The organism is Amycolatopsis echigonensis (assembly GCF_002846615.1).
Classification (GTDB): domain Bacteria; phylum Actinomycetota; class Actinomycetes; order Mycobacteriales; family Pseudonocardiaceae; genus Amycolatopsis; species Amycolatopsis echigonensis.
The window spans coordinates 1,078,442-1,136,112 of record NZ_PJMY01000003.1; the positions used below are offsets into that span (position 1 = coordinate 1,078,442).

At 68.6% G+C, this 57,671-nt stretch carries 46 protein-coding genes, 2 tRNA genes and 1 riboswitch (2 of these 49 running past the window's edge); of the genes, 20 read left to right on the plus strand and 28 right to left on the minus strand.

Translation table 11 applies throughout. The features are described 5' to 3' along the window. Together ATK30_RS09565 and ATK30_RS09570 are read right to left on the minus strand one after the other, a co-directional pair. Positions 1-876, minus strand: the 5' portion of a protein-coding gene (locus ATK30_RS09565) for an NAD(P)H-dependent glycerol-3-phosphate dehydrogenase (RefSeq protein WP_101435276.1). Its footprint begins 150 nt before the window's first position; 876 of the gene's 1,026 nt are visible here — the first part of the coding sequence; the start codon lies at positions 874-876; its stop codon lies off the left edge, out of view. Then, the gene (locus ATK30_RS09570) at positions 876-1,679 is read right to left on the minus strand and encodes a lysophospholipid acyltransferase family protein (RefSeq protein ID WP_244194570.1); all 804 of its coding nucleotides are present in this window, start codon (positions 1,677-1,679) and stop codon (positions 876-878) included. Before ATK30_RS09570 ends, ATK30_RS09565 begins: the two co-directional genes overlap by 1 nt. A 116-nt stretch (positions 1,680-1,795) precedes the next feature. Here ATK30_RS09570 and cofC point away from each other — a divergent pair, with 116 nt between their 5' ends. The 3 genes from cofC to ATK30_RS09585 all read left to right on the plus strand — a co-directional run bounded on the left by cofC (position 1,796) and on the right by ATK30_RS09585 (position 5,839). Then, positions 1,796-2,410: a 2-phospho-L-lactate guanylyltransferase gene (gene cofC, locus ATK30_RS09575; RefSeq protein WP_101435277.1), complete on the plus strand. Its 615-nt coding sequence runs from the start codon at positions 1,796-1,798 to the stop codon at positions 2,408-2,410. A 73-nt stretch (positions 2,411-2,483) separates the two neighbouring features. Beyond that, positions 2,484-4,895: an RNA degradosome polyphosphate kinase gene (locus ATK30_RS09580; protein WP_208637309.1), complete on the plus strand. Its 2,412-nt coding sequence runs from the start codon at positions 2,484-2,486 to the stop codon at positions 4,893-4,895. Further along, positions 4,892-5,839, plus strand: a complete 948-nt coding sequence (locus tag ATK30_RS09585; RefSeq protein ID WP_101435278.1) for an NUDIX hydrolase — start codon at positions 4,892-4,894, stop codon at positions 5,837-5,839. Before ATK30_RS09580 ends, ATK30_RS09585 begins: the two co-directional genes overlap by 4 nt. A gap of 1,253 nt (positions 5,840-7,092) precedes the next feature. Here the strand turns inward: ATK30_RS09585 and ATK30_RS09590 are convergent. The 3 genes from ATK30_RS09590 to leuC form a co-directional block, all read right to left on the minus strand. Further along, on the minus strand, positions 7,093-7,734 hold the full coding sequence (locus ATK30_RS09590) for an HU family DNA-binding protein (protein WP_101435279.1): 642 nt from the start codon (positions 7,732-7,734) through the stop codon (positions 7,093-7,095). A gap of 243 nt (positions 7,735-7,977) precedes the next feature. Continuing rightward, positions 7,978-8,580 carry a 3-isopropylmalate dehydratase small subunit gene (gene leuD / locus ATK30_RS09595; protein WP_101435280.1) on the minus strand — a complete coding sequence of 201 codons (603 nt, stop codon included), beginning with the start codon at positions 8,578-8,580 and terminating at the stop codon, positions 7,978-7,980. A 23-nt stretch (positions 8,581-8,603) separates the two neighbouring features. Further along, positions 8,604-10,028, minus strand: a complete 1,425-nt coding sequence (gene leuC, locus ATK30_RS09600) for a 3-isopropylmalate dehydratase large subunit (protein WP_101435281.1) — start codon at positions 10,026-10,028, stop codon at positions 8,604-8,606. Positions 10,029-10,173: 145 nt separating this feature from the next. Here leuC and ATK30_RS09605 point away from each other — a divergent pair, with 145 nt between their 5' ends. The 6 genes from ATK30_RS09605 to ATK30_RS09630 all read left to right on the plus strand — a co-directional run bounded on the left by ATK30_RS09605 (position 10,174) and on the right by ATK30_RS09630 (position 17,341). Further along, positions 10,174-10,875: an IclR family transcriptional regulator gene (locus ATK30_RS09605; protein WP_009074079.1), complete on the plus strand. Its 702-nt coding sequence runs from the start codon at positions 10,174-10,176 to the stop codon at positions 10,873-10,875. A gap of 1,320 nt (positions 10,876-12,195) precedes the next feature. Next, on the plus strand, positions 12,196-12,819 hold the full coding sequence (locus tag ATK30_RS47665) for an HU family DNA-binding protein (protein ID WP_037811736.1): 624 nt from the start codon (positions 12,196-12,198) through the stop codon (positions 12,817-12,819). 821 nt (positions 12,820-13,640) lie between these two features. After that, positions 13,641-14,867, plus strand: coding sequence for a quaternary amine ABC transporter ATP-binding protein (locus ATK30_RS09615; RefSeq protein ID WP_183124334.1), 1,227 nt, complete (start codon positions 13,641-13,643; stop codon positions 14,865-14,867). After that, the gene (locus ATK30_RS09620; protein ID WP_101435282.1) at positions 14,860-15,744 is read left to right on the plus strand and encodes an ABC transporter permease; all 885 of its coding nucleotides are present in this window, start codon (positions 14,860-14,862) and stop codon (positions 15,742-15,744) included. The genes ATK30_RS09615 and ATK30_RS09620 overlap by 8 nt, the downstream gene beginning before the upstream one ends. 33 nt (positions 15,745-15,777) lie before the next feature. Beyond that, positions 15,778-16,686 (plus strand): glycine betaine ABC transporter substrate-binding protein, encoded by a 909-nt coding sequence (locus tag ATK30_RS09625; protein ID WP_101435283.1) that lies wholly within the window; start codon positions 15,778-15,780, stop codon positions 16,684-16,686. Positions 16,687-16,840: 154 nt separating this feature from the next. Further along, positions 16,841-17,341: a MarR family winged helix-turn-helix transcriptional regulator gene (locus tag ATK30_RS09630; RefSeq protein WP_208637310.1), complete on the plus strand. Its 501-nt coding sequence runs from the start codon at positions 16,841-16,843 to the stop codon at positions 17,339-17,341. On the opposite strand, the gene ATK30_RS09635 is transcribed toward ATK30_RS09630, so the two are convergent. Further along, a complete protein-coding gene (locus tag ATK30_RS09635) occupies positions 17,338-17,826 on the minus strand; it encodes a TetR family transcriptional regulator (protein ID WP_101435285.1) in 489 nt (162 codons plus the stop codon). The genes ATK30_RS09630 and ATK30_RS09635 overlap by 4 nt on opposite strands. Positions 17,827-17,911: 85 nt before the next feature. Here ATK30_RS09635 and ATK30_RS47670 point away from each other — a divergent pair, with 85 nt between their 5' ends. After that, positions 17,912-19,039: an FAD-dependent monooxygenase gene (locus ATK30_RS47670; RefSeq protein ID WP_208637311.1), complete on the plus strand. Its 1,128-nt coding sequence runs from the start codon at positions 17,912-17,914 to the stop codon at positions 19,037-19,039. Positions 19,040-19,066: 27 nt separating this feature from the next. Here the strand turns inward: ATK30_RS47670 and ATK30_RS09645 are convergent. From ATK30_RS09645 to ATK30_RS09655, 3 genes are all read right to left on the minus strand, one after another. Beyond that, positions 19,067-19,139, minus strand: a tRNA-Glu gene (locus ATK30_RS09645). An 89-nt stretch (positions 19,140-19,228) separates the two neighbouring features. Beyond that, positions 19,229-19,300 (minus strand) — tRNA-Gln (locus ATK30_RS09650). A 49-nt stretch (positions 19,301-19,349) separates the two neighbouring features. Beyond that, positions 19,350-20,093 (minus strand): HAD family hydrolase, encoded by a 744-nt coding sequence (locus ATK30_RS09655; protein WP_244194923.1) that lies wholly within the window; start codon positions 20,091-20,093, stop codon positions 19,350-19,352. Between the two features lie 1,184 nt (positions 20,094-21,277). Between ATK30_RS09655 and ATK30_RS09660 the strand changes: the two genes are divergently transcribed. Further along, complete coding sequence (locus ATK30_RS09660; protein ID WP_101435287.1) at positions 21,278-22,516, plus strand: FAD-dependent oxidoreductase; 1,239 nt, start codon at positions 21,278-21,280, stop codon at positions 22,514-22,516. 812 nt (positions 22,517-23,328) lie between these two features. Here the strand turns inward: ATK30_RS09660 and ATK30_RS09665 are convergent. After that, positions 23,329-24,099: a fumarylacetoacetate hydrolase family protein gene (locus tag ATK30_RS09665; protein WP_101435288.1), complete on the minus strand. Its 771-nt coding sequence runs from the start codon at positions 24,097-24,099 to the stop codon at positions 23,329-23,331. Between the two features lie 388 nt (positions 24,100-24,487). Here ATK30_RS09665 and ATK30_RS09670 point away from each other — a divergent pair, with 388 nt between their 5' ends. Continuing rightward, a complete protein-coding gene (locus tag ATK30_RS09670) occupies positions 24,488-25,693 on the plus strand; it encodes an IS110 family RNA-guided transposase (RefSeq protein WP_037361642.1) in 1,206 nt (401 codons plus the stop codon). 122 nt (positions 25,694-25,815) lie between these two features. On the opposite strand, the gene cimA is transcribed toward ATK30_RS09670, so the two are convergent. The 8 genes from cimA to ATK30_RS09710 form a co-directional block, all read right to left on the minus strand. Then, complete coding sequence (cimA, locus tag ATK30_RS09675; RefSeq protein ID WP_101435289.1) at positions 25,816-27,486, minus strand: citramalate synthase; 1,671 nt, start codon at positions 27,484-27,486, stop codon at positions 25,816-25,818. Positions 27,487-27,696: 210 nt separating this feature from the next. Then, a complete protein-coding gene (locus tag ATK30_RS09680) occupies positions 27,697-28,677 on the minus strand; it encodes an ABC transporter substrate-binding protein (protein WP_244194924.1) in 981 nt (326 codons plus the stop codon). 16 nt (positions 28,678-28,693) lie between these two features. Next, the gene (locus ATK30_RS09685; RefSeq protein ID WP_101435291.1) at positions 28,694-29,482 is read right to left on the minus strand and encodes an ABC transporter ATP-binding protein; all 789 of its coding nucleotides are present in this window, start codon (positions 29,480-29,482) and stop codon (positions 28,694-28,696) included. Next, on the minus strand, positions 29,483-30,505 hold the full coding sequence (locus ATK30_RS47675) for a FecCD family ABC transporter permease (protein ID WP_463672417.1): 1,023 nt from the start codon (positions 30,503-30,505) through the stop codon (positions 29,483-29,485). Positions 30,506-31,502: 997 nt separating this feature from the next. Further along, positions 31,503-31,627, minus strand: a riboswitch (cobalamin riboswitch). A gap of 4 nt (positions 31,628-31,631) precedes the next feature. Then, on the minus strand, positions 31,632-32,672 hold the full coding sequence (locus ATK30_RS09695; protein ID WP_009074046.1) for a 3-isopropylmalate dehydrogenase: 1,041 nt from the start codon (positions 32,670-32,672) through the stop codon (positions 31,632-31,634). Between the two features lie 263 nt (positions 32,673-32,935). Next, positions 32,936-36,268: a S8 family peptidase gene (locus ATK30_RS09700; protein WP_167441872.1), complete on the minus strand. Its 3,333-nt coding sequence runs from the start codon at positions 36,266-36,268 to the stop codon at positions 32,936-32,938. Positions 36,269-36,519: 251 nt separating this feature from the next. Next, positions 36,520-38,118 carry a phosphoglycerate dehydrogenase gene (gene serA / locus ATK30_RS09705; RefSeq protein WP_101435293.1) on the minus strand — a complete coding sequence of 533 codons (1,599 nt, stop codon included), beginning with the start codon at positions 38,116-38,118 and terminating at the stop codon, positions 36,520-36,522. A gap of 79 nt (positions 38,119-38,197) precedes the next feature. Continuing rightward, the gene (locus ATK30_RS09710) at positions 38,198-38,797 is read right to left on the minus strand and encodes a TetR/AcrR family transcriptional regulator (protein ID WP_101435294.1); all 600 of its coding nucleotides are present in this window, start codon (positions 38,795-38,797) and stop codon (positions 38,198-38,200) included. A 199-nt stretch (positions 38,798-38,996) separates the two neighbouring features. Between ATK30_RS09710 and ATK30_RS09715 the strand changes: the two genes are divergently transcribed. From ATK30_RS09715 to ATK30_RS09730, 4 genes are all read left to right on the plus strand, one after another. Then, positions 38,997-39,842, plus strand: a complete 846-nt coding sequence (locus ATK30_RS09715; protein ID WP_101435295.1) for a TIGR03620 family F420-dependent LLM class oxidoreductase — start codon at positions 38,997-38,999, stop codon at positions 39,840-39,842. A 348-nt stretch (positions 39,843-40,190) separates the two neighbouring features. Continuing rightward, a complete protein-coding gene (locus ATK30_RS09720; RefSeq protein WP_101435296.1) occupies positions 40,191-40,817 on the plus strand; it encodes a DUF1345 domain-containing protein in 627 nt (208 codons plus the stop codon). Between the two features lie 156 nt (positions 40,818-40,973). Further along, on the plus strand, positions 40,974-42,320 hold the full coding sequence (locus ATK30_RS09725; RefSeq protein ID WP_101435297.1) for an ankyrin repeat domain-containing protein: 1,347 nt from the start codon (positions 40,974-40,976) through the stop codon (positions 42,318-42,320). Positions 42,321-42,409: 89 nt separating this feature from the next. After that, a complete protein-coding gene (locus ATK30_RS09730) occupies positions 42,410-43,306 on the plus strand; it encodes a nuclear transport factor 2 family protein (RefSeq protein ID WP_101435298.1) in 897 nt (298 codons plus the stop codon). A gap of 695 nt (positions 43,307-44,001) precedes the next feature. Here the strand turns inward: ATK30_RS09730 and ATK30_RS09735 are convergent. Both ATK30_RS09735 and ATK30_RS09740 read right to left on the minus strand, forming a co-directional pair. Then, complete coding sequence (locus tag ATK30_RS09735) at positions 44,002-45,033, minus strand: MerR family transcriptional regulator (protein WP_101435299.1); 1,032 nt, start codon at positions 45,031-45,033, stop codon at positions 44,002-44,004. After that, positions 45,027-45,707 carry a HEAT repeat domain-containing protein gene (locus tag ATK30_RS09740; protein ID WP_101435300.1) on the minus strand — a complete coding sequence of 227 codons (681 nt, stop codon included), beginning with the start codon at positions 45,705-45,707 and terminating at the stop codon, positions 45,027-45,029. The genes ATK30_RS09735 and ATK30_RS09740 overlap by 7 nt, the downstream gene beginning before the upstream one ends. A gap of 262 nt (positions 45,708-45,969) precedes the next feature. Here ATK30_RS09740 and ATK30_RS45005 point away from each other — a divergent pair, with 262 nt between their 5' ends. Beyond that, positions 45,970-46,125 carry a hypothetical protein gene (locus ATK30_RS45005; protein WP_158242459.1) on the plus strand — a complete coding sequence of 52 codons (156 nt, stop codon included), beginning with the start codon at positions 45,970-45,972 and terminating at the stop codon, positions 46,123-46,125. A gap of 149 nt (positions 46,126-46,274) precedes the next feature. Here the strand turns inward: ATK30_RS45005 and ATK30_RS09745 are convergent, their stop codons facing one another. The 4 genes from ATK30_RS09745 to ATK30_RS09760 form a co-directional block, all read right to left on the minus strand. Beyond that, entirely contained in the window at positions 46,275-46,541 is a 267-nt protein-coding gene (locus ATK30_RS09745; RefSeq protein ID WP_101435301.1) for a DUF397 domain-containing protein, read from the minus strand. A 98-nt stretch (positions 46,542-46,639) separates the two neighbouring features. Beyond that, on the minus strand, positions 46,640-47,653 hold the full coding sequence (gene ilvC, locus ATK30_RS09750; protein ID WP_037367175.1) for a ketol-acid reductoisomerase: 1,014 nt from the start codon (positions 47,651-47,653) through the stop codon (positions 46,640-46,642). Between the two features lie 42 nt (positions 47,654-47,695). Beyond that, positions 47,696-48,202, minus strand: coding sequence for an acetolactate synthase small subunit (gene ilvN, locus ATK30_RS09755; protein WP_009074017.1), 507 nt, complete (start codon positions 48,200-48,202; stop codon positions 47,696-47,698). Next, positions 48,199-50,085, minus strand: a complete 1,887-nt coding sequence (locus ATK30_RS09760; RefSeq protein WP_167441873.1) for an acetolactate synthase large subunit — start codon at positions 50,083-50,085, stop codon at positions 48,199-48,201. Before ATK30_RS09760 ends, ilvN begins: the two co-directional genes overlap by 4 nt. 324 nt (positions 50,086-50,409) lie before the next feature. Here ATK30_RS09760 and ATK30_RS09765 point away from each other — a divergent pair, with 324 nt between their 5' ends. Then, complete coding sequence (locus ATK30_RS09765; protein WP_208637312.1) at positions 50,410-50,976, plus strand: PH domain-containing protein; 567 nt, start codon at positions 50,410-50,412, stop codon at positions 50,974-50,976. A 72-nt stretch (positions 50,977-51,048) separates the two neighbouring features. Then, complete coding sequence (gene ilvD / locus ATK30_RS09770) at positions 51,049-52,893, plus strand: dihydroxy-acid dehydratase (protein WP_101435304.1); 1,845 nt, start codon at positions 51,049-51,051, stop codon at positions 52,891-52,893. A gap of 545 nt (positions 52,894-53,438) precedes the next feature. Here the strand turns inward: ilvD and ATK30_RS09775 are convergent. Continuing rightward, positions 53,439-54,014 carry a DoxX family protein gene (locus ATK30_RS09775; RefSeq protein WP_101435305.1) on the minus strand — a complete coding sequence of 192 codons (576 nt, stop codon included), beginning with the start codon at positions 54,012-54,014 and terminating at the stop codon, positions 53,439-53,441. 105 nt (positions 54,015-54,119) lie between these two features. Beyond that, a complete protein-coding gene (locus ATK30_RS09780; RefSeq protein ID WP_101435306.1) occupies positions 54,120-55,028 on the minus strand; it encodes a 2-hydroxyacid dehydrogenase in 909 nt (302 codons plus the stop codon). Between the two features lie 58 nt (positions 55,029-55,086). Between ATK30_RS09780 and ATK30_RS09785 the strand changes: the two genes are divergently transcribed. After that, on the plus strand, positions 55,087-56,295 hold the full coding sequence (locus ATK30_RS09785) for a PQQ-dependent sugar dehydrogenase (RefSeq protein ID WP_101440731.1): 1,209 nt from the start codon (positions 55,087-55,089) through the stop codon (positions 56,293-56,295). A gap of 307 nt (positions 56,296-56,602) precedes the next feature. Here the strand turns inward: ATK30_RS09785 and ATK30_RS09790 are convergent, their stop codons facing one another. Both ATK30_RS09790 and gatB read right to left on the minus strand, forming a co-directional pair. After that, the gene (locus ATK30_RS09790; protein WP_101435307.1) at positions 56,603-57,121 is read right to left on the minus strand and encodes a hypothetical protein; all 519 of its coding nucleotides are present in this window, start codon (positions 57,119-57,121) and stop codon (positions 56,603-56,605) included. Further along, positions 57,122-57,671: the 3' end of an Asp-tRNA(Asn)/Glu-tRNA(Gln) amidotransferase subunit GatB gene (gene gatB, locus ATK30_RS09795; protein ID WP_101435308.1), read on the minus strand. It continues 956 nt past the right edge of the window; only the last 550 of its 1,506 coding nucleotides appear in the window; its start codon lies beyond the right edge, outside the window — the gene reads right to left on this strand; its stop codon occupies positions 57,122-57,124.

Sequence of the window (57,671 nt, forward strand, 5' to 3'; positions counted from 1 at the left end):
CGCGACCCCTTCCGCGACCTGGCCGCCGGTCGCCGCCTGCGCCTCGGCCAGCGTTTCGCCGCGGCCGAGCCGTTCGCCGAAGGTGCGGTTGCGCGACAACGGCGACGAGCACGTCGCGACCAGGTCGCCGAGCCCGGCGAGCCCGGCGAAGGTCAGCGGGTCCGCGCCGAGTTTCGCGCCGAGCCGCGCCATTTCGGCGAGACCGCGCGTGATGAGCGTCGCCATCGTGTTCGCGCCCAAGCCCATCCCCGCGGCCATCCCGCAGCTGAGCGCGATCACGTTCTTGCACGCGCCGCCCAGCTCGCAGCCCACCACGTCGGTGTTGGTGTAGGGCCGGAAATACTGGTTCGACGTCGCCTGCTGCACCGCTTTCGCCCGCTCGTGGTCGGCGCACGCGAGCACCGCGGCGGCGGGCTGCCCCTCGGCGATCTCGCGGGCCAGGTTCGGCCCGGACACCACCACGATCTCGCCCGGATCGACCTCGGCGAGTTCGGCGATCACCTCGCTCATCCGCTTGAGCGTGCCCAGTTCCACGCCCTTGGCCAGGCTGACCAGGATCGCGTCCGGCGGCAGCAGCGGCCGCCAGCCGGTGAGGTTCGCCCGCAGGCTCTGGCTCGGCACCCCGACCATCACTGCCTGCGCGCCGTCCAGCGCCTCGGCCGCGTCGGCCGTCGCGGTGATCCGTTCCGGCAACACCGTTCCCGGGAGATACGACTCGTTGGTGTGCCGCTCCCGGATCTCCTCGGCGACGCTTTCCCGGCGCGCCCACATCGTCACGTCCCGGCCCGCGTCGCCGAGCACCTTCGCGAACGCCGTGCCCCACGAACCCGCGCCGAGCACGGTGACCCGCTGCACGTCGGCGGCGAAACCCGCCATCAGGCACCGTCCTCCGGCTTCTCCGCGGCGGCGGCCTCGTCCAAGGCCGTGGCCGGATCCTTCACCACGTCCGCCGTCCCGCTGTCGGCTTTCTTCGTTTCCGCCGCCGTTTCCGGCTTCTTCGCGGGCGGTTCCTCGTGCCGGATCTCCGCCAGCAGACGGGTCACCTCGTCCATCAGCACCGCGGTGACCTCGCGCAGGGTCGAGGCGCTGCGCGGGTTCCCGCCCCGGTACGCCGACAGGTCGATCGGATCGCCGACCAGGTGCGTCACCGTCTTGCGCGGGAACGGCGTGAACTTCTTGGTGTAGCCGTTGAAAATCTGGTTCGTGCCCCAGCGCGCGATCGGGATCACCGGCACGTCGTTCTGCAGCGCCAGCCGCGCCGCGCCGCTGTAGGCCTCCTTCGGCCAGCCGAGCGGGTCCTTCGTGATGGTGCCCTCGGGATAGATCACGATGACCTTGCCCTCTTGCAGCGCCTGGTGCGCGGCCTTGAGGCTGTCGCCGGCCGCGCTCGAACCGCGCGCCACCGGGATCTGGCCGGACCCGGTCACGATCCGGCCGAAGATCGGCACATCCTTCAAGCTCGCCTTGAGGAAGAACCGCGGCACCCGCTTCTGCCGGTGCACGAACACCGCGTCGACCGCCGGGTCCAGGTGCGAAATGTGGTTCATCACCAGCACCGCGGGGCCTTGCCGGGGGATTTTCTCCGCGCCGAGGTACACCCGCTTGCCGATCGCGGTCAGCGGATAGAACGCGGCGGCGGCCAGCCCCACCCAGAATCCGCCCTTCTCACGCCGTGCCACAGTTCTCCTCCTCGGGTCGCCTCTGCTCCGGGTGATCCTGCCGCGCGCCGGTTCGCGCAGTCCAGGGAGGGTGCGCTCACGCACGCGCGCGACGGGTTTCGGGTAAAGATGGACAGGTGGACGCAGACCTGGTCATGCCGCTGAAACCGCCGGCCGCGGGCAAGTCCCGGCTGCGCGGGGCGGTCGCCGCGCACCGGCACGCCGAGCTCGTGCTGGCGCTGGCCTGCGACACGCTTGCCGCGGTCACGTCGGTCGCCCGGGTCCGGCGCGTGCTCGTCGTCACCTCCGATCCGGCCGCGCTGTCCGAATTGGCCGGTCTCGGCGTCGAACTGGTCGCCGAACCGGCGGGCGGCGGGCTCAACGAAGCGTTGCGGCACGGCGCGGAGCTGCTGCGCGCGGACGCGCCGGGCGGAGTAGTCGGCGCGCTCCAAGCGGATCTTCCCGCGTTGCGCGCGGTGGATCTGGAGCAGGCGCTGACCGAGGCCGCGGGCCGCCGGGCGGTGGTGTTCGACCGGCAGGGCACCGGGACCACGCTGTTGCTGTCCGCGCCGGGAAAACCGCTCGACCCGCGCTTCGGCTCCGGATCCGCGGAACTGCATCGGGCCTCCAGTGCGATTCCGCTCACCCAAGCGCTGCCCTCGCTGCGCAGCGACGTTGACACCGAAGATGATCTACGACACGCCGCGAAGCTCGGTCTGGGGAAGCGAACCGCCGCGGTGCTCCCGGCCTGACCGACGCAATTGCGCCGACGTGTTCACTCGACCTTCATCGCGGTCTGCGCAAACCACAGCTTCGTAGTGAACAATGGGCGACGTGAGCACAGAAGACGGCAGCACTCCGGCCCGGCGGCGCGTGAAGAGCGGCAGCAGCGCATCCCCCTCGTCCCCGGCTCCGCGCACCGCGGGCGGCAAGGCGACCTCGCGCGGGACCGCCGACACCGCGGCGGCCCGTCGGGCTAAATCCAAGGCGGCTCCGGCGGACGACAACGCCAAACCGGCCAAGCGCAAGACCGCCTCGAGCGCGCTGCGCACCACGGCGAAGAAACCCGCCGCCCCGCCTGCCGCCGCGCGATCGCGCCGGACCACGACCGAGAGCGGCGAGGAATTCCGCTCCGTTCCGTCGGCCCCGCCCGCCGTCACCTCCGCGCCCACCGCGGTCGAGACGCTTCCCGACGACCGTTATTTCAACCGCGAGCTGTCCTGGCTCGACTTCAACGCGCGTGTGCTCGCGCTGGCCGAGGACGAATCGCAGCCGCTGCTCGAACGGGCCAAGTTCCTCGCCATTTTCGCGTCCAATTTGGACGAGTTCTACATGGTCCGGGTCGCCGGGCTGAAACGGCGCGACGGCACCGGCCTGTCGGTGCGCAGCGCGGACGGGCTCACGCCGCGCGAACAGCTCGACTACATCGCCAAGCGCAACCAGGACCTGGTCGAGCGGCACACCGCCGCCTTCGAGCAGCATCTGCGCCCGGAACTGGCCGAGCAGGACATCCGGCTCGTCGGCTGGGCCGACCTGTCCGGGGCCGACCAGCTCCGGCTGTCGAGCTACTTCTCCGAGCAGATCTTCCCGGTGCTCACGCCGCTCGCGGTCGACCCGGCGCACCCGTTCCCGTACATCTCGGGGCTGTCGCTCAACCTCGCGGTGACGGTGCGAGACCCGCAGGGCGGGCTCGAACGGTTCGCGCGCGTGAAGGTGCCGAGCAACGTGCCGCGGCTCATGCGCGTGGAGACCGAACGCGGCAACCGGTCCGCCACCTTCCTGCCGCTCGAGGAACTGATCTCCGCGCACCTGAGCGATCTGTTCACCGGCATGGAGGTCACCGAGCACCACGTCTTCCGCGTCACCCGCAACGCCGATTTCGAGGTCGAGGAAGACCGCGACGAGGACCTGTTGCAGGCACTCGAACGCGAGCTCGCGCAGCGCCGGTTCGGCCCGCCGGTGCGGCTCGAGGTCGCGCAGGACATGAGCGAGCACATGCTCGAACTGCTGCTGCGCGAGCTGGAAGTCGATCCCGAGGACGTCGTCGAGGTGCCCGGGCTGCTCGACCTCACCTGCCTGTTCCAGCTGTCGGGCGTCGACCGCAAGGAATTGAAGGACCGGCCGTTCGTGCCCGCGACGCATCCGGCGTTCGGCGAACGCGAGACGCCCAAGAGCGTGTTCGCGACGCTGCGCGAGGGCGACGTCCTGGTGCACCACCCGTACGACTCGTTCTCCACGAGCGTGCAGCGGTTCATCGAACAGGCCGCGGCCGATTCGAAGGTGCTGGCGATCAAGCAGACGCTGTACCGGACGTCCGGCGATTCGCCGATCGTGGACGCGCTGATCGACGCCGCCGAAGCGGGCAAGCAGGTCGTGGCGCTGGTGGAGATCAAGGCGCGGTTCGACGAGCAGGCCAACATCACCTGGGCGCGCACGCTGGAACGCGCGGGCGTGCACGTCGTGTACGGCTTGGTGGGCCTCAAAACGCACTGCAAGGTGTCGATGGTGGTGCGGCAGGAGGGTTCGACTATCCGCCGCTACTGCCACATCGGCACCGGCAACTACAACCCGAAGACCGCGCGGCTGTACGAAGACCTCGGCCTGCTGACCGCGGACCCGAGCATCGGCGCGGACATCACCGACCTGTTCAACGTCCTCACCGGCTATTCGCGCCAGGACACCTACCGCACGATCCTCACGTCGCCGCACGGCATCCGCCGCGGCATCGTGCGCGCGATCGGCGAGGAGATCGAACTCGCGCGCGCCGGGCTCGAAGCGGGCATCCGGATCAAGTGCAACTCGCTCGTCGACGAGCAGGTGATCGACGCGCTGTACCACGCTTCGCAGGCCGGCGTTCCGGTCGACGTCGTGGTGCGCGGGATCTGCTCGCTGAAGCCGGGCGTCGAGGGATTGAGCGAGAACATCCGGGTCCGCTCGATCCTCGGCCGGTTCCTCGAGCATTCGCGGGTGTTCCACTTCCGCGCGGGCGGCACGCACTGGATCGGCAGCGCGGACATGATGCACCGCAACCTCGACCGCCGGATCGAGGCGCTGGTGCGGGTCAAGGACCCGAAGCTGACGCGGCAACTGGACGAGGTATTCGATTCGGCGCTCGACCCGCACACGCGCTGCTGGGTGCTCAGTTCCTCGGGCGAATGGCAGCCGTTCCCGGCCGCTGGTTCGCAGGTGCGCGACCACCAGCTCGAACTCGCGAAGCTGCACGGGGCGGTCGGATGAGCGTGGACGTCCGGGCCGCCGGCGCGGTGCTCTGGCGCCGTGCCGGGGACGGGTTCGAGGTCGCCCTCGTGCACCGGCCCCGCTACGACGATTGGTCGCTGCCGAAGGGAAAGGTCGACCCCGGCGAGACGATCGCGGCCACCGCGGTGCGCGAGATCGCCGAGGAGACCGGGTTCCGCGCGGTGCTGGGCCGCTACGTCGCGCAGACGACGTACGAGGTTCCCGCGAAGAACAACGGGCGGCCGCTGCGCAAGAGCGTCGACTACTTCAGCGCCGAAGCCGTTTCCGGCGCCTTCGAGCCCAACCACGAGGTCGACGAACTGCGCTGGCTCGACCCGATCGCGGCGGAACGGCTGCTCACGCGCCCGGCGGATGTCCGGGTGCTGCGAGAGTTCTGCGCCCTCCCGCCCGCGCAGACGACAGTGTTGCTGGTGCGGCACGCCAAGGCGGGCAAACGCGAGGACTGGACCGGCGACGACGACCTCCGTCCGCTGTCGGAAGCCGGTCAGCGCCAAGCGGCCGCACTGCGGGACCTGCTGCCGCTCTTCGGCCCCGATCGGGTGTACTCCGCGCCGCGGCTGCGGTGCGTGCAGACCGTCGGCGGAATCGCGGAGTCGCTCGGCGTCGAGGTGCAGCACGAGCCGTTGCTGTCGGAGGAGGGCTACTGGCCCGACCCGCTGCTCGGAATCCGCCGCCTGCTGGCGATCGCGGCCGACGGGGGCACCCCGCTGATCAGCAGTCAGGGCGGCGTGATCCCGGACCTGGTGAGCGCGCTGGCGGACCGGGACGGCCTGGAACTGCCCGCCGCCCGCGACGGCGTGGTGCCGAGCAAGAAGGGCTCGCTGTGGGTCCTGTCGTTCTGCCCCGGCGACGACGGACCGGTTCTGGTGAGCGCGGATTATTACCCCAGCCCGCTGCCCGCTCCGGTGCCCTCGGCAGGCTGATCTTTTTCACCGGACGTCGTTCTCGTTCGCGGGTGCTGCCGCCATTCGGCGGGCCGCGGATTCTATAGAGACCGGTATTGCTGAGCGGTGCTCAGCAATTGTCCCGGGTCCCGGCATAAGCGACGTCCGAGACAGCCTCGAGGGGTTTAATTACCCCCGGCGGGGATTTATCTCCAGGCGTCGGATTAGCCCTCCCGGACAGTGCGCCGATTACCTTCCCTCGGTGTCCTGGCACGCGGTCCGGACGCCGGAATCTGTTGTCTTATCAGCAATCCGGCGGGGTTCTTTTCGACGCCCGGACAGCCCGCCGACCTCGGGAAACGCTGTCTTCTCACTGCCGCAACACCCATCCGGACCGAGGCCGCGGCAACCCCGGTGAGGCAGCGAATTCCCGATCTCCGGCGACGCTCTCCGCTGCTCAGCCCGTTCGGCTGCTCAGCCCGTCCCCGCACCGGCTCGCCCAGGAACCACGCGCCCTCAACGGCTTCCAGCACGCAGCGCCCCCTGCCCCCATGCCACATCAGCCGACCGCCCCGGCCTCCTCACCTGGTGTGGAATCCCGGCGCACCACAACGGCTCAGCCGCACCGCCACCCCAGCCCGCCCGCCGAACCGCCCCGGTACCGCGACCCGATGCCCGCATCGCCTCGCCAAACTGTGGCACCGCATCCAGCGCCGCAACTCCGCCCGCCACAACAGGTCAGCCACCCGCCCTAGCAGGTCGACACCACAATCGGCCCGCCAGCACGGCAACTCAGCCCGCTGATCCGGACACCCACTGAGCCGAACCCAGCCGCCGAATCCACCGCGCCAGCACGACAACGCCGCCCCGCATCACCACTGTGGGCACCCTGCCTGGCCGAACCGCAGTCCCCACAGCCCGCCGCACCAGCACCACGACGCCGCCCCGGCCCATCAACCCGAACACCACACCTGGCCGAACCGCAGTCCCCACAACGCCTCACTGCTCCCCCGCTGCCCCGGCCCCGCAAGGTCTCACCGTTGCCCCGCCAACCTCCAGCCCCACAACGCCTCACCCCTCCCCAGCCAGCCGACCAACCCCTCAGCGCATCACCGCTGCCCCGACGACCCCCAGCCCTCGCAACGCCTCACCGCTCCCCCACCAACCCACGCCCCAATAACCCCGCCCTCCGCACCGACTCCCGCCCGTCCAGCCGAGAAACCCCCGGAAACGCGGCAGGGCCCCGACCTCACCCGAGGTCGGGGCCCTGCCGCGAAGCGACGATTACCGAATTACTTCTTCTTGGCCGCCGAGGTGCGCTTCGCCGGGGCCCGCTTGGCCGCGGCCGTGGTCTTCTTCGCTGCCGTGGTGGTCTTGGCGGCAGGCTTGGCGGCGGCCTTCGCCCGCGTGGTGGTGGCCTTCGGGGCCGCCTTGGCGCGGGTCGTGGTCGACTTCGCGGCCGTCGCGCGCGTCGTCGTCTTGGCCGCGGTGGCCTTGGCGGGAGCCTTGGCCGCGGTGGCGCGAGTGCGCGTGGCGGCGGGCTTCGCCGCGGTGGCACGGGTGCTGCGCGTGGCGGTCGTCGACGCGGCGCGGGTGCTCGTGGCGCGCGCGGTGGTGCCGGTGGCCCGCTTCGCCGCCGTGGCCTTCGGCAGCTTCTTCGAACCGGAAATCACGTCCTTGAACGTGGTGCCCGCGCGGAACGCCGGAACGTTCGTCTTCTTCACTCGCACGGCTTCGCCGGTGCGCGGGTTGCGCGCGGTGCGGGCGGCACGAGCGCGCTTCTCGAACACCCCGAAGCCGGTGATGTTCACCTTTTCGCCCTTGTTGACCGTCCGGATGATGATGTCGACGAGACCGTCGACGGCCTCCGAAGCAACCTTTTTGTCGCCCAGACGCTCCGACAGCGCCTCGATCAGCTGGGCCTTGTTGGCCATTCCAGTCCCTCCAAGAAGAACTCTTCGTCCACGGCCAGGTCGGCCGGCTAACGCACACGGTATTACCAAGACAGCACAAATTCCAAACGGCACGCGAAATTTTCCCTTGCGGCGGGAACGGTTCCGCCCTCCCGAAGGACCCGTTTCCGGTCCCGGGAGGCTCCGTTTGGCGCGGGCGAAGAGGGGGCCCGCCGGGGCGGGATTCCCTTTCCGAGCAGGGAATCCGCGCCCCGGCGGCGCGGTTCAGGAGGTCGCGGCGGGCAGCGTCACGGGCTTCCAGGAGGGCCGCTGGGACTCGAACGCGTCGATGTCCCCCGCGTGGCGCAGAGTCAGCGCGATGTCGTCGAGTCCTTCGAGCAGCCGCCAGCGGACGTAGTCGTCGATCTGGAAGGGCGCGGTGAAGTCCTTGGCCCGCACGGTCTTGGCTTCGAGGTCCACCGTCACCTCGGTGCCGGGCTCGTTCTCCAGCAGCTTCCAGAGCAGTTCGACATCCGACTGCTCGCACTGCGCGGCGACGAGGCCGCCCTTGCCGGAGTTGCCGCGGAAGATGTCGGCGAAGCGGGACGAGATGACGACCCGGAAGCCGTAGTCCAGCAACGCCCACACGGCGTGCTCGCGCGACGAACCGGTGCCGAAGTCGGGCCCGGCGACGAGCACCGAGCCGCTGGAGAACGGTTCCTGATTGAGGATGAAGTCCTCCTGCGCGCGCCAGGCGGCGAACAGCCCGTCCTCGAATCCGGTGCGGGTCACGCGCTTGAGGTAGACGGCCGGGATGATCTGATCAGTGTCCACGTTGGACCTGCGCAGCGGGACCCCGATCCCGGTGTGCTGGGTGAACGGTTCCATGGTGGGAGCTCCTCTCGGGGAAGTCAGGCGGGCAGGTCGGCGGGCGAGGACAGCGTCCCGCGCACGGCGGTGGCGGCGGCCACGAGCGGCGAGACGAGGTGCGTGCGGCCGCCCTTGCCTTGCCGCCCCTCGAAGTTGCGGTTGGAGGTGGACGCGCTGCGCTCGCCGGGGGCGAGCTGGTCCGGGTTCATCCCGAGACACATGGAGCAGCCTGCCTGCCGCCATTCGGCTCCCGCCTCGGAGAAGACCTTGTCCAGGCCTTCCTCCTCGGCGGCCTTGCGCACTCGCATCGAACCGGGCACCACGAGCATCCGGACCGAATCGGCCACCTTCCGCCCGCGCAGGACCTCGGCCGCGGCGCGCAGATCCTCGATCCGGCCGTTGGTGCACGAGCCGAGGAACACCGTGTCCACCGCGATCTCGCGCAGCGGGGTGCCCGGCTTCAGATCCATGTAAGTCAGCGCCTTCTCCGCGGCGAAGCGCGCGTTCTCGTCCGCGATCGCGGCCGGGTCCGGCACCGTCTCGCTCAGCGGCAGGCCCTGTCCCGGGTTGGTGCCCCACGTCACGAACGGCGTCAGCTGGTCCGCGTCGAGGTGGACTTCGGCGTCGAATTCCGCGCCCTCGTCGGTGCGCAGTTCGCGCCAGGCGGCGACGGCGGCGTCCCAGTCCGCGCCCTTCGGAGCGTGCGGACGGCCCTTCAGGTAGGCGAAGGTCGTTTCGTCCGGCGCGATCATGCCGGCGCGCGCGCCCGCCTCGATCGACATGTTGCAGATGGTCATCCGGGCTTCCATCGACAGCTCCTCGATGGCCTTGCCGCGGTACTCGAGGACGTAGCCCTGCCCGCCGCCGGTGCCGATTTTGGCGATCACGGCGAGGATCACGTCCTTCGCGGTGACGCCCGGCTGCAGCGTGCCGTCGACGTTGATCGCCATCGTCTTGAACGGCCGCAGCGGCAGCGTCTGGGTGGCGAGCACGTGCTCGACTTCGGAGGTGCCGATGCCGAACGCCATCGCGCCGAACGCGCCGTGCGTGGAGGTGTGACTGTCGCCGCACACCACGGTGGTGCCCGGCTGGGTCAGGCCGAGCTGCGGTCCGATCACGTGCACGATGCCCTGTTCGGCGTCGCCCATCGGGTGCAGCCGGACGCCGAACTCCTTGCAGTTGCGGCGAAGCGTGTCGACCTGGGTGCGGGACACCGGGTCGGCGATCGGGAGGTCGATGTCCACCGTGGGGACGTTGTGGTCCTCGGTGGCGATGGTGAGGTCGGGGCGGCGCACCTTCCGCCCGGCCAGCCGCAGGCCGTCGAACGCCTGCGGGCTGGTCACTTCGTGCACCAGGTGGAGGTCGATGTAGAGCAGATCCGGTTCGGCGCCTTCGCCTCGGCGCACGAGGTGGCTGTCCCACACCTTCTCCGCCAGCGTACGAGCCTTGCCGGTGGGGCTGGTCATCTCCGGCTCCTTCCTCGGGATCGGCCGGGAGCACGGAACCCGGACGATGCCGGTGAGGAGGGGGCAGCCGCGGCTGTCCGCGGCTCCGGGTTTCGTTTTTCCCAGATTCTGGACTTCCCACACTGCGGGAAGATAGTATCGCGTCGTGGGACAGCATAGCGGTATCGGAGTACTGGACAAAGCCGTGGCCGTGCTGCAGGCCGTCGCCGAGGACCCGTGCGGGCTGGCGGAACTGTGCACGCGCACCGGGCTTCCGCGCGCGACCGCGCACCGGCTCGCGGTCGGGCTCGAAGTGCATCGCCTGCTGCGGCGGGGGCCGGACGGGCGCTGGCGGCCGGGCACCGCGCTCGCCGAACTCGCGGGCGGCTCGACCGACCCGTTGCTCGACGCGGCGAGTTCGGTGCTGCCGAAGCTTCGGGACATCACCGGCGAAAGCGTTCAGCTTTACCGGCGCGACGGCGTGCAGCGCGTGTGCGTTTCGACCGCGGAACCGCCGAGCGGTTTGCGCGACACGGTTCCGATCGGTTCGCGGCTGCCGATGACGGCGGGCTCGGGCGCGAAGGTCCTTGCCGCGTGGTCGGATCCGCACACGCAGCGGACGATCCTCGCCGACGCGGTTTACGGCGAACGCACTCTGCTCGAAGTACGCCGCCGCGGCTGGGCGCAAAGCGTCGCCGAACGCGAACCGGGCGTCGCGAGCGTTTCGGCCCCGGTGCGCGATTCCTCGGGCACAGTCGTCGCCGCGGTGTCGGTGTCCGGCCCGATCGAACGCATAGGGCGCAAACCCGGCGCACGATGGGCAGCGGACCTTCTCGCCGCCGCCGACGCGCTTCAGGAACGCCTCTGACACCCGCTCCCACCGCGCACCAACCCCAGGCCGCCTCCCCGCCACCCGGCGGGGAGGCGGCCTTTTTCGCACAGCCGACCCCGCGCACGACGAACGCACTCGGCGAAGCACGCCGGTCCCAACACCGCCCAACGCGACCGCGGCACCGCGAACGCCCCGGCACGCGATTCCCCGACGCCGCCGTCATCGCCGACACCCCTGTGCCGGTCTCCGGCCCGCCCGAACACATCGGCCCCAACCCGGGCTGCCGCCCCGCCGCACCGGCAGGAGACGCCTTTCCACCCCATGACGACTCACGCCGACGCGACCTAAGGCGAACCCCACTCCGCGCAACGCACGCCGCGGCTGTCCCAAAACATCGCGAACCCGGCACCGCGAACATCCCGGCCCCGGCATGCGATTCCCCGCCACCGCCACCGCGCCGATCCCGAACGCCTCAGCCGCCCGCCGCGCCTCAACCCGGCGCGCCTTCCCGGCGCACCGGCACTCGTCTTGCGCGCAGACGACCCCACACCGGGCACACCCGAAGCACACCGCCACCGGACCCACTGCGTCGCCCAACACGAACCCGACACCCCGAACGCCCCAACCCCAGAACGCGATTCCCCCGCCACCGCCGCCCCGCCGATCCCCGACCCCGCCCGAACACGTCAGCCGCAAACCGCGCCCCAACCCGGCCTGCCTTCCCGGCGCACCGGCAGTCGCCTTGCGCACGCACGACCCCACCCCGGACCCACTCCACGCGAAGCACACCGCCAACCAGACCCCAGGGTCGCCCAACACGAACCGGGCACTCCGAACGCCCAACTCCAAAGCGCGATTCCCCGCCACCGCCGCCCCGCCGATCCCCGACCCCGAACGCATCAGCCGCAAACCCGGCGCACGACCCTCGCCGCCGACGCCCTCCACGAACGCCTCCGACGCCCCTCTCCCACCGCGCGCCAACCCCAGACCTCCTCCCCGCCACGCCCGTACGGGGCAGCCTTTTTCGCGCGGTTTTCGATCGTCCTCAGTAGACCGTCCGGCCGCTTCGAGGGTCGCCCGAGCGGACGCGCACGACCCGCCCGGAGAGCCCCCAGAGAAGGCAAAACCGCAGGACAACGGGTGTCTACATGCGACTTTGCCGGTGCCCCAAGCACTCTCGCGGGTCTTCCGGCCAGTGAAAGAATCCGGCGACGCGGCCCCCTCGCCGACTTGCCGGTTACCCGACACGGCAACGAAAAAGGCAGGTCCCGATTGGACTTGCGAAGTCTATGGGTGATAATGACTGCGTTCGGCCTGTATGGCCGTATAAAACAAGTTCTGGTTGGAGGAACTGGAATGGCCAACAAGGCCCAGCTGATCGAAGCTCTGTCGGAGCGCATCGGCGACAAGAAGGCAGCCGCGGAAGCCGTCGACGGTCTCGTCGACATCATCATCCGCACCGTCCACAAGGGCGAAAAGGTCACGATCACCGGCTTCGGTGTCTTCGAAAAGCGCGCTCGTGCCGCCCGCACCGCGCGCAACCCGCGCACCGGCGAAGCCGTGCGGGTCAAGAAGACCAACGTTCCGGCGTTCCGCGCGGGCACCACGTTCAAGGACGTCATCTCCGGCTCGAAGAAGCTGCCGAAGGCGACTGCCGTGAAGCGTGCGACCGCCAGCACCGCGAAGGCGACCGCCACTCGCGCCACGGCGACGACCACCACTCGCGCCAAGGCCACCGCCGCCAAGCCGGCCGCCACCCGCACCCGCGCCACCGCGGCCAAGGCTCCCGCCAAGGCCACCGCCGCGAAGGCCACCACCACCCGCGCCAAGGCGACCGCCACCAAGGCCACCGCGGCCAAGGCGGCTCCGAAGGCCACCACCACGCGGGCGAAGGCCGCCGCCAAGCCGGCCGCCAAGAAGACCACGGCGACCGCGAAGAAGGCTCCGGCCAAGCGCACCTCGGCCGCGAAGAAGAAGTAACTCCGGTTTTCCGGAACATCCCGACAAGCCCCGCCCGGCTTCTCCCCGGGCGGGGCTTGTCGCATCTCTGCCCCTTTTCCGCCCTGGAGACGCCGCCCGGCAGACGGGCGCGGCACCCCGCACACGTGATGACCGAGGAAGATGCCGCGCCGCCCGTGGCGCGATCCGATTCCGAAGCGGCAGAAGCGCGTTCCGACGACCGCCTTCAAGATCCGTTGGCGCGCTTGCCCGTCCGGATCTCGTCGACCGCGAGGCCGCACTCAGCACCGCGGAATCGGCGGACACGGCGTCGCGCGAGCCTCCGCCGTCTGGACGGCCGCGGATTGTCCCAGCCGGACCACATCGGCGCAGCGCGAAGGAAATCGAAGGAAGGCCCCCGCGTTTTCCTGATCGCACCGGCCATCCCGCACCCGTCCACGGTCGATCACCTGTTCCCCCAAGCAACTGCGAACGCTCGCTCGAAGCGGCCGCCGGGGTTTCCTTGCCGTGTCCGGTCCGGCACCATGCGTGGCCGCCGGGTGTCCGCGATCACCCAGGCCACGCAAGGTCCACAACAGACTATCGGGTTGTTATGCGAACGTGACAACCACGCACGGCACCCACTGGTAATCCGGTCGGGCGAACCGGCGAATCCGTACTGGTTTCGCCAGCGCACACCCTCTTTTCCCCGTCGCCGCAGCGGTGTCTCGCGGGCGCGCGCACCGCGTCCGCGAAAGTGGGTGCCGGGCCACGAAAACCGGCCGTCATCGGTGAACTGGTCGCGCGATGGGCTCCGATCAGTGTTGGTCTATGCAATCATGTCGCCCGGCAAAGGACCCCGAATGCGAGAACATGAGACGACTGTGCCGATAGTTCGTGTGGAGAAGCTGTACAAAGTGTTCGGCCGCCGGGCGGAAGAAGCGGTCGGCAAGCTGGAGAAGGGCGTCGACCGCGCCGAACTGGACCTGCCCGGCGTGACCGCGGCGGTGATCGACGCCTCCTTCACCGTGGAGCGCGGCGAAATCTTCGTGGTGATGGGACTGTCCGGTTCGGGCAAGTCGACCCTGCTGCGCACGCTGAACGGATTGCTCCCGGTCACTTCCGGCCGGGTGCTGGTGGACGACATCGACCTCACCGACAAGTCCGCCGCGCAGGTGCGCGAGCTGCGCCAGCGGCGGATGAGCATGGTGTTCCAGCACTTCGCGCTGTTCCCGCACCGCACGGTCGCGGAGAACGTCGCCTACGGGCTGAGCGTGCAGAACGCTCCGCGCGAGCGGCAGCGCGAACGCACCGCCGAAGCGCTGGAGATGGTCGGGCTCACCGGATGGGAGGACCGGTTGCCCGGTCAGCTTTCCGGCGGGATGCGCCAGCGCGTCGGCCTCGCCCGCGCGCTGGCCGCGGACACCGAGATCCTGCTGATGGACGAGGCGTTCAGCGCGCTGGACCCGTTGATCCGCAAGGAGATGCAGGACCAGCTCCTGATGCTGCAGCGGCAGCTGGGCAAAACGATCGTGTTCATCACGCACGACCTCAACGAGGCGATGCGCCTCGGCGACCGGATCGCGATGATGCGCGACGGCCGGATCGTGCAGGTTTCGACCGCGCAGGAGATGCTCACCGAGCCGGCCGACGAGTACGTCGCGAGGTTCGTGCGCGACGTCGACCGCAGCCGGGTGCTCACCGCGTCCGCCGTGATGGCGCCCGCGGAAATCTCGTTCACCCCGGCGACAACCGTCGTCGAAGCGCTGGAAACGATGCGCCGGAACGAACTCTCCGGCGTGCTGGTGACCGAGGACGGCAAGTTCGCCGGAGCGGTCGACCGGCGTGCGGTGAGCGACGCCGCCGACCGCGGCACGGAAACGATCGCCGGACTCGTCGACCGTTCCGCCGCGCGCACCGGCCCGGAAACCCAGATGGCCGAGCTGTTCGGCCACGCCGCTTCCGCGCCTGCGCCGCTCGCGGTGGTCGGGGCCGAGGGCGAACTGCTCGGCGCGGTGACCCGCGAGGCGCTGCTGAACGCGCTGAGCACCGGAGAAAACGACGCCCAGGAGGTGAACGCCCGTGTCTGACAACCTCCTCGTCGGCGACCTGCCGCAGATTCCCGTCGGCACGTGGTTCAAGGCGATCATCGACTGGCTGCAGGGCAACATCGGCCCGTTCTTCGATTTCGTCGACAAGATCGTCAACGGCGCGGTCACCGGGCTCGCCTCGGGCCTGACCTGGCTGCCGTGGCCGGTGCTGGTCGTGGTGTTCGCCGGGCTCGGCTGGTGGCTGCGCGGCTGGAAGTTCGGCCTCGGCTCGGCGATCGGGTTCGCGCTCATCGACAGCCTGCGCGAATTCCCGTCCGCGATGCAGACGCTGTCGCAGGTGCTGATCTCCGGCGTGGTCGCGGTGGCGATCGCGGTGCCGGTCGGGATCGCGGCCGCGCGCAACGAAACGGTGAGCCGGATCGTGAAGCCGATCCTGGACTTCATGCAGACGCTGCCCGCGTTCGTCTACCTGATCCCGGTCATTTTCTTCTTCTCGATCGGCCCGGTGCCGGGCGTGGTGGCGACCGTCGTGTTCTCGCTGCCGCCGGGCGTGCGGCTGACCGAACTCGGCATCCGCCAGGTCGACCCGGAAATGGTCGAGGCGGGCGAGGCGTTCGGCTCGCCGCCGCGGCGGATCCTGCGGGAGATCCAGATCCCGCTCGCGATGCCGTCGATCATGGCGGGCATCAACCAGATCATCATGCTGTCGCTGTCCATGGTCGTGATCTCCGGCATGGTCGGCGCGCCCGGGCTCGGCGCCGAGGTGTACGCCGCGGTCACGAGCCTGAAGCTGGACCTGGGTTTCAACGCCGGTCTCGGCGTTGTCGTGCTGGCGATCTATCTCGACCGGCTCACCTCCTCGCTGGGGGCGCGCTCGGCGGTGGGCCGCGCCCTCCGCCGGGCCGACGCGGCCTGATCCACCTCCACCGCAACGAGAAAGGACGAACGAGTGCGCACATCGAAACGGCTCAGCCGGATCCTCGCCGTGGGCGCCGCCGTGACGGCCCTGATCGGCCTCACCGCGGCGTGCGGCGGCCGGGAGTCCCAGTCGGGCAACAGCCAGCAAGCCAAGAGCGTCACCATCGGCTACATCAACTGGGACGAGGACGTCGCCCTCACCAGCCTGTACCAGGCGGTGCTGGAGGAAAAGGGCTACCAGGTCAAAACGCAGATGCTCGACGTCGGCCCGATCTACGCGGGCCTGGCGAAGGGCGACGTCGACATGTTCCTCGACTCGTGGCTGCCCGCGACGCACAAGCAGTACTGGGACCAGTACCACGACCAGCTCGAAGACCTCGGCGTCTGGTACGACAACGCGACCCTCAACCTCGCCGTGCCGAATTACGTGGGCGAGGTCAACAGCATCGCCGACCTCAAGGACAAGGCGAGCATGTTCGGCGGCAAGATCACCGGCATCGAGGCGAGCGCGGGCGAGACGAGCATCGTGCAGAAGGACGCGATCCCGCAGTACGGCCTCGACGGCGCGATGACCCTGCAGAACTCGTCGACCACCGCGATGCTGGCCGCGCTCGACAGCTCGATCAAGGCGAAGAAGCCGATCGTCGTGACGCTGTGGCACCCGCACTGGGCGTACTCGCGCTACCAGCTCAAGGATCTCAAGGACCCGAAGGGCGCGATGGGCAAGGGCGAGCAGCTCCACGCGCTGGGCCGCAAGGGCTTCGGCAAGGACTTCCCGGCTCTCGCCGGCGTGGCCAAGAAGCTGAAGATGTCGGACGCGGACCTCGGTTCGCTCGAGGACGCGATCCAGAAGGCCCCGAAGGGCCAGGAAAAGGCCGCCGCCAAGCAGTGGGCGGATCAGCACAAGCAGTTCGTGGACCAGGCTTTCGCCGGTCTCTGAGCCAGCACCGGAACGACCCCGCCTCCCGTTCGCCGGGACGGCGGGGTCGTTTCTTTGTGCCCGGCAGGCAGGCCGCCCGGGCGGATTCACCCTGATTCGTTGCCCAGCACGGTTATCGCGCGGATTCCGCGGCGAGATGCGGCACACTGGGCATATGTCTCGCGCGCCGATCTCTGCCCGCACCGACGCATCCGACGACGTCGACGCGGTCACCGAAGCCGTGCTCACCGCTTCCCGGCTGCTCGTCGCGGTGTCGGCGCGGTCCATCGCCTCCGCGGGCGACCTCATCACGGTGCCGCAATTCCGGCTGCTGGTGGTGCTGCATTCGCGCGGTCCGCTGAAACAGGCCGCGCTCGCCGACCATCTCGGGGTCACGCCGTCCACCGCGAGCCGGATGATCGACCGGCTGGTCGCCGCCGCGTTGGTCGCCCGGCTGGGCAATCCGTCGTCCCGGCGCGAGGTCGTCATCGAACTCACCCGGGAAGGCGACCGGATCGTGCGCCTCGTCACCCAGCGGCGGCGGCGCGAAATCGCCGCCATCGTGGAGAAAATGCCCGAATCGACCCGCCGCGGCCTGGTCGACGCGCTGACCGCGTTCGCCGAAGCCGGCGGCGAACCGCCCGCCGGGAATCCCGCCGACGCCGTCTGGGTCTAGATTTCCGCCGCCACCGCGCGAATCCCGTCGGTCACTTCTTTCGCCGACGGTGCTTCCTCCGGGTCGAGCAGCCACTGCACCATCAGCCCGATCACCAGCGCGCTCTGCACGGCCCCACCGACCCCGGCCCGGGCCTCCCGCAGCCCCTGCGCGAGATGCCGGCGCACGTCCGGTGACCGCTCCGCCCGCACCAGCGCCTCAAGCTGCGCGACCCACAACGCCCGGTGCTCGCCGAAGCTGTCGATCAGCCGCTTCAATCCCTCCTCGGACAGGTCGAACGACGAATCCGCGACCTGGCCGCCCAGCTCGTCAACCGCCGCGACCAACGCCTGCGTCAACAACGCGTCCCGCGACCCGAAGTGGTACCCGATCGCCGCGTGACTGACGCCCGCCGCGGCCGCGATGTCGCGCACCGTCGTGTTGCTCCAGCCCCGCTCGATCAAGCAGCGCTTCGCCCCGGCCAGCAGATCCTCCCGATTACCCATGGCGCGCAGCCTAGCCGATTTCTTGTCCAAATGGTTTATCCATATGGTTTACCCAAATGGACAACCTGGGGCTACGTTTGCTCCCATGGCCTCCTTGACCGTCCTGATCTCCGGTGCTGGCGTGGCCGGCGCCACCCTCGACGAGCTCCTCACGCGCTCCGGCCACCGCGTGACGATCGTCGAGCGCGCCCCTGCCCTCCGGCACACCGGTTACGCCGTGGATTTCCGCGGCGCCGCCTTCGAGGTCCTGTCCGAGCTGGGCATCCTCGACGACGTCCGCCGGCACGACACGAAAATGACCGGAACCGCCCTCGTCGACCGCGACGGCGTCCAGGTAGACCTGCTCCCCGCCGAAGCTTTCGCGGGCGAACTGGAGGTGCCGAAGCACGTCCTGAACGAGCTGCTGCACGACCTGACTGCCGATCATGTCGAGTACCGCTTCGGCACCTCGATCACGTCGCTGACGCAGACTGAGGACGCCGTGACCGCGTCGCTGACCGACGGTTCCACCGAGACTTACGACCTGGTCTTCGGCGCGGACGGCGTGTACTCGAAGGTCCGCCAGCTGGCCTTCAGCTCAGCGGCGTTGCAGCACCTGGGCCTGTCCGGCGCGGGCTTCACCATGCCGAATTTCCTGGGCCTGGACCACAGCGGTCTCCTCCGCGCCGTCGACGGCACCGCGGTCTACCTGTTCAACTCAGCGGATCCGGACCGGCTGACCGTGAGCCTGTCGTTCGGAACGTCGTCGGGAGCCCTGGACCGTCTCTCCCGAGCCGAGCAGGAAGCAGCGACGCGCGCCGCCTTCGCCGGTGACGGTTGGCATACCCCCTCCTGCTGGAGGCGATGTCGGAGGCTCGGGATTTCTACTTCAGCTCGAGCACGCAGGTGCACCTGGACCGCTGGTCGACTGGCCGCGTCGCCCTGGTGGGAGACGCCGGATACTGCGCCGCGCCGACGGCGGGCATGGGCACCTCGCAGGCCCTGCTCGGCGCTCGTTCGCTGGCCCGGCACCTGGCGGACAGTGCGTACCCGGAGGCTTTCGCCGGCTACGAGACCGAGCTCCGGCCGTATGTGGCGGAAAACCAGGCGAATGGCCGCTCCGCGGCAGCGATGTTCGGCGGTGCGCGGGAAGGGTGATCTTTCCGCTCACCAGGCGGCTCCCCATTTCCCGCACACCGAAGCTTTCCCGGTAAATACAACAAAACCCGGTTGATCTTTTGCTGATCAACCGGGCTGGCTGTACCCCCGATGGGATTCGAACCCACGCTACCGGCGTGAGAGGCCGGCGTCCTAGGCCGCTAGACGACGGGGGCTTAGGAACTTCCCCGTTTCCGGGGCGTTTCTTGCGAGAGAGAACTTACCAGAAGCGATTTCGCACTTCCGAGAGGGGGTCCCTCTGCAGCTGGGGTACCAGGACTCGAACCTAGACTAACTGGACCAGAACCAGTCGTGCTGCCAATTACACCATACCCCAGTGAGGTACTTCCCCGGTTGCCCAGGTCAGCGCCGCACGAGAAGAAATACTAGAACATCCCGCCGCGGACCGTCGCAGCGGGGGTCCCCGCCGCCCACTGGGCGGGCACGCCGACCGTCGCGTACTCCGAAACCAGCAGCTCAGGCAGCTCGCCGAGACCGGTCACAGTGTGCACCCCCTCCGGCGCGCGCTCGCCGGTGCGGCTGGTCCCGTCTCGGTCGAGCCAGACCGCGCCGAGCCCGGCGTCGAACGCGCCGATCGCGTCGGTGTCGAGCTTGTCCCCGACGTGCACCGTGCGCTCCGGCGGGCAGTCCAGCGCCAGGCACACCGAGTGGAACATCACCGGATCGGGTTTCGCGACCCCGACCTCGCCCGCGATCGCGACATGGTCGAAAAACGGCGCGAGCCCGAGCTCCGCGATTTTCTGCCGCTGATGAACCCCTGAGGCGTTCGTCACGGCAGCCAGCCGCAGCCCGGCGGCGCGCAGCCATTCCAGGCACGGAAGAACATCATCGAATAGCCGCCAAGACCGCGCCAAAATCTCCCGCCGGCGCGCCTCGAAGGCGGTCACTTGCGCGGAATCCCCGAGGATCCCCAGCTCGGCGAGGAAACATTCGGTGCGCCGGTGATGCATCACGTCGTAGCCCAGCTTCCCGGCGACGACGAGCGCGACGTGCTCCTCGGTGATCAAATCCCACAACGGCCAAAGATCGCCGCGCCCGGTGAGCGCGTGAAGGGTGCGGCGGATCGCGGCGGTGCAGTCGATCAACGTATCGTCGATGTCGAGGCACACCAGGCTCAGCTCAGGAGGCGCCCACGGCTCGCGGCCGGCAGCGGCCGGCGGGGCAGTACGAGCGCGCGACAGAGCGGCCGGGGCGAAATCCACCCCGTGAGGCTAGGGCACTCGCCGCGTTCGCAACGCGGCCAAAAAGGTGATTACCGCCGAGCCGTTGCCGCTGACCGGCTCTACCGCCGGTGCGCAAAGTGTCCGGCCGGTGACGTTCGCCACCGTCCCAGAGGGCCGAGCGGGTGAAAGGCCCTTACTCCGCACTCCCCTTGAAACTTGCCATTTCCGAACGATCTTCCCTGCCGCCCGTACCGCCACCCCTTGGCACCGCCGCCGAGAAACCCTTTCGCGGCAACCATTTCTCGCCACCGAGCCGGTGCCCAGCGCCCCCACCGTCCTCAATGCAACAACAACCACGCATAAGTTCCGCCACCGAACTAGCTCCCCGAAATCCTTTCCGGAAAATGCCGTGTCTTTCCAGCCAGATGACGGTGTCCGGTGATCCGCCCGAGATCCACATACGCGAACCACCGCCTATTACGCAAACTCCCCACATTCTGGCCCCTGTGCGGCAACGGCAACTCCACTGTCGGCACCAGCCAGTCGCACTTCCCGCTCCGCTACTGATGACACCGCACCCACCGATCCCGCCACGGTCCTCGGCGGGCATACCTGCTCACGACTCCGCCCTCGGCGCCGCTAACCCTCCCGACCCCGCCGCCTCCCGCCTCCGCAGCAACCCCACTCCCGACCTCGCCGCCTCCCGCCTCCGCAACAACCCCACTCCCGGCCCCGCCGCCTCCCGCCTCCGCAACAACCCCACTCCCGGCCCCGCCGCCTCCCGCCTCCGCAACAACCCCACTCCCGACCCTGCCACCTCCCACCTCCGGCGCAGCCATCTCCCGTCCCCGGTCTCTTCCTTCCTCCTCCTGCTCGACTCTTGTCGCCCAGCCGCAAACGCCGCCCGCACCCTCGATGCCACAACCACTTCCGCCACCCTCCGCGAAATCCGCCTCATGGCACGCCCCGTTCAGGCCATCTCTCAAGCCCTGCCCCCCGACCGCCCTCCTCTCGCATATCTCGGTCCCCTAGACCACGAACCCACCCCATCGGCCGACTTGACGCACCCTCCGCGCAAGGTGCATCCTCACCTTATTCAACAGACGATGAATAAGAGGGAGCTGGGGAAGATGACCGAGCACACGGGCTGCGTCATCGTCGGCGGCGGACCGGCAGGCATGGTGGCGGGACTGCTCTTGGCCCGAGCGGGCGTAGAGGTGGCAGTGCTGGAAAAGCACGCAGACTTCCTCCGCGACTTCCGCGGCGACACCGTCCACCCGTCCACCCTCGCACTCCTGGACGAACTGGGCCTGGGCGAGAAGTTCGAAGCGCTACCGCACACCAAAGTGACCACAGTCGGACTCCCGACCCCCGACGGCGACGCGCTGACCATCGCCGACATGTCCCTGCTGAAGGTCCCCCGCCCCTACGTAGCGATGGTCCCTCAATGGGATTTCCTGGACCTGCTCGCCGAAACGGCCCAGAAAGAGCCGACCTTCACCCTGAGGCTCGAAACCGAAATGACCGGCCTGCTCCGGTCGGGCCGCCGAGTCACCGGCGTCCGCTACCGCACCGCAGACGGCGCCGAAGGCGAACTGAAAGCCAACCTGGTCATCGCCGCCGACGGCCGCTGGTCGCTGGCCCGCCGCTCCGCCGGCCTCACTCCACGCGAGTACTACACCCCGTTCGACGCCTGGTGGTTCCGGCTTTCGCGCAAGGCCGAAGAGCAGGAAGCCACGCTGGTGCCGAGGATGCGCAACCACCGTTTCGCGGTGCCGTTGCCGCGCAAGGGCTACTACCAGATCGCCTACCTCACGCCGAAAGGCAATGACCTAAACGACGCCGGCATCGAAAGCTTCCGCCGCGACGTCATCGAGGTCTGCCCCGAATTCGCCGACCGCGTCGGCGAACTGAAGTCCATGGACGACGTCAAGTTCCTCAACGTACGCCTGAACCGCCTGCACCGCTGGCACGTCGACGGCCTGCTGTGCATAGGAGACGCCGCCCACGCGATGTCCCCGGTCGGCGGCGTCGGAATCAACCTGGCAGTGCAAGACGCCGTCGCCGCCGCGAGGCTACTGGCCGACCCGCTCCTCCGCGGCAAACCGACCGAAAAGAACCTCACCGCCGTTCGCCGCCGTCGCCTCCTGCCGACCGTCGCCGTCCAGGGGCTGCAACGCCTTCTTCACCGCCGAGTAATGGGCCCAGTAATGACCGGCCACGCCGACGGCCCCCCGCCGCAATTGATCGCGCTGCTCAAGCGCTTCCCGAAACTCGCCGGGGTCCCCGCGTACCTCATCGGCGTAGGCATCCGCCGGGAATCCGCACCGGCCTTCGCCCGCCGCCCAGCAGAACCGGCCCGCCGCTAACCCACCACCCGATCAGCCGCCAAACGGCAACGCCACGGCGCCCTGTCGGCACCACCCAGCGCCCACCGGCCAACCCCCGCCGGTGGGCCGCAACCAAACAACGACGACGCGTCTTCGCCACCCCGCGGCAACAACGCCACCGACTCGCCAACCAACCATCCGAGACCGCTCTCGCCACCGACCGGCAACAGCGCCGCCACTAACCAGCCCAGGCACCAGTCGCCACTCTGCGGCAACAGCACCAACCGTTTGGCAACTGACCATCAACGACCATTCGCCACGCACCGGCAAAAGAGCCCACCGCCCCCAGCCGAGCGCCGATCACCTGTCGCCACTAGGCGGCAGCGGCACCCGCATACTCACCAACGCGAACACCCATCACCACTCGCCACCAAACAGCAACAGCATCGCCAACTCGAGCACTGATCATCTCTCGCCACTCAGCGGCAACAGCATCACCAGCTCACGCACGCGAGCGCCGATCGCCTCTCGGCCTCTCGCCACCATGCGGCAACGACACCGTCAGCTCCCATCGCGAGCGCCAAGCCGTCCTTCGCCACTCAGCGGCGACAGCGCCGACCACTCACCAACCGAAGCGCCAGCCACCATTCGCCACTCAGCGGCAACGGCCCCGCCTGCCCACTTACCCCGGCACCAGCGTCCGCTCGCCACTCAGCGGCAACAGCCCCGGTGCCACCGCCCGAGCATCACCCCGACGGCCAGAAAACCTGCCTGACCAGGGATTCGCCACTCAGCGGCAACACCCGAACCGACCCGCCAGCCACTGTCGCCGCAAAACGGCAACGGCCAGCTCAGACGTCCTGCACCGGGTTCGTCAGGGTTCCGATGCCATCGATCGTGATGGACACCGACTGCCCGTCGACGATCGGACCGACCCCCTCCGGCGTGCCGGTCAGGATCACGTCGCCGGGCAGGAGCGTCATCACGCGCGACACGAACTCGACCAACTCGGGCACCTTGTGCACGAGGTCCGAAGTCCGGCCGTCCTGCTTCAGTTCGCCGTCGACCTCGCTGCGGAGCGCCAGGTCGGACGGGTCGATGGACGTGTCGATCCACGGGCCGAGCGGGCAGAAGGTGTCGAAACCCTTCGCCCTGCCCCACTGGCCGTCGGACTTCTGCAGGTCGCGCGCGCTCACGTCGTTCGCGACCGTGTAGCCGAGGATCGCGCTGGCCGCTCGGGCCGCGGGCACGTTCTTGACCGGCTGTCCGATGACGATCGCGAGTTCGCCCTCGAAGTCGACGCGTCCGACGTCCGACGGCCGGCGGATCGGAGCGTTCGGCCCGACCACCGTCGTCGACGGCTTGATGAACAGCATCGGCTCGGACGGCACCTCGTTGCCGAACTCCGCCGCGTGCTTCGCGTAGTTCCGGCCGACGGCGATCACCTTCGACGGCAGGATCGGCGCGAGCAGCCGCACGTCGGCCAGCGGCCAGCGCTTGCCGGTGAAGTTCGGCTGGCCGAACGGGTGTTCCGCGATCTCCAGGACCTGGGCATCGTCGCCGTCCCCCTCGATCGAAGCGAACGCGACACCACTGGGATGAGCAATACGAGCTAGACGCACCGCACCAGTCTACGTACCCCCACCGACTGTCGCGCACCCCGAGCGTGCGCGACTGTCCCCCTCGCTCCATTCCACGCGAACGAAGCCCTCGCACCAGCTGACCGGCCGCGACCTGGCTGGCACGAAGGGACCCTTCACACCAGCAAGAAACGACCCCCCGTTACCTTTTTCGTAGCTCCTGATCAAGGAGTTCGTGGTCGCCAGGCCCGGCATGACTGAGTCCCCCAGTCGCGTTCATGATCCGGGGGGTGGTGTCACCGGGTTTGGTGGCATCGAGGGACCGCTGATAGGGACACGGCCGCCCGCTGGGTAGGTCTCGTCGTAACGTGGCTGCCGGCCTTTGATGCTCGACTGGTGACCATGCACGACAAGACGGAAGATACCTTCGATGACCAGCGAATACGCCGTGTTCCTCGGCTTGGACGTCGGCAAGGGCGAGCATCACGCGGTCGGTCTGGATCCGGCCGGGAAACGGCTGCACGACGCTCCGCTGCCCAACAGTGAGCCGAAGTTGCGGGCGATGTTCGACAAACTCACTGTTCACGGCCCAGTCCTGGTCGTGGTGGACCAGCCCGCCACGATCGGCGCACTGCCCGTGGCGGTGGCCCGCGCCTGCGGGCACGAGGTGGCCTACCTGCCAGGGCTGGCGATGCGCCGCATCGCCGACCTCTACCCGGGCAACGCCAAAACCGACGCCCGCGACGCCTATGTCATCGCCGACGCCGCCCGCACCCTGCCCCACACCCTGCGCCGGCTCAACGTCGACGACGAAGCCCTGGCCGAGCTGGACGTGCTCGTCGGATTCGACGACGACCTCGCCGCCGAAGCGACCCGGGTCAGCAACCGCATCCGCGGCCTGCTCACCGGCATCCACCCCGCCCTCGAACGCGTCCTCGGCCCCAAAATCAGTCACTCTGCCGTGCTGGAAATCCTGTCCCGCTGCGGCGGCCCTATCGGGATCCGCAAGGCCGGTTGCCGCAAACTCGCGGCGATCGCCACCACCCACGCCCCACGCATGGGCACAAAACTGGTCGAGGACATCCTCGCCGCACTGGACGAGCAGACCGTCACCGTCGCGGGCACCGCCGCCGCGGACAAGATCCTGCCCAGACTCGCCGACAGCCTGAAAACCGTGCTGCAGCAACGGAAAACCGTCGCCGCCGAAGTCGAGGAGATACTCGATGCACACCCTCTTGCCCAGGTCCTGACATCGATGCCCGGCATCGGCGTCAGGACCGCCGCCCGCATCCTCCTCGAAATCGGCGACGCCTCCGGTTTCAAAACCTCCGGACACCTCGCCGCCTACGCCGGCATCGCCCCGGTCACCCACCGCTCCGGAACCTCGATCAAGGGCGAACACCCCGCCAGAACAGGCAACCGCAGACTCAAACGCGCCTTCTTCCTCGCCGCTTTCGCAGCCCTGTCCGACCCCACCAGCCGGACCTACTACGACCGGAAGAGAGCCGAGGGCAAGAAACACAACGCCGCGCTGATCTGCCTCGCCCGCCGCCGCTGCGACGTCCTGTTCGCCATGCTCCGCAGCCGCACCAACTACCGGCACCCCGAACCGACCAGTACCCCCGCTGCCGCTTGACAACAACATAGGGACACCCCCCCGCACCGCCCAACGCGAACGGCAACCAGCCTTCCATCTGTGAGCCGCGATACCCGCCGCACGAACACCGCCTCTCAACGCGGCACGTCCGGAAAGCTCGATCACCCACCCACTGCAGCCACCCCCAGCTCAGGCACCGACTGCTCCCGCCCTGACGCGACAGTCAGGCTCTTGTGGACCAACGCGTCGCACAACGCCAGCCAGCTGGCCTCGACGATGTTGCCGTGCACGCCCACCGTCGTCCATTCGTGTTCGCCGTCACTAGTTTCGATAAGCACCCGCGTCACGGCGTCCGTACCTGGGTTCGACGGCAGGATCCGCACCTTGTAATCGGCCAGCTCCATGCTGTCCAACCAGGACAGATACGGCGTCAACGCCTGGCGCAGCGCCGCGTCGAGGGCGTGCACCGGGCCGTTCCCTTCCGCGGTCGCGATGACGCGCTCGCCCGCGACGTGCACCTTCACCGTCGCCTCGGAAATGACCTCGCCATCCGGGCGGTGGTCCAGCACCACCCGATAGGACTCGAGCTCGAACGGCGGCGGATCCGACTTTTCGCCGGAAACCTCCTCGACCTCGCGACGCAGCAGCAGCCCCAACGAGGCGTCGGCCGCTTCGAACGACCAGCCCTCCGATTCGAGCTCCTTCACCTTCCGCACCGCGTTCGTGAGTGCGTCGGGCCGGCCGGCAAGGTCGACCCCGAGTTCACGTCCCTTGAGCTCGAGGCTGGCCCTGCCGGCCATCTCAGTGACCAGTACTCGCATGCCGTTGCCGACAGAAGACGGATCGATGTGGTTGTACAACAACGGATCCACCTTGATCGCGCTCGCGTGCAGCCCCGCCTTGTGGGCGAAAGCGGACGACCCGACGTAAGCCTGGTGGGTGTCGGGTGCGAGGTTGGCGATTTCGGCCAAAGCATGGGAGACGCGAGTGAGCTCGGCGGCTCCTCCGGTCGGGAGGACCTCCATTCCGAGCTTGGTCACGAGGTTTCCCGCCACGGCGAACAGGTCGGCGTTGCCCGCCCGTTCCCCGTAGCCGTTCGCGGTGCACTGCACGTGCGTCGCGCCGGCCTGTACCGCGGCGACAGAGTTCGCCACGGCACAGGAAGTGTCATCCTGGCAATGGATTCCAAGCCGGAATCCGGTCTTTTCCTTGATTTCGCCTACGGTTTCGGCAAGTCCCAGCGGCAGCTGTCCACCGTTCGTGTCGCACAGCACGAGAACGTCCGCGCCAGCGTGCGCCGCCGCGTCGAGCACCCGCAGCGACGTTTCGGGAGAGAAGGTATAGCCGTCGAAAAAGTGTTCTGCGTCAAGGAAAACGCGGCGTCCTTCGCCGACGAGGAACGAGACCGTGTCACGCACCATCGCACACGCCTCGTCGACGTCGACCCGCAGCGCCCGCTCGATGTGCCGAAGGTCCGATTTGGCCACCAAAGTGATGACCGGAGCCTCCGAATCCACCAGCGCCCGGACCTGCGGATCTTTATCGGCCGCAGTCCCCGCCTTGCGCGTGGACCCGAACGCGACGAGCGCGGCGTGCTTGAGCGACAGCTCTCCCTTGGCCGCACGGGAAAAGAACTCCGTGTCCTTCGGCAGCGCACCCGGCCAGCCGCCCTCGATGAACCCGACACCCAGCTCGTCCAACAGCCGCGCGACGGCCAGTTTGTCCGTGACGGAGTAGGTGATTCCTTCACGCTGCGCACCGTCGCGCAAAGTGGTGTCGTAGAGGTGGAAGGCATCGCCGAGCGGCGTGCCAGCGGGTTCCGTGCGGGTCACGGTGTTCTCCTTGTGGCGGGGCAGAACCTTGTCCAGGCAACAAAAAAACCTCCCGCATGGGTGCGAGAGGTTGCGCGCCGGTAGCTCTTGTGGAGCTTCTATCCGGCGCGCAAGGCAATAATGACGGAGATGGCGGTCATGTCGGCCATCATGCCACAGCTTCGCCCGGCTTCCAAGCGCCGGGCGAAGCGTCCCACCTTCTGAGAGCCGTCAGCCGGGCAGGTTCGCCAGGTAGCGGCCGAATTCTTCGACCGCGGCCGCGTTTCGCGGCCCCTCTACCAAAGCCGCGTACGGCAGCGCGAAGAAGCGCCCTTCCTTCACCGCCGGGATGTCGCGCAGGCCGGGACGCGAGCGGAGGAAGTTCTCCTTGTCGGCCACGCTGCCGACCTCGCCGCCGTAGTCGTTGATGAGGATGACGTCGGGCGCGCGCTGGATCACGGCTTCCCAGCTGACGGTGGTCCAGCTGTCGTTGAGGTCTGCGAAGATGTTGGCGCCACCCGATTTGGTGATGATTTCGTCCGGGCCCGCGTTGCGTCCGGAGGTGAATGGCTGGTCACGGCCGTCGTCGTAGAGGAACACCTTGGGCTTCGGCCGTCCGGTCGGCACCGCGTTCGTGACAGCGGCGACGCGTGCGCGGTACTCTCCGATCAAACGTTCTGCACGACCACTGATTCCGAAGATTTTCCCCAGATTGCGCACGTCTGTGTACAGCGCGTCGAGCGGCCGCATGATGCCCCGTTGCTTGCCATTGCCGTTGCGGCACGCCTCGGTGAGCAAGTAGCTGGAGATGCCCAGCTTCGCGAGGGAATCCGGGGTGAACCCGGTTGCCTCCGAGAAGCCGTAGTTCCAGCCCGCGAACACGAGGTCCGCTCCCGCGCCCTGCACCACCTCGCGGTTGATCTTCTCCGCGAGCTTGGGCACCTTGGCGAAATCGGCTTTCCACGGGGAAGAGGCAACGCCACCGGACTGTCCTTTGTCGACCACGTAACCGGCCATCCGGTCGCCCAAGCCGAGCGCGAACATCAACTCGGTGATGCCGATGTCATTCGTGACGACCCGGGAAGGAGGCTTGGATACGGTCAAGGAGGAACCACAGTTGGTCACTGTCACGGGATACCCGGCCGGGGCAGCCCCACTGTCCCCTTCGGACACATGAGCGCCGCATCCGGTGGCGACGAGGGCGACCGTCACGATCAACGCGACTGTCCTACGCATGAGTGTCCTCCTGAGACTCGAGCAGGTCGAACAACAACTGCGGACGCCCCGTGGCGGGGTGCGGCACCACATGCCCGCGCACCCCGAACACGTCGGCGAGCAAAGCAGGCGTGAGCACCTCAGCCGGGGTTCCGCTCGCGACGAGGCGGCCAGCATCGAGCACGTGCACCACGTCGCACACGGCGGCGGCCAGGTTCAGGTCGTGGAGCGCGGCCAGCACCGTCGGCCCGCTGGTGCGAGCGAGTGCGAGAACTTCGAGCTGGTGCCGGATGTCGAGATGGTTGGTCGGCTCGTCGAGCACCAGGATTCGGGGCTGCTGCGCGAGTGCGCGCGCGATCAGCACGCGTTGCCGTTCGCCTCCGGACAGCGTCAGCACGCCGCGATCGGACAGGTGTGTCAGGCCGACTTGAGCCAGTGCCTCGGCGCACAACCGGTGGTCGGCCGCGCTCATGCGGTCGAGCAGGCCGTGATGCGGCATTCGACCCATCGCCACCACTTCGGCGACGGTGAAGTCGAACTCCGCATGCGCTTCCTGCGCGACCGCGGCAATCGCGCGCGCTCGTTTCCGCGGTGCCATGCCGTCCACCGGCTGGCCGTCGACTAGCACCGCTCCGGCTGACGGCTTGAGCACTTGGCAGACGGCCCGCAGAGTCGTCGACTTTCCGCTGCCGTTCGGGCCGAGCAGGCCGACGAATTGGCCTTGCCGAGCTTCGAGGGTCACGTCGTCGATCAGCTTGCGCCCGGCCGCGGTCACGCTGACGCCGTTGAGCGAGAGGTCCATTCACGCGCCTCCGAACACATAGGAGCGACGGCGCATCAAGAACAGGAAAGCCGGTACTCCGACCGCCGCGGTAAGCACCCCGATCGGCAACTCCTCGGGTGCGGCGAGCACCCGCGCCGCGACGTCCACCCACACCAGGAAAACCGCGCCAGCCAGCGGTGCCACGGCAAGCACCCGTCGATGATCAGCACCGACGATTAGCCGCACCAGATGCGGAAGGATCAGGCCGACAAATCCGATTGCCCCGCTCACCGCGACTAGGACTCCTGTCATCGCAGCGCAAACGATGAAGAGGAGGCCCCGCAGCTTCCCGACATCGACGCCAAGAGTCGTCGCCGCTTCGTCGCCCATGGCGAGCGCATTGAGCTGGCCGGCCAGCGCCAGCAACAACAGAACCCCGCCGACCACCACGATCGCGGCGATCGGCAGCGTGCCCCAATTCGCGCCGGCGAGGCTGCCGAGCAACCAAAACAGTGCCGATCGCGCGGCCTCGCCGTTCGGCGCTTGGTAGACGATGACCGTCGTGATCGCGAAGAACCCGTAAGACAACGTCGTTCCGGTGAGCACCAGGCGCAGAGGAGTAAGCCCTTGCCTCGTACGGGCGACTAGGTAAACGATCAACGTCGCGGCGAGCGCAGCCACGAACGCCCCGACCGACAACGCATAGATCCCGAGCGACGCGAAGACGCCGAACAACGTCACCGCTGTCGCGCCGACGGACGCGCCAGAGGAAATCCCCAACACATACGGCTCGGCGAGCGCGTTGCGCACCATCGCTTGAATCGCGACGCCGACGGTCGACAACCCGGCACCGACGACCACGGCGAGCAGAACACGAGGAAGCCGAAGGTCCCAGATGATCCGGTACTGCCCGACCTCGTCCGCACCGATCGTCCCGCCGAACAACCCCGCGCGGAGAAAGGACCACGTGTGAGTGACCGGTACTGCCACCGTTCCGATCCCTACAGCGATAACGATCGACCCGAGCAATGCCACCGCGAGTCCGAGGAGTACCGGCGTCAACGGCCGTCGCCGCTGAACGGCAACAGCCCCGACCTGGGATTCGCCACTCAATGGCGACGCAACCCGCTGCCCTTGGGATTTGCCGACCCGCGGCGGCGCAACCGCCTGCCGCTGGGATTCCCCGACCCTCGACGACGCGACCCGCCGACTTTGGGATTCGTCGATTCGCGGCGAAATGTGCCCTTCGCCCGAGGATTGGTCATCCAGCGGCGCGACAATGCGAGCGCCGATGTCAGGCAATCCACAGGTAGGCGAGTAGTCGGCCTGCGGCTCGTCGATCGGCGGCTTGCCGTGGTGCACCGCGTTGCCGCGAAACGGCGAATCGACCCTCGCGGGAGAAGCATGCTGTCGGCTCGAGTCGCGGGTGGCACCTTCGCCGTTGGATGGCGAAGCCTCCGAACCACCCTCGCCGTTCAGCGGCGAAAGACCCGAAGCCCCGTCACCACGGGATCGAGAACCACCCGACGCAACGTCGCCGCCAGACGGCAAATCATCCCCGCCGCCGCTTGAACCCGAACGATCCGATGCACTGTCTCCACCGAGCGGTGAAACATCCGGAAAGCCCTCGCCACTCAGCGGCGAACCGTCAGGAGCACTGTCGCCGCTGGATGGCGAAAGGTCAGAAACGTCCTCGTCACCAGCAGGCGGAGGACCAGAACCACCTGCCAGCGAGCCGCCACCGGAGAGCGCCGAGGCGCTCTCGCCACCCAGCGGCGAAAGAGAGCCATCCCCGAGAACCGCCGCCGAATCATCCCCGGCGGCAGGCGGCGAAACGCCGCCAGAACCGCCGTCACGAAAAACCGGCGAATCCTCAGCCCCGCCAACCACGGGTCCAGTACGAGCAGAACGCCCTTCAGACGAAGGAGAAGGCGAAGGCGAAGGCGAAGGCGAAGACACCACCGGCGACGACCCAATCAGAACATTGGGCCCGCAAAAGACGGCAGCCGCCGGCGGCGGGAGTGTCGTCTCCCGCAGACCACGACGGGAGGGGACGAGGTTCGAAGAACGAACCCCCGCCGGTATCGGGCTCGCCTTCGGCTCCGGAGAGGAGCCGAAGGCCTACCGTTGCGGGTCAGCGCCGGATTTCGACCGGCTTCCGCGGCGGGGGTCCGAAAAGCTCAGGCGGTCAGCCGACCTGGCGCACGTTGGAGGAGACCAGCGCCGCGAGGCGGTCGCCGATCGCCTGGGTCGCGCCCGGCGACGACTGGTCGCGCGTGGCGAGATCGAACGCCACCGAGGCCTCGATGCGCCGCGCCGCTTCCTTCTGGCCGAGGTGGTCCAGCAGGAGCGACACCGAAAGCACCGCGGCGGTCGGGTCGGCGAGGCCCTGGCCGGCGATGTCCGGCGCGCTGCCGTGCACCGGCTCGAACATGCTCGGGTTCCGGCGCGTGATGTCGAGGTTGCCGCTGGCCGCGAGGCCGATGCCGCCGGTCACCGCGGCCGCGAGGTCGGTGATGATGTCGCCGAAGAGGTTGTCGGTGACGATCACGTCGAACCGCGACGGGTCGGTGACCAGGTGGATCGTGGCGGCGTCCACGTGCGAGTACGCGACGGTGACGTCCGGGTGCTCCAGCGAAACCTCTTCGACGATCCGCGACCACAACGAACCGGCGTGCTCCAGCACGTTGGTCTTGTGCACCAGCGTGAGGTGCTTGCGCGGACGTTCCTCGGCGCGGTTGAACGCGTCCGCGACCACGCGCCGCACGCCGAAGGCCGTGTTGACGCTGACCTCGGTGGCGATCTCGTGCTCGGTGTCCTTGCGCAGCAGACCGCCGTTGCCCGCGTACGGGCCTTCGGTGCCTTCGCGCACCACGACCATGTCGACGTCCCCGGCGTCGGCCAGCGGGCCGCGCACCCCGGGGTACAACCGCGCCGGGCGCAGGTTCACGTGGTGGTCCAGCTCGAACCGCAGCCGCAGCAGCAGACCGCGCTCGAGGATGCCGCTCGGCACCGTCGGGTCGCCGACCGCGCCGAGCAGGATCGCGTCGTGCTGGCGCAATTCGCCGAGCACCGACTCCGGGAGCAGCTCCCCGGTGGCGTGCCACCGCGAGGCGCCGAGGTCGTAGTTCGTGATCTCCGCCGCCGGTGCTACCTCACCGAGCACCTTGAGCGCCTCGGAGACCACCTCGGGCCCGATCCCGTCCCCTGGGATCACCGCGAGCCGCATCCACACACCTCCGTAGCCCAGGCCACCGGGCGCACCGATGGCCCATTCGCACAAAAACGCCAGCAGCGGAAGGTTACCGGCCGTAGACAAGGTGCCGTAGCCGCACCACCCTTATGCCGCATCCTCCCACAGGGTGAGACACCCGTTCGGGCGAACGGAAACGGGGGCTTGCCCAGGCCGGACAGCCTTGGCAAGCCCCCGCGTCTCGCTATGCGGCCACTTCCGCGGCGCGCCTCAAGTTCCCCTCAAAGGGTGAACCGGGGTCAGCCGCGCGGCACCTCGGATTCGATCCGCACGACCGAGGCGCGCTGCCCCGCCACGTTGTGGTGCTCGATCGCCAGCAGCCCCTTCGCCTTGTCCCCGGCGACCGCGGCCTTGTTGCGGTTGACCACCAGTGCCGTACCCGGCTTCGCGACATAACCCAGCGCCGCGTCGCCGCCGCCCTGGACCGAGAACGCCGGCGCGAGCACGTCGAACGACAGCGGAGTGCTGACCTGGTCGATCAACCCGTTCGAGGTACCCGGCGCGACGTAGTACCCGGCGGTGCCGACCGTGTAGCTGATCCGGTGCGACGCCGCCTTCGGGTCGATGCCGAGCGCGGCGATGCTGACCGGCAGCACCATCACGTTCGAGTCGAACACGTTGGTGTCGACGTCGCCGAGCTGCCCGTTGATCGCCTGCAGGTCCACCGACGGGTTGCCCGGTTTGGTCAGCGACACCGTGTTGACGAGCAGCACGTCCGACCCCGTCGCCTTCGTCACGAAGGTTTCGAAGTCCGGCTTGCCGTCGCCGGTGGTGTCGATGTCCACGAACGGCACCGTGTTGCTGCCGAGGTTCGCGAAATCGCTCCAGGTTGTGATGCCGAACGCCAGCATCGCGTTCTCCGGCTCCCCCTGCGCCTTGGCGAGCGGGGCTGTCGACGCCGCGCCGACGTAGCGGAGGTCACCGCCCTTCGCGGTGCGGTTGAGAGTGCAGTCCGCGGTGACGTGCGCGTCGCATTCCGGCAGCTGCGGCGATTCGGCCTGCAGTTCGAGCACGCTGATCAACGACCGGTACCGCTGGGAACCGCTGCCCTGGTCGATGCCCTTGCCGCCGAGGTTCAGCACGGCCTGGTCGGCGTTCGCGCCGAAGCGCACGCCGCCCGGGGTGGTGATCGCCGATACCGGCTTCGGAGCCGAGTACACCGCCACCCGCAGCGGAACGGTCGCGCCGTTCTTCGGGGTGAACGCGACGCGACCCGAAGCGTCAGCCACGAACTGCCGGGCGAGCCCGGCCTGCGAAGCGGCCATGGTCGGGTCGAGAACCTTGCGCAGCGCCTTCGGATCGGTGATCTTCAGCGTCACCTTCACCGTCGCGACCCCGCGCGGGTTGAGCTTCACCGAGCTTTTGTCCACTGTGTACTCGACACCGGGCAGGCTGTTGACGGCCTCGTAGCCCACCGAGTACTCAGCAGCCTTGACGCCCTTATTGACCACCTTGATCGTCTTGCTCAACGTGACCGGACCAGCCGCCTCGACGGTGCCGAACGTGACGCTCACCGCGCCCGGGTCGTCCTGCACGTACGCGAGAACCTGGTTGTCCAGCGCGGCTTTCGCGTCGATCCGGCCGGCACCGACGCGCTGCGGGCCGTAGGTGTGGCCCGCGCCGTCCGTGATGTCGTGCACCGCGGTGCCGACGACGTCGGCCTTGACCTCCTCGACGCTCCAGTCCGGATGTGCCTGGCGGACCAGCGCCGTGATGCCCGACGTGTGCGGCGCGGCCATCGACGTGCCCGAGAGGACCAGACGCGCGTTGCCGCTGCCGCGGAACGCCGATGTGATCGTGTCGCCAGGCGCGGCGACGTCCGGCTTCACCGACGGACCGCGTCCGCCGCGCGAGGTGAACGAGCTGGGAGTGTCCACGATGGACTGGTCGTACGTCTGCAGCGTGGTCCGCCCGGCTCCGTACAGCCGCACGGTGAGCGTGCCCGCGGTCAGCCCCGCCCGCACGGCCTGGGTGGCCTTGCCGGTGAGCTGGAACATCGGAACCGCCGCGTTGCCCGCGATACCCGCGCCGAAATGCTCCACAGTGGACGAAAGCAGCACGCCCTTGGCGCCCGCGGCCTGCGCGTTGTTGGCCCGCGCGGCGGAACCGCACGGCCGGGTGGCGTCGTTGTCGTCCCACTCGAGCCAGACGATCTTGCCCGCGGCCTTCGCCTTGTCCTCAGCCGAATAGGCGGTGCACCCGGCGTTGTTGCCCGCCGAAATCGGCACGACCGGGGCGGTGAGGTCGAGGGTGTCGTAGCCGGTGTACTCCTGGCTGTACTGGCCCGGCTGCTGCCCCGCGGTCGGCGTCTTGACCTCGATCGCGTCCCGCAGCTCGCCCGCGTCGCGGCTGCTGGCCACGGTGAGCGCTTCCGGGGTGTTGCCCGGCGAACCGGCGATGTCGTTGATGTCGCCGCCGTTGCCCGCCGAGATCACCGGCAGCACGTTGTTCTGCGCGAGCTTGCGCACGAACAGCGAGTCCGGGTCGTCCGGGGCGCCGAAGTCGCTGCCCAGCGACAGGTTCACGACGTCGAGATGGTCGGTGAAGTCACCGTCGCCGTCCGGGTCGAGCGCCCAGTCCAGCGCCTGCGACGTGACGTTCGTGGAACCCTTGCAGCCGAACACCTTGATCGCGTAGAGCAGAGACTTCGGTGCGGTGCCCGGCCCGATCCGCATGGCGTCGAGCGTCTTTTTGCTCAGTTTCTTGTAGTCGCCGGTGAACGTGCTGCCGTCGGCGTTGACGCCGAAGCCGCCGATCGTGCCCGCGACGTGCGTGCCGTGTTCGCCGCACGCGATCGGGTTGGGGTCCGGTTTGGGCGTCGGCGAACCGGTTTTGCCCGCCGAGTCGTAGTCGTCGCCGACGAGGTCGGTGCCGCCGACCACCTTGGCGTTCGGGAACAACGGCGACGGCTTCGTGCGGTCGACCGCCTTGTAGGCCTCGGGCGTGCCAGGGCCGCCGAAGTCGGCGTGGGTGTAGTCGATGCCGTCGTCGATCACGCCGACGCGGATGTTGTCGCCGAACTTGCCGGTTTTCTGCCAGCTGGCAAGCGTGTTGGTGAGCTGTTCGGCGCTGGCGTTGGTGCGGTTCTTAGGCACGACCGTGCGCACCGACACGACGTCCGGCCGTTCCGCGAGCTCGCGGATCTTGGCCGCGTCGGCGGTGACGACGGCACCGGGCACCGCGTTGGCCGTCTGCGTGACGAGCTTCGTGCTCGCGTCCGCGGACCGCAGCTGTCCGACCACGGAGCTGACCGCGGCGGCGACGTCGGCCTTAGCCGCCTTCGCTGCCTGCTTGGCCTTGCCCTTGCCCTTGCCCTGCTCCTCCTTGAACGCGTCCACCGCGGGTTTCTTGGCCAGCTCGACGAACGCGGTGATCTGCCCCTGCGCCGCGCTCAGCCGGGGCGAAAGCTTGCCCTGGACCTTGCTCGCGTCGACCTTCGCCGGAGCGACCGGCTCGGCCAGCGGCGCGCTCTGCGCGGACGCCGCGGGCACGGCGACGGCCGCCGCCAGCAGCACCGCGGAACCCACGACCACCGAGCGGGCAGCCCACCCGGGCAACCGGGTTCTGCTCATGAGTAACCCCTTCTCGAGGCCCGGATCACGAACCTGCCCGCGCTCCCCCTTCGCGCCCCCGACGGTGAGCACCGGCGCCGCGCCGTGCTCTCACGGCGCGTGGTTCAGCCTCGCGGCAAGAACCTAGCTGTCCGAAACACCTACTTTCGTGCGGAAAATGGTCTGTTACCCGAATGTTGCCGGTCTGGGTGAACGACAGAACGGCCCCTCTCCCGGAGTCCGGGAAAGGGGCCGTTGCGCGAAATCGGCGACTAGTTGAAGTCGACAGCGCGGATGGTGTGCGCGCCGACGGTGGCTCCGATCGGCTCGAGCACGTTGGTGTCCACGTGCCGGTCGACGCGCAGCAGCATGATCGCGTCGGAGCCGTCGGTGCTCTGGCTGATCTGCGCGGCCTCGATGTTGATGCCCGCCTCGCCGAGCAGCGTGCCGACGCGGCCCATGACGCCGGGCCGGTCCGGGTACTCGATCACCAGCACGTCGCCCTCGGCGCGGAGGTCGAAGTGCCTGCCCTTGACCTCGACGATCTTCTCGACCTCGTCCTTGCCGGTGACCGAACCGGACACGGTGAGGGTCGCGCCGTCGCCGTGCACCGCGCGGAGCGTGACCAGGCTGCGGAACTTCGGGCTCTCCGATTCGGAAACCAGCTCCGCCTGCACGCCGAGTTCCTCGGCCAGCCGCGGCGCGTTGACGAAGGTGACCTGGTCCTCGACCACGCCCGCGAACAGCCCGCGCAGCGCGGCCAGCTTCAGCACCGCGGTGTCTTCGCTGGACAGCTCGCCCTTGACCTCGACAGTCAGCGACGTCGGAGCCTTCGGGTTCAACGCGGTCAGCACCTGGCCGAGCTTCTGGGTGAGCGCCAGGTACGGCCGCACGTGCTCGCCGACCGAGCCGCCGCCGGACACGTTCACCGCGTCCGGCACGAAGTCGCCGCGCAGCGCCAGCAGCACCGACCGCGCCACGTCCGTGCCCGCGCGGTCCTGCGCTTCGGTGGTGGACGCGCCGAGGTGCGGCGTGACGACGACGTTCGGCAGGTCGAACAGCGGGCTCTCGGTGGTCGGCTCGGTGACGAACACGTCGATGCCCGCGCCGCCGACGTGGCCGCTGCGCACCGCGTCGGCCAGCGCCTCCTCGACGATCAGCCCGCCGCGGGCGGCGTTGACGATGATCACGCCCGGCTTGGTCTTCTTGAGCGCCTCGGCGTCGATGAGGCCCTTGGTCTCCGGCGTCTTCGGCAGGTGGATGGAGATCGCGTCGGCGCGTTCCAGCAGCTCGTCGAGGGTGACCAGCTCGATGCCCAGCTGGCCGGCGCGCGCGGCCGAGACATAGGGGTCGTACGCGATGAGCTTGGCCCCGAAGGCGGCGAGCCGCTGGGCGAACAGCTGGCCGATCTTGCCGAGCCCGACGACGCCGACCGTCTTGCCGTTGATCTCGACGCCAGTGAACGAGCTGCGCTTCCACTCGCCGCCGCGCAGGCTCTGGTCGGCGGCGGGAACGCGACGGGCGACCGCGAGCAGCAGCGCGACCGCGTGCTCGGCGGCGGAGACGATGTTCGACGTCGGCGCGTTCACCACGAGCACGCCGCGCTCGGTGGCGGCCGGGACCTCGACGTTGTCCAGGCCGACGCCCGCGCGGGCGACGACCTTCAGCTGCGTGGTCGCCCCGAGCACCTCGGCGTCGACCTTGGTAGCGGATCGGACCAGGAGCGCGTCGGCGCTCTTCACCGCCTCGAGCAGCGCGGGACGGTCGGTGCCGTCCACGTGCCGGACCTCCACCTCGTCACCGAACACACTCAGCACGGAGGGCGCGAGCTTCTCCGCGATGAGGACTACGGGTTTGCTGGGCTTGGTCACGATGCGGCTCCCACTATCTGGTCACGAAATCGAGGACGCTCTCTCGCGGCGCACGTCGTTGTGCCCGGACTCGCGGAGTTTAACGCGGTGCACCGACAACCCGCTGCCCCCGCTGTTCACTTGTCTGTAATCCGGTGAAGACAAGCGCCATCAGGCGCTCTGTACCGCCTTCTCCCGGAAGGTGGGATCCGGCCCAAGAAGCACCGTGCAGCAACAAAAGCAGCTCTCGGACAGTCACGTCGGCGCGGAAAACGCCGGCCGCTTGCGCCCTGTCCACTAGGTGGGACGCGGCGTCCTTCATCGCTTCACAGGACGCGTGCAGCCGCGACTCCGGATCGTCGAACGCGTCGGCCAGTATTTCGGTAAGGCCGCGGTAAACGGCGGACGTCTCGCCGAGGCCGATCAGCCAGGTGTACAGCCCGTCGAGCGGATCCTCGGCGAGCAGCAGCTCGCGCGCCTTTTCCGCCTGGGTGTCGAACCGGTCCCGCAGCAGCGTCTCGATCAGGTCTTCCCTGGTCGGAAAATGGCGATAGAGGGTGCCGATCCCGACGCCGGCACTGCGGGCGACGTCTTCGAGCGAGGCGTCGACGCCGTGTTCGGCGAAGGCGCGCCTCGCTTCGGCCAGCAGGCGTTCGTAGTTGCGGCGGGCGTCCGCGCGCATCGGCTTGGCGTCGGTCATCTCGGCCGGAGTTTATCCCGTGACAAATCGGAGGACGCCTCCGTATAGTAACCGGAGGCAGCCTCTGGTTCTGGGGTGCGTCCTCAGTGGACGTTGGCTGCGCCGGGATCGACGCCGCGCTCCGCGGCCAGAGAACTCTCATGGAGTCTGTTGTGGATTTGTTCGCGAAGCTTGACGCCGCCGCACACGGCGGTGCGCGATGACGGTCGGAATCTGGACGTTTTCCTTTGACGGCGAGAAAATCAGCGAGGTTCGTGCGGCTGCCCGTGAGGTCGAGTCGCTGGGTTTCACCGCGCTGTGGTTCGGCGAATACCGCGGGAGGGAGGCGTTCACGCAGGCCGCGTTGCTGCTCGAGGCGACCACGACGTTGACCGTGGCGACGGGGATCGCACGGTTCTCGGAGCGGTCGGCGGCGACGGCTGAAGCTGCTGGACGCACGCTGGCGGAGGCGTATCCGGGACGATTCACGCTCGGCCTCGGCGGGCATCGCTCGGGCGGCGAGGGTACTGCGCTGCAGGACTATCTCGACGCCATGGACGCGGCGGACCTGCACTTTGCCGCTGGCAGCGCTTCCGGTTCTCGGCCGCGTCGGCTTCTAGCCGCTCTCGGGCCCAAAATGCTGAAACTCGCCGCGACCCGAGCCGACGGCGCACACCCGTACTTCGTCCCTCCTGAGCACACGGCGTTCGCTCGCGAAACGATGGGACCCGACGCTTACCTTGCTGTCGAACAAGCTGTCGTCCTCGACGCGGATCCAGTGAAGGCAAGGCAGATCGCTCGCGAACACGTCGCCGGATACGTGCGGCTGGCCGCACACCAACGGACGAATCTGCGCCGCCTCGGCTACACCGAAGAAGATTTGTCCGACGGGGGCAGCGACCGGCTCGTCGACGCGATCGTGGCCTACCGAAACGAGAACGAAGTCGCCGACCGAATCCGCGCACACTTCGACGCCGGCGCGGACCACGTCTGCATCCAGGTTCTGGGCGACGGACCAGAGATCCCGGTGGACGGCTGGCGTCGCCTCGCCCCGCTGGTTCTCTGATTCTGCGGTGGGGCTTCCCACGAAAGCCCCACCCCGGTTGGTCGCCAGATATCTCCGCCGTCTGCAGACCACCGGGCCGACGCGTCGTCGCCGAAGCTCTCGCCGGACGTCGGAAACCCCCTCCCACCAGGGATTCGCCAATGAACGGCGAAACCGTCCATCTCCTGCATACAGCCACTTTTCCGCTCGTCGAAGGCATTCCAGCACTTCCGCGTCCGACGCAGGACTTCCTGACGAACACTTCCCCTGAACAGGCGATCCCGACGGGATCGTTTCGCCGTCCAGAGGCGACAACCCGCTGTTACCTTCGCGAGACGCCCTCGCCTGCGTTCGCCCTGGGAGCCGCCGGTGTTCACGAAACTCGCCCTCACCGCGTCCCGGTTGGTCGAACTCGTCCTGCTGGCGCTGGGGATCGTCACCTTCGTCAAGGACGACAACGTCCTCGCTCTTCTCTCCTGGGATCTGCTCGCGCTGGTCTACCTCGGCATCCGCATCGCGCGAGTGTCCTGTAGCCGGAAAATCGACCACACCGACGCCCGGTGGCTGAAAGGCGTCCTCGGACGTCGGCTCGGACTCCTGTTCACGCTGTTGACCAGCCTCGTCGGCGTCACCGCCGGCCTGTCGATCGTCATGCCGGAAACGGCCGGCATCGACCCCACCGACGCGAAAGTCGTCGGCGTCCCCGCGGTCCTGCTGGCCTGGGCGATCCTGCACTTCGGTTACGCGGAGCGTTACGCGCAGACGTACTACGACAGCCTGCCGACACAGCACTTCCGCTTCCCCGAAACCGAACGTCCCACGCTGGCCGATTTCACCTATTTCGCGTTCACCATCGGGACAAGCTTCGCGGTCTCGGACGTCGAAACGCGGACGACGTCGATCCGCTCCCTGGTGCTCGCGCACAGCGTGCTGTCGTTCATGTACAACACGGCCACGCTCGGCATCGCGGTCAGCGTCATCACCGGCGGACGTTGACCTGAGTGAGCTAAAGTGTTTCTCGCGCGGCAGGGGCCGCGTCCTGTCCGCGGAAAGGGCTGAGCCCGCCCCCGTACCACGAGTTGCCGAGCTTTCTTTCTTCCCTGCCCGGTGCCGGCGGACCACGGGGCGCGCAAGGGAAGGAAGGACTCCCTGATGACGGCTTTGCCCGCCAAGCCCGACCTCGGCCAGCTCCGCAAACAGGCGAAGGAACTCGCCCGCGCCGACTCGGTCGCACTGTCGGAAGCGCAGTTCCGGCTCGCTCGCCGCTACGGATTCCCCAGCTGGCCGCAGCTTCAGGCGTACGTGCGCCGAATCGCCGAGCACGGACCAGACGTCCAGCATGCCTACCACCAGGACGTCGAGTACTACCACGGCCGCGCCGTCGGCCTCCTCGCCTCAGCCGAAGACGGCACCCCGGACGCCCGCGCCGCCTTCGACCGGCACAAGCAACCGCTGACCCGCACCGGCGCGTTGACCGTCGTCGCTCGGGAGCACGGCTTCCCGACGTGGCGGGCACTGAAGGCCTATGTCGAGGATTTGCCGAAAAACGGCGAACCGTTCGCCCGGGCCTATCAGCTGGTGGAAGCCCGCGACGTCGACGGCCTGACCACGCTGCTGACCGAAGCTCCGCACCTGGCCCACGCCCGCGGCACCAACGGGAACGATCTCCTCGGCATGGCCTCCGCGACCCATGACGAACGCCTCGTCCGCGTCCTGCTCGCCCACGGTGCCGACCCCGCGCGAGCCAACGCACACGGATGGACTGCCTTACATCAAGCTGCTTACAGCAATTTACCACTGATCGCCGACATGTTGATCAACGCCGGCGCACCGTTGGCCGTTTCTGGCCGCGGAGACGGCGGAACCCCGCTCATCGTGGCCCTGTTTTGGGGAAATCGCGCTGTTGCCGAAAAACTGGCCACGCACGAACGGTCCCCTCACAACCTCCGCGTCGCAGCCGGTCTTGGCGACGACGCACTGCTGGATGAACTCGTCAGTCCAAAGGGGACTCTTTCTCCAGCAGCCGGTGCACACCGTGAGTTCTACCGGCCGCACAGCGGTTTTCCCTTCTGGCAGCCGACGAACGACCCCGCAGAGATCCTCGACGAATCACTCTCCTGGGCGGCCCGCAACAACCAAGTAGCCGCACTCCGCACCTTGGCGGCGCGCGGCGCAAACCTGGACGCCGACGTCTACCGCGGCACCGCCCTCACCTGGGCAGCGGCGCGTGGCCACTCAGCGGCAACAGAAACGCTGCTGTCACTCGGCGCGAACGTCAACCAGGTCGGCACCTTCGGCGGTCCACGCCACGGCGTCGGCATCACAGCACTGCACCTGGCCGCCGAAGGCAACCACCTGGACGTCATCGAACTCCTCGTAAACGCCGGTGCCGACCTCGCCGCCCGCGACTCCATCTGGGACAGCACCCCTGAGGGCTGGGCAGAAGCCTGCGACAGCGCCGCCGCTCAAGAGCTGCTGCGCCGCCTCAGTCGCCGCTAATCGGCAACGCCCGACGGTAGACAACCGGAGTCTGCAGTCCGTATCTTTGCGGACTACAGACTCCGGTTAACCGACCCGTGGAGACCCTCATGACCACGCCACGCGACCTGTTCGACCAACTCTCCAGCGGAATCACCGACGGTCGTTTCGCCGATCTCGCGCAGCTCTACGCCGAGGACACCGTCGTGGAGCACCCCACCGCAGTGCCCAGGCCCGGACGCATGGAAGGCCGCGCCGCAGTGCACGACCGTTTCGTCAGCGGCCTAGGCCAAACCCTTCGCCTCAAACGCCACGACGTGACCGTCCACGAAACCGCCGATCCGGAGGTCATCGTCGCCGAATACCAGTACACCGCCGAATCGCGGAAAACCGGCCGAACGACCGAAACGGCCAACATCCAGGTCCTCCGCGCCCGCGACGGACTCCTCACCCACACCCGCGACTATCACGACTACCTGCGCCTGGCCGCCGTCCAAGACGCGACCGCCGGCCTAGTCGAGGCATACGCCCAAGCGCCCGCTTACGAATCTCGCCCCATCGCGCCGCACCCGGCTGAACTCTTCCCACCGAACAGCCGTGAAGGCGTTTTCCAACGAGTCGTCTTCGGCGTCGCCGACGGGCGCTGGTCCGAACTCCCCGACCTCTATGCGGCAAAAACCGATGTGCGGCATCCGTTCCTGCCCGGAGCCCCCGTCCTCCGCACCCGAGACGACCTGCGCACCCACTTCGCCGCCGGTGCCGCGGCAGCCTTCCGCATCGAGGTGACCGATCTGGTTCTCCACCTGAGCACGGATCCGGAAGTCATCATCGGCGAATCGACCTACGTGGGCGAAACCAGCTCCGGGACCCCCTTCCAGGCGAACAACATCTTCGCAATGCGCATCCAAGACGGACAGATCGTCGAATCCCGCGACTACGGCGACCATCTCGCCCTGGCCGCAGCCACCGGGCGGCTACCGGAACTCATCGCCCGCGTCGCCGAATAATGGCAACTCCTCCACTCGTTCGCCACTGAACGGCTACGCCTCAGCCGACACCGGACGCCCTGGCTGCTCACGACAGCCAGCACTGCGACGCCGGTGGACATCCTCGCCAACGCTGGACACAACCACGCGGCTCAGCACAACGTCGCCACTCAACGGCGAATCGGCGTCACGCCGCCCGACGACAGCGAACCGACCGTTGAAACCGTCGTCGCCATTCAGCGGCAACATCAACCACGACGCCGCGGCCGCCCAGCAACCACTCAGCCAAGCCGTCGCCGCTCAACGACTACAACTGCCATCCCGGCCGTCGTCATTAGACGGCGACCGCACACCGCCACGCCCCTCGCCACTCAGCGGCAAACGCCAACCACCGCAGCCCCTCGCCTCTCACCGGCGAACGTCACGCCCACGCTCGTCACCGTTCGACGATGCAACGGCCGTCCCAGCTGTCGCCGCTCAACGGCAAACGCTCCACCGCCACAGCCCTCGCCGTTTAGCGGCGAAGGCCAAGGCCTGGCGGCACCGTCTCCACGGCTTTCGCCAGGCAACGGCAATTCACTCCACAGGCCGCCGCCCAACCGGCCACACCGGTCGGTGCTGAACGGCAACACACGCCAAAGCAACTTTCGCCACTAAATGGCAAATGCCTCTGACCAGCACCGACCCCCCGAATTCCCGCCAGCCACCCGCACTGGCTAGGTGCTTTCAGAGCCCTCACCACCAACGCCCTCACGCTCTTCAACCACCCTCAGAAGAGCCGAAGCCACCAACGCCACATCCCGATCCTCATCCCCCGCCAACCGCTGCAACGCCCCATGCGCGAGAGTCTCCGGCATCTCCGCGAGCGCCTGCGTCAACCGGATCCGCACCGCGGAATCCGCAGGGTGCGCCGCCGACGCGTCGACCAACGCGCCAACGATCCCCTCCACACCCCCAGACGCCAGCGCGCCCAAAACCTCGGCCGCCTCGACGTCGTTTCGCCCCTCGACGACCATTTCGACAAGCGTCGGCACCGCCTCCTCCGCACCACGCGCACCGAGAGCGAGCGCCGCGTGCCGACGGACCACAGCGTCCGAACCAGCGAGCGCGTCCATTAACACCGCAGTCGCCTCGTCGCCGGGCAGCTCGATGAGCGCCAGGATCGCGCGTCGGCGGATGTCGGCGTTGTCCGAACGAAGCCCGGACGCCACATTCGCCACCCCGTCGCCGCCGGTCCGGGCGAGGGCCCACCGAAGCGCGCCGGCGACATTCGGGTCGGATTCGGCGAGAACCGCTTTGGCCAGAACCTCAGCGGGAACCGGCACCTCGTCGGCGGGAGCCAGGATCGTCTGCTGCCGACGAGCGGCACCAGGGGAACTGAGCCCACGCAGCAGTTCGACGATGCGCAAGGCACCCTCCCAGCCAGAGGGTGCCGAGGCATCAACCGCACGGAGCCGGTCGAGCAGCTCCTGTTCCCGCTTCAGCCGGTCTTCGGTCCGCCGAATGAGGTCGCGGACGAGCTCCGACGGCACGAAGGCGGGATCCTCCAGCGCCCGTCCGATCTGCCGCAGCGACATCCCGAGCGACCGGAGGCTCTCCACATGGAAGATCCGGCGGATGTCGTCCTCGGAGTACTCGCGATAGCCGCCCACGGTGCGACCGGTCGGCCGCACCAGCCCGAGGGCGTCGTAGTGCCGGAGCATCCGGGTACTCACCCCCGAGCGGCGGGCGACCTCGCCGATCAGCACGCGGTTTCCTGAGCCCGCTCCGGACCGAGCGCGACGATCCGTTTGGCCTCGCCCACGGCCTGGTCGAAACCGGTGTCCGGATCCCGCAGCAGCCGCTCGGTGGCAACGGCGTGCTCCCGAACGGCCGGGTCGACGCTCGCCACTGCGGCCTCCAAAGCCGGCTCGATAACGGGGCCGAGCGCGACCAACGCCCGGCTGAGGCTGAGCTGCACGGTTCGGTTGCCACGGCCAAGTTGGGTCGCCAATTCCGCAGCCAGCGCGGCCTTGTCCCCGTCCAGCACGAGGACGACAGCCGCCCGCCATGCGCTTCTCGCGACCTCGTCGTCGGAGTCGTGCAGCAACGATCGGGTGATCACTGGCCACGCGATCCGGTCGCCGATTTTCGACAACGTGTGCAGCGACTGGCTCCGGGCCTGCGCCACCGGGGACCGCAGCTCCGCCAGAAGCCGCGGCACCGTGTCCCCCGCCGGGAATCGGGTCAACGCCCAGGTGAGCATGTCGCGTACATAAAAGTCCGGCTCGATCGCGCACCGTGCGACAAGCGCCTCGACGAGACCAGGGCCGTCCGGGTGCGTTCCGATCGTCAGGGCGGCCCGCAGCCGCGTCGACGAGTCCCCGGCACCCAACGCCTCGATCAGCCGGGTCGGCCGGAAATTCCTCTGAGTCGAGTTCATCGGGATCACCTCCGCCGACCAGTGAAGACCTTGTCACAATGTCAAGGTCAAACCCGGCGGGCAAAAGGAACTGTCGCCGCTCAGTGGCGAAACCGGCCTACACCCACTCCGCCCCGACAGCGACGCTCGTGCACGGCGCTCGCAGCGCACTACGGCGTGCCGCCGGTACTGGCAAGCGGCGATGACACCGTGGCCCCTGAGACCGCCGAAGTTGCTCCGGGCATCTGGTGGTCAGACACGCGCTGGTGCTCGCGCGGCCGCGATGCTGCATCCGGACGAGGCGTGCGACCGGATCGAACGCGCGGTCCCGGAGGCACTGGCCAACCGCGGGGACGACCGCACTCTGCGCTGCTCAGCACCGGACTTCCCGACGGCCTACCAGGTCACCGAACTCCTCGCGACACTCGGAGCGCTCTGACCCGGACGACCGAACCCAGCCCGCCCACGAAGACGCACTGGGCTCTGACCTGGGCATTCGTACCGCGAACCGCAGATTCGCCACTAAACGGCAACAGTCGTCCAACGGCAATCAAGCCGATCTCCCGGACAGAAAGGCCCGACGAAAACCTACGACTCCCCCGGCAACTCGAACTCCCCGTCCCGAACCCCGCGAGTGAACGCGTCCCATTCCGAAGGCGTGAACACCAGCACCACCCCGTCCGGATCGGACGGCTGCCGGATGGCCACGTAGGTCACCCCGTCCGAGTGCGGTACGAACGCGAACTCCGCGCAGTGCTCCAGGGTCACGCCCGGCGGTTCGGCGCGGATCCAGGTCGCGCCGGTCAGGTCGAGCTCGTGCCGGATCTGCGCCTTGTCGTCGGTCGGGCGGCTCATCCGCACAGCGTATCCGCCATTCGGCGGCAACGCCTTGGAACGAAAAGAGACCCTGCCGTCCGGCGAACGGACGACAGGGCCTCCTCCTGGGAAACCGGTCAGGCGGTCTCGGTGATCGGGCGGTCCACCCACGACATCAGGTCGCGCAGCTTCTTGCCGGTCTTCTCGATCGGGTGCTGGTTGCCCTGCTCCTCGAGCTTCGTGAAGTTCGGCCGGCCCGCCTCGTCCTCGGCGACCCATTCGCGGGCGAAGGTGCCGTCCTGGATCTCGCCCAGGATCTTCTTCATCTCCTCCTTGACGGCCGGCGAGATGACGCGCGGGCCGCGGGTGAGGTCGCCGTACTCGGCGGTGTCGGAGATGGAGTAGCGCTGGCGCGCGATGCCGCCCTCGTACATGAGGTCGACGATCAGCTTCAGCTCGTGCAGCACCTCGAAGTAGGCGATCTCCGGGGCGTAGCCGGCCTCGGTGAGCACCTCGAAACCGGTCTGCACCAGCGCGGACGCGCCACCGCAGAGCACGGCCTGCTCGCCGAAGAGGTCGGTCTCGGTCTCCTCGGTGAAGGTCGTCTTGATGACGCCGGCCCGCGCGCCGCCGATCGCCGCGGCGTAGGAGAGCGCGAGCGCCTGGGCGTTGCCCGAAGCGTCCTGCTCGACCGCGATCAGGCAGGGCACGCCCTTGCCGTCCACGAACTGGCGGCGGACCAGGTGGCCCGGGCCCTTCGGGGCGACCATCGCGACGTCGACGTTGGCCGGCGGCTTGATCAGGTCGTACCGGATGTTGAAGCCGTGGCCGAAGAAGAGCGCGTCGCCGTCCTTGAGGTTCGCGGCGATGTGCTCCTCGTAGATGAAGCGCTGCTTCGTGTCCGGCGCGAGGATCATGATCACGTCGGCCTCGGCGGCCGCCTCGGCGACCGACAGCACGCGCAGGCCCTGCTCCTCGGCCTTCGCCCGGGACTTGGACCCCTCCTGCAGGCCGATCCGGACGTCGACGCCCGAGTCGCGCAGGCTGAGCGAGTGCGCGTGGCCCTGGCTGCCGTAGCCGATCACGGCGACCTTGCGACCCTGGATGATCGACAGGTCGGCGTCGTCGTCGTAGAAGATTTCCACTGCCATGGGGGGTACTACTTCCTTCCGTACTTACACGAAATCTGAGGTTCAGCGGGGAGAAGCGGCGGTGATCGAGCGGGCCCCGCGGCCCACCGCGACCATGCCGGACTGGACGAGTTCGCGGATGCCGTACGGCTCCAGCATCCGCAGCAGCGCGCCGATCTTGTCCGACGTCCCGGTCGCCTCGACGGTGAGCGCCTCCGGCGAGACGTCCACCACCTTGGCGCGGAAGAGCTGGACGGTCTCGAGGACCTGGCTGCGCACGGTGGCGTCGGCCCGGACCTTCACGAGCAGCAGTTCGCGCTGCACCGCGCTGCCTGCTTCCAGCTCGACGATCTTGATCACGTTCACCAGCTTGTTGAGCTGTTTGGTCACCTGTTCGAGCGGTAGCTCTTCGACGGCGACCACGATCGTCATGCGGGACACCTCGGGGTTCTCCGTGGGCCCGACAGCAAGGGACTCGATGTTGAAGCCGCGGCGGGAGAACAGTCCGGAGACCCGGGCGAGCACACCGGGCTTGTTCTCGACCAGCACGCTCAGCGTGTGGACAGTCATGCTTGCTCTCCCTCCGCGGCGGCGGCCTCGACAGCTTCCTGCGAAACCTCGTCGTCGTCGAACAGCGGCCGGATGCCGCGCACGGCCATGATCTCGTCGTTCCCGGTGCCCGCGGCGACCATCGGCCACACCTGGGCATCCTTCCCCACGACGAAATCGATCACGACGGGGCGGTCGTTGATTTCCATCGCGCGCCGGATCGTCGCGTCGACGTCCTCCTTGGCCTCGCAGCGCAGGCCGGCGCAGCCGAGCGCCTCGGCCAGCAGCGTGAAGTCCGGGATGCGGTGCTTGTGCGTGCCGAGATCGGTGTTGGAGTACCGCTCGGAGTAGAACAGGTTCTGCCACTGGCGGACCATGCCGAGGTTGCCGTTGTTGATCACGGCGACCTTGATCGGCGCGCCCTCGATGGCGCACGTGGCGAGTTCTTGGTTGGTCATCTGGAAGCAGCCGTCGCCGTCGATCGCCCACACCTGCGTGTCCGGCAGGCCGAACTGCGCGCCCATCGCGGCCGGCACGGCGAAGCCCATGGTGCCGAGGCCGCCGGAGTTGATCCAGGTGCGCGGCTTCTCGTACTTCACGAACTGCGCGGCCCACATCTGGTGCTGCCCGACGCCCGCCGCGTACACCGCGTCCGGGCCGACCAGTTCGCCGATCCGCTCGATGACGTACTGCGGCGACAGCGAACCGTCGTCGGGCCATTCGTAGCCCGCCGGGTAGTCCTCGCGCCACGAGTCGACCTGCGTCCACCAGTCCGTCAGGTCGGGACGGGCGCGGTCGAACTCGGTCTTCACCGCGTCGATCAGCTCGCCGATGATCTCCTTGCAGTCGCCGACGATCGGCACGTCCGCCTTGCGGTTCTTGGAGATCTCGGCCGGGTCGATGTCCGCGTGGACGATCTTCGCGTCCGGCGCGAACGACGACAGCTGGCCGGTAACCCGGTCGTCGAACCGGGCGCCGAGCGCGACCAGCAGGTCGGCGCGCTGCATCGAGGCGACCGCGGCGACGGACCCGTGCATGCCGGGCATGCCGACGTGCTGGCGGTGCGAGTCGGGGAACGCGCCGCGCGCCATCAGCGTGGTCGCGACCGGGATGCCGGTGAGCTCGGCGAGTTCGCGCAGCTGCTCGGACGCCTCGGCCTTGATCACGCCGCCGCCGACGTACAGCACCGGCCGCTGGGCCTGCGCGATCAGCTTCGCGGCCTCGCGGACCTGCTTGCCGTGCGGCCGCAGCGTCGGGCGGTAGCCGGGCAGCCGGAGCTCAGGCGGCCAGGAGAACGAGGTCATCTCCTGCAGCACGTCCTTGGGGATGTCCACCAGCACCGGGCCGGGCCGGCCGGTCGAGGCCAGGTGGAACGCCTCGGCGATCGCCCGCGGGATCTCCGCCGGGTCGGTGACGAGGAAGTTGTGCTTGGTGATCGGCATGGTGATGCCGCAGATGTCGGCTTCCTGGAACGCGTCGGTGCCGATCAGGTTGCGCGACTGCTGCCCGGTGATGGCGACGACCGGAACCGAGTCCATGTTGGCGTCGGCCAGCGGGGTGACGAGGTTCGTGGCGCCCGGACCCGAGGTCGCCATGCAGACGCCGACCTTGCCGGTCGCCTGCGCGTAGCCGGTGGCCGCGTGCCCGGCGCCCTGCTCGTGGCGGACCAGGACGTGCCGGACCTTCGTGGAGTCGAGCAGCGGGTCGTAGGCGGGAAGGATGGTGCCACCCGGAATGCCGAACACGACCTCCGCGCCGACCGCCTCAAGCGAGCGGACGAGCGACTGCGCGCCGGTGACGCGCACCGGCGTACCCGCCGGCGGGGCGGGCTTCGGACGTGCTCCTGGGACACCGGGCGCGGTCGGCCCGGGCTTCGCGTCGCTGCGCGACGTGGCACTGGTCATCGGTTCTGCCTCGTGGGTTCTCGGTGTCACTCGTTCGGGTTGTCTGGGCCGTACTTCCGGTCGGGGAACCGGTTTCACGCAACAAAAAACCCTCGCCGACCGTAAGGTCGCACGAGGGTCGCGCGTCGACGCAGAGGACTCTTCCTAAGCGTCGGCGCGCTGAGGAAGTACGAGACCGGTCTGCGTAATCACGGCATGGACGTTAGTCGCGCGCCCGGGCGAGTGTCAACTCTACGGGACAGCGGTTCCGCATCGTGGACGGCCAGTACTGCCCGCGCGCGACCCGGACGCAGGTCACTCCGGGCACCGGTGCACCATTCCTTCGTGGCCAAGAAACAGCAGGAACAGCGTGCGGACGAGGGCCGGAAGGCCGTGTTCCGGATCCCCACCACGGCGTATCTCGCGATCGGTCTGCTGACCGTCTGTGTGACACCTATCGCACTGGGCGAGATCGGCGGATTCCAGTGGCTGTACGTCTTCCCGCTCGCGCTGCTCGTGTTCGTCGCGCGCACGCGCACCGTCGCGACCCGCGAAGGGCTGCACGTCCGGACCGTCTTCGGCCAGCGCGACCTGCCGTGGTCGTCGCTCAAGGGGTTGGCGATCACTAACAAGGCTCGCGTGCGCGCCGTCCTCGGCGACGACACCCAGGTCAGTCTTCCCACGGTGCGGACGCGGCATCTTCCGGTGCTGGCACTGGTGAGCGAGGGCAAGATCCAGGACCCGTCCGGCGTGCTGAGCGACGAGGAGCTCACCGGTCAGAAACCGCCCGCCGAGACCGCGCCGGACGCTGCCGCGGAGCCCGCCCCGGAATCCGCTCCCGAGCCCGCCGAGCCGGAGCCCTCCGCCGACGCGGAACGGACCGGCGGCGGCAACGGCAAACCAGCCGAGTAGAATTGGTAGAACCAGTTTGCGGAGCCGTAGTTCCCCTCCGCCTGGTTCAGCCTTCTGACCTGGGAGAATGCCGTGCCGCACCTCCGTTCCCGGACCACCACCCACGGTCGCAACGCGGCGGGCGCACGCTCGCTCTGGCGTGCGACCGGAATGACCGACAGCGATTTCGGCAAGCCGATCGTCGCGATCGCCAACTCCTACACCCAGTTCGTGCCCGGCCACGTGCACCTCAAGGACCTCGGCGAGATCGTCGCCGAGGCGGTCGCCGAAGCGGGCGGCATCGCGCGCGAGTTCCACACGATCGCGGTCGACGACGGCATCGCGATGGGTCACTCGGGCATGCTCTACTCGCTGCCCTCGCGCGAGATCATCGCCGACTCGGTGGAGTACATGGTCAACGCGCACCAGGCCGACGCGCTGGTGTGCATCTCGAACTGCGACAAGATCACGCCGGGCATGCTCAACGCCGCGATGCGGCTCAACATCCCGACCGTGTTCGTCTCCGGCGGTCCGATGGAAGCCGGCAAGGCGGTGGTCGTCGAAGGCGTCGCGCACGCCCCGACCGACCTGATCACCACCATCGCGGCGTCCGCGAACTCGGCGATTGACGAGGCCGGCCTGGCCGAGGTCGAGCGCTCCGCCTGTCCGACCTGCGGTTCGTGCTCCGGCATGTTCACCGCGAACTCGATGAACTGCCTCACCGAAGCGCTGGGATTGTCGTTGCCGGGCAACGGTTCCACGCTCGCGACACACGCGGCTCGGCGCGAGTTGTTCTCCAACGCCGGACGCACGGTGGTCGAACTGTGCAAGCGCTGGTACGGCGAGGACGACGAGTCGGCGTTGCCGCGGTCGATCGCCACGAAGGCGGCGTTCGAGAACGCGATGGCGCTCGACATGGCCATGGGCGGCTCGACGAACACCGTGCTGCACATTCTCGCCGCCGCGCAGGAGGGCGAGGTCGACTTCACGATCAGCGACATCGACGCCATCGGGCGGCGCGTGCCGTGCCTGTCGAAGGTCGCGCCGAACTCCGATTACCACATGGAAGACGTCCACCGGGCCGGCGGAATCCCCGCCATCCTGGGCGAGCTGTACCGCGGTGGCCTGCTGAACACCGACGTGCACGCGGTCCACGCACCGGACCTCGACACGTGGCTGAACGAGTGGGACATTCGCGCCGAGTCTCCTTCGGAGAAGGCGCTGGAGCTGTTCCACGCCGCACCGGGCGGGGTGCGGACCACGCAGGCGTTCTCAACGGACAACCGCTGGTCGTCCCTGGACACTGACGCTGCCGGCGGCTGCATCCGCGACGTCGAGCACGCCTACACGAAGGACGGCGGCCTCGCGATCCTGCGCGGCAACCTGGCCGAGAACGGCGCTGTGATCAAGGCCGCGGGCATCGACGAAGACCTGTGGCACTTCCAGGGCCCGGCGCGGGTGCTGGAGAGCCAGGAGGAGGCCGTTTCGGCGATCCTCAAGAAGGAGATCCAGCCGGGCGAGGTGCTGGTCATCCGCTACGAAGGCCCGGCCGGCGGCCCCGGCATGCAGGAAATGTTGCACCCGACGGCGTTCCTCAAGGGTTCCGGCCTCGGCAAGAAGTGCGCGCTGATCACCGACGGCCGTTTCTCCGGCGGCTCCTCGGGTATTTCGGTCGGCCACATCTCGCCGGAAGCCGCCGCGGGCGGTCTGATCGGCCTGGTGGAGAACGGCGACCAGATCGTCCTGGACGTCCACGAGCGGCGGCTCGAGTTGCTGGTCGAACCGGAGGTTCTGGCGGAACGGCGGGCGAAGATGGAAGCTTCGGAGCGTCCGTGGCAGCCGAAGGACCGGGAGCGCCCGATCACCTCGGCGCTGCGGGCCTATGCCCGGATGGCCACGTCGGCCGACACCGGCGCTGTTCGGGACCCGAACCGCTGATCCTGCTGTTTGCTTCTGCTGGAAGGGGTCCGCGCGAGGTGCGCGGGCCCTTTTCCGTGTCTCGGCTAGGCGACTGCCGCTGCAGGAATCTCGGCCGCTGCCGCCGGATCCCGGTCGACGCGATTCGCCGCTCAACGGCCAACGGTCACCGCGGCCGACCCGCGGCCCGCTCCCCCGGCCCACAACATTCGCCACTCAGCGGCGAACGCTCTCTCGGCCCCAGCCCCGGATCGACCCGAATCGCCGCTCAACGGCGAACGGCCACCCCGGCTCAGCCCGCAACGCCGATCGACGCCATTCGCCACTAAACGGCCAATGGGTCCCCCGCCCTCGCCACGACTCCACCTCCAGCCCGCGACGCCTTCGTCCACAGTCGCCATTCACGGGCCGATCCCACCAGCATCGAGCCCCAGGATTCTCGCCCTGACCTGGTATTCGCCACTAAACGGCAACACCCCAACGGCCTGGTCACCGACCGGAGCACCCACCAACCCGCCGTTGCCTCCAGCCGACCACACCGGGCCAGCGACAGACTCCGCGCCGGGTCAGCGAGTCAGAACGATGACCACCACAGACGCAGCCGCGGCCAGCAGCAACGAGATAAACCCAAGGGGCAGCGGCCGCTTCCGCCACGGCGTGTTCCGCTCCAGCGAGACGGTGCCCGCGCCGGTAAAGATCAGCGTCAGCGCGCATACGCCCAGCAGCAGCTCGTACTCCCAGCCCTGGCCCGTGCCTTCGAAGAAGCCGCCGTGGAACTTCGCGTAGACGATGTTCGCGGCCACGCCCAGCAGCCCCGCCGCGGCGAGCGGCGTGAACAGGCCGACGATCAGCAGCGCGCTGCCCGCGACCTCGGTAACGCCGGTGATCCAGGACAGCAGCGTCGTCTGTTTGTGGTACCCGAACATCTCGAGCACGTGCGCGAACCCGCCGACGCCCGGTCCGCCGAAAGCGCCGAACAAATGCTGCAGGCCGTGCGCACCCATGATCACGCCGAGCCCCAGGCGCAAGACGAGCAGGCCGAAGCCGAGACCGCCCTGCCGGGGTTCGTCGTAGTCGTTGCCGGCAGAGTCCTCGACACCGGACAGCACGCTGGTCTGGTAGTCGTCCCCTTGAGTGGTCACGCGGCGAAGATTAGGGGATTCGGCCGTGCCCCGCGAGCGAGCACGCCGAGGTCAGGGGCTCTTTCAGGGTTCACCCTGAGCGCCGGGCCGACATCCGGGAAATGATCAGTATTCGCCGCGCACGAGATTGCCAGGCAGTTCTCCGCCAGCGTACCGGGCGATTTCCGCCGCAGCCACCAAATAAGCGCGCCGCCGGACGCCCCGCACCGCTCCGGCCACATGCGGCGTCAGCACGAAACCGGGCGCTGTCCACAGCGGATGGTCCGCCGGCAAAGGTTCGGGATCGGTCACGTCGAGCGCCGCGCGAAGCCGTCCCGCCGCGAGCTCCGCCGCCAGCGCGTCGGTGACCACGACTGGCCCTTGAGCAGCATTGACCAGCACCGCGTCATCGCGCATGGCCGCAAGAAAGTCGGCGTCGACCATGCCTCGCGTCCGCGACGTGAGGGGGACCATCATGACCACCACATCGTGGTCCGTCAGCAGTTCCGGCAACTCATCGACACCGTGCACGTCCTCACGCGCCGACATTCCGACCATCGTGCAGCGAACGTCGAACGGCTCCAACCGCCGCCGCAACTGCCGCCCGACATCCCCAGCCCCGACGATCAGCACGCGCTTCCCCTGCAACGTGTCGGACGGCAACTGCTCCCAGCGTCCAGCCCGTTGCGCCGCCGCGTAGACGTCCAGATTCCGGTACATCGACAGCAGGACGCCGACGACCCACTCCGCCATGCTGCCGCCGTGCGCGCCGCGGCAGGTGGACAACAGAACGCCGTCCGGGACGCGGCCGACCCAGTCCTCAGCTCCAGCGGTCAGCAACTGCACCAGCTTGAGGTTCGGCAGGTCGCTCCAGATGTCGTCGCCCGCCGAATCCATAGGCGGGACGAGCACCTCGGCTTTCGCAGCCTCCGGCGGCAACGGGCGGCCCCATTCGTAGCGCACCGCGTGGACGAGAGGGATTTCGGACAGCACGGCGACGCCCTCGTCGTCCGGGACCAGCACGGTGACTGTCATGATCACCACCGTAACCACTTACCAGTGGCTCACGCCGCGCCGCCTACGCTGGGACATCATGCGTACCCGGTACCGGTGGTCGGCGCCGCTGGCCCTCCTCGCCTGCGGCGGCCTCGTGCTTTCCGGCTGCGCGCGGTTCGACGACACCGCCGCCGGCCAGGCGTTCACCCCCGCGCCGGTGCCGAGCCCGGAGTCTCCGCCGCAGGTCCAGGAACACGGCGACAGCCCTGGCGGCGGTCCCCCCACCGGCCCCGCGCAAGCACCGCCCTCGCCAGTTCCGCCTCCGCAAGGCTGCAAGGACTTCGACAAGGCCGTCATCGCCACCTGCCTCGACACCGTCGCCGCCGTCGCCGGACTTCCCGGCGAGGGATCCGCGCCAGCCGCTCTCGCCGGTGAGCGGAAAACCGGGCGGGTCATGCTGGCCAGCTCCGGGCATGACGCGACGTCGTTCGCGCAACTGGACGTCCAAGCCGACGGCGACGGCGGGCTCACCAGCCTGGCGCTGTCGCCCAGCTACGTCGAGGATCAGCTGGTCTTCGCCTATGTGACCACGGCGTCGGACAACCGCGTCGTGCGATTCGCCAAGGGCCAGGCCCCGAAGCCTGTGCTGACCGGAATCCCGAAAGGCCCCACGGGCAACCGCGGCGCGCTGGCCAGCGACGGAAGCGGCGCACTGCTCGTCGCGACGGGCGACGCCGGCAACCCCGCCGCAGCCGCGGACCCGAATTCCCTGGCAGGCAAGGTTCTCCGCATCGATGTCTCCGGCAAACCGGCGAGTGGGAATCCCACGTCCGGGTCCGCCGTCTACGCCTCGGGCCTGCATTCCCCCGGCGGCATCTGCCGTTCGTCCGACGGGAAGCGCGCGTGGGTGACTGATCACCCGGCCAACGGCCCGGACGCCGTGTACCGCCTCCAGTCCGGACAGCCGCTCAACACCCCCGCGTGGACCTGGCAAGACAGGCCTTCCCTCGGGGGCTGCGTCGATTTCGTCGACGCGAACGGCATCCTCGGCATCGCGTCGTCGACCGGCCTGCAGAACGTGCCGGTCAACAAGGACGGCGCGGTCACCGGCAAGCCGACGGTCACCCTCGACGGCAAGAGCAAGGCCACCACGACGTACGGCCGGCTCTCCGCCATGAGCATGATCAACCCGCAACTGGCCGTCGCGGGAACCGTCAACAAGGACGGCGGCAAACCAGTCTCCAGCGACGACCGCGTGGTCCTGATCGTGGTAAGCGACACGGGCGGCGGTCCGGGCAAGGACTGACACTCGGTGTGCGCTGACTGAGCCCTTTCGGGGGCCCGAAAGGCCAGTTGACCTGCGGTTAGCCAGTTAGTGGCGACAGCTGATCCGTCATCGCGGCCGGTGACATTCAGCATCGCTCAACCTGGCCGTCCGGGGTTTCCCTGCCAGCAAAGTTCGCCACGAAACGGCGACACTCACCGACCCATCAACGGGAACCGCCCAACCGATGCCGCTGCGCCGTCACCGCCCGCACCACGACGAGGCCATCTCCCCTCGCCATCGAACGGCGAATCCGCCAGCAGCTCAGCCAGGAACCCGGCGTCGCCGTTCAGCGGCGACGACGCGAAGCCCGGCTCTCCGCCCGAGCCGCCCGGATGTCCACGATCGCCACCACGACCGATCCGACCGCGAACGCCATCCCCAGATACCGCCCGACCCCAGCCGAGATCGACACGCCCGCAGCGTCGAGGAAGGCACGCTGGTCACTGTCGAACACCCAGTCCAGCGTCGTCCAGCCGATCACCATCAGCAAAACCGTCGTCAGGCCACCCACCAGCCACAGCTGCGGCAGCCCGTTCACCCGTGCCTTGGTGACCTGCCCGAACAACACCACCGCAAGCCCCACCACGGCCAGCAGCAGCGGCGGACCCCAGGAAAAGAGGTCCGAATTCCACGCGGTACGCACGACGTCGCTATGCGGCAACGTCCGGAACGCGTCGCGGACGTCGGACGTCGCGGTATCCGCTGACAGCACTGTCCAGGGCAGGGCCGTCGACCCGACCGCGAGCAGCCCGGCCGCCAAGCCGAGCCACTCGCGCCAGGTGACGCGTCGAAGCGAGAAAGCCACTCAGGAACCGACGCGCTCGATGATCAACTCGCGCACCCGCTTGGCGTCGGCCTGGCCCTTGGTCGCCTTCATGACCGCGCCGACGATCGCGCCTGCCGCGGCGACCTTGCCGCCGCGGATCTTGTCGGCGATGTCCGGCTGGGCGGCCAGGGCTTCGTCGACAGCGGTGAGCAGCGCCGAATCGTCGGAGACGACCTTCAGACCGCGCTTCTCGACGACCTCGCGCGGCGAACCCTCGCCGGCGAGGACACCCTGTACGACCTCCTTGGCGAGCTTGTTCGTCAGCTCCCCGGAGGACACGAGCCCGATCACCTCGGCGACCTGCACCGGCGTGATCGCCAGTTCGGCCAGCTCGACCTCGCGCGCGTTCGCTTCCTGCGCGAGCGTGTTGACCCACCAGCCGCGTGCTTCGTCCGGCGTCGCACCAGCCTCGACTGTCGCCGCGACGAGCTCGACGGCACCGACGTTCAGCAGGTCGCGCAGCGCTTCGTCGGAGAGCTTCCACTCTTCCTGGATCCGCTTGCGCCGCTCCCACGGCATCTCCGGCAGC

Bases quoted from the DNA above. Each gene is read 5' to 3' on its own strand.
- ATK30_RS09580 (WP_208637309.1), top strand. From the start codon at position 2,484: ATGGGCGACGTGAGCACAGAAGACGGCAGCACTCCGGCCCGGCGGCGC.
- ATK30_RS09585 (WP_101435278.1), top strand. From the start codon at position 4,892: ATGAGCGTGGACGTCCGGGCCGCCGGCGCGGTGCTCTGGCGCCGTGCC.
- ATK30_RS09590 (WP_101435279.1), bottom strand. From the start codon at position 7,734: ATGGCCAACAAGGCCCAGCTGATCGAGGCGCTGTCGGAGCGTCTGGGC.
- leuD (WP_101435280.1), bottom strand. From the start codon at position 8,580: ATGGAACCGTTCACCCAGCACACCGGGATCGGGGTCCCGCTGCGCAGG.
- leuC (WP_101435281.1), bottom strand. From the start codon at position 10,028: ATGACCAGCCCCACCGGCAAGGCTCGTACGCTGGCGGAGAAGGTGTGG.
- ATK30_RS47665 (WP_037811736.1), top strand. From the start codon at position 12,196: ATGGCCAACAAGGCCCAGCTGATCGAAGCTCTGTCGGAGCGCATCGGC.
- ATK30_RS09615 (WP_183124334.1), top strand. From the start codon at position 13,641: ATGCGAGAACATGAGACGACTGTGCCGATAGTTCGTGTGGAGAAGCTG.
- ATK30_RS09630 (WP_208637310.1), top strand. From the start codon at position 16,841: ATGTCTCGCGCGCCGATCTCTGCCCGCACCGACGCATCCGACGACGTC.
- ATK30_RS09635 (WP_101435285.1), bottom strand. From the start codon at position 17,826: ATGGGTAATCGGGAGGATCTGCTGGCCGGGGCGAAGCGCTGCTTGATC.
- ATK30_RS47670 (WP_208637311.1), top strand. From the start codon at position 17,912: ATGGCCTCCTTGACCGTCCTGATCTCCGGTGCTGGCGTGGCCGGCGCC.
- ATK30_RS09660 (WP_101435287.1), top strand. From the start codon at position 21,278: ATGACCGAGCACACGGGCTGCGTCATCGTCGGCGGCGGACCGGCAGGC.
- ATK30_RS09670 (WP_037361642.1), top strand. From the start codon at position 24,488: ATGACCAGCGAATACGCCGTGTTCCTCGGCTTGGACGTCGGCAAGGGC.
- ATK30_RS09685 (WP_101435291.1), bottom strand. From the start codon at position 29,482: ATGGACCTCTCGCTCAACGGCGTCAGCGTGACCGCGGCCGGGCGCAAG.
- ATK30_RS09695 (WP_009074046.1), bottom strand. From the start codon at position 32,672: ATGCGGCTCGCGGTGATCCCAGGGGACGGGATCGGGCCCGAGGTGGTC.
- ATK30_RS09700 (WP_167441872.1), bottom strand. From the start codon at position 36,268: ATGAGCAGAACCCGGTTGCCCGGGTGGGCTGCCCGCTCGGTGGTCGTG.
- ATK30_RS09710 (WP_101435294.1), bottom strand. From the start codon at position 38,797: ATGACCGACGCCAAGCCGATGCGCGCGGACGCCCGCCGCAACTACGAA.
- ATK30_RS09715 (WP_101435295.1), top strand. From the start codon at position 38,997: ATGACGGTCGGAATCTGGACGTTTTCCTTTGACGGCGAGAAAATCAGC.
- ATK30_RS09725 (WP_101435297.1), top strand. From the start codon at position 40,974: ATGACGGCTTTGCCCGCCAAGCCCGACCTCGGCCAGCTCCGCAAACAG.
- ATK30_RS09730 (WP_101435298.1), top strand. From the start codon at position 42,410: ATGACCACGCCACGCGACCTGTTCGACCAACTCTCCAGCGGAATCACC.
- ATK30_RS09740 (WP_101435300.1), bottom strand. From the start codon at position 45,707: ATGAACTCGACTCAGAGGAATTTCCGGCCGACCCGGCTGATCGAGGCG.
- ATK30_RS45005 (WP_158242459.1), top strand. From the start codon at position 45,970: ATGCTGCATCCGGACGAGGCGTGCGACCGGATCGAACGCGCGGTCCCG.
- ATK30_RS09745 (WP_101435301.1), bottom strand. From the start codon at position 46,541: ATGAGCCGCCCGACCGACGACAAGGCGCAGATCCGGCACGAGCTCGAC.
- ilvC (WP_037367175.1), bottom strand. From the start codon at position 47,653: ATGGCAGTGGAAATCTTCTACGACGACGACGCCGACCTGTCGATCATC.
- ilvN (WP_009074017.1), bottom strand. From the start codon at position 48,202: ATGACTGTCCACACGCTGAGCGTGCTGGTCGAGAACAAGCCCGGTGTG.
- ATK30_RS09760 (WP_167441873.1), bottom strand. From the start codon at position 50,085: ATGACCAGTGCCACGTCGCGCAGCGACGCGAAGCCCGGGCCGACCGCG.
- ATK30_RS09780 (WP_101435306.1), bottom strand. From the start codon at position 55,028: ATGACAGTCACCGTGCTGGTCCCGGACGACGAGGGCGTCGCCGTGCTG.
- ATK30_RS09785 (WP_101440731.1), top strand. From the start codon at position 55,087: ATGCGTACCCGGTACCGGTGGTCGGCGCCGCTGGCCCTCCTCGCCTGC.